The sequence below is a fragment of the Actinophytocola sp. genome (assembly GCF_036002505.1).
Classification (GTDB): Bacteria; Actinomycetota; Actinomycetes; order Mycobacteriales; family Pseudonocardiaceae; genus DASYTH01.
Window position 1 is genome coordinate 1 of sequence record NZ_DASYTH010000366.1, and the last position, 55,506, is coordinate 55,506.

The window sequence follows — 55,506 nt, forward strand, 5'->3', positions numbered from 1 at the left end:
TCGCCCCGGGCCAGCGCCCGCACGGCACGATCGACCGGGGATTCCGTCACTGCTTTGCCTCCCGTTCGGCGACGTCGCGCCTGATCAGGCCGTGTCCCCCAGCTTGCTACCGGGGGCCGCCGCGGCCATCTTCTGGGTTGCGGTGTTCCGCCCCGGCAATGCAGCACGATGGAAGAAGCTCATTAGTTGCTTGACGAAACCGACTTAGCCTATTGTTAGTGGCATCAAGAAATCGACTGCTGCGGGAGATGACCAGAAATGTTCGAGGGTGGCAAGCACTTCAAGTTGGACAGCGGTATCGATCAGCTCGAGGCGTGGGCCGCCAAGGCGCGGCAGGTTCAGAAGAACCACCTGTACAAGGCCCTGTTCGCGGTCACCGACGGGTCGGTTTTCACCACTCACGGAGTACTTCAGGACACGGAGAATCCGCATGCGAAATTCGTCTTGGTCCGCGAGGATCTGGTCCTCAAGATCCGCTACTCGGAGGATGCCTTTGGGATCCTTTACATCGGACCGCTGGAGGGCGCGCCCGGCCTTAACCTGGCCCTCGACGCGACCTGAGACGCGATCCTGGGGCAGGTCGGGGCAGTCTTGGCGCCGTTCGGACCCTTGAGGTTGGGTTCTCGATGTGCAAGTGTGGACGTGCGCCGGCGTGACAACCTTATGAAAAAAATTCTTCGCCAACGACAAGCGAGGAGGAGGTTGCATGTCCTCACTGGAAGTCCCTGGGCTGGACGTGTCTGGACGGGTACGGGCACGTGACATCCAAATGGCCGCGGTCGCCGACGTGCGGCGCCGGGTGCTGATGGTCTCCGGCGCCTACGACACGCTTGAACACGATGTTTCGGTCTGTTTAAACCTGCCCGAACCCGGGCGCTGGCAAGTGATCAAGTCGGAGACCAACCTCACCGACAAGACGTGGGTGGCGATGCAGGTAACGACGGACGAGGATACCCACTTCGTCGACGGGGCCGAAGCGATGATTCTCTCCCGCCAGTTCGCCAAGACGTTCCTCACCCCTGACCTGCGCCGGCTCACGTTCTACGACGGCGAGGTCCGCCCGGGCGAGGCCGTGCTCAAGGTCTTCGAGATCGAGTCGACCAGCCGCCGGCCGCAGTACGCGCACGCCAGATACACCCCCATCTCCACCGACGCCGAGGCCAGTGCCGGGTCGCTGGAGAAGCTCGTCGCCGACGGGATGCCGCAGCGGCCCGTCGTCGAAGTGATAGTCCCGGTCACGATCGTCGGATGACACGGGGGGTCGTCGCACCCGAGCTCCACGGGCCCCGCGCCCCGGAGTCCGGCATGGGTGACGGCGACCGCCGTGGGCCTGACCGTCGCGTCGGGCCCGCGGCAGATGCCACCCTCGGGCCGAGCCCGATTTACCCGTATCATCGACATAAACGAAAATCACCGTGACAATTTTTATTCCGGAGCCTCACTTACTGAGTTCGCCCCGGGGTCGTGACTGGCCGTTTCCGCCCGGCGCGTGCGTCGCGGCACGCGCCGGTGACCCGCCCGCCCGGACCGACGTGGTCATCGTCGGTGCCGGGCTGGCGGGCCTTGCGGTGGCCTCCGCGCTCTGGCACGTCGGCGTGCGCGACGTGGTGCTGCTCGACCGCGACGGCCGCCCGGCCGGCCGGTTCTTCGACCGGGTCGACGTGTTGGGCCAGCGGGTCATGCGCTCACCGTACGAGCACCATCCCGGCCTGGAGGCCTACCGCGACTGCGAACTGCTGGACTTCGTGCGGTTGCACTGGTCCCTGCTCACCCCGGTGGAGCGGCGCGAGGTCCGGATGGCGCAGGCGTCGCACCGCTCGGTGGTGCCGGTCGACGCGTTCGAGGCGTTCTGCCGGCACGTGGCAACGATCCACCATGTGTACGACCGGACCTGGCAGGCCGAGGTGCGCGCGGTGCGGCCGGACGCGGGCGGGATCGTCGTCGGCACCGACCGGTCCGCCGTCGCCGCCCGGTTCGCCGTGCTCTGCCTCGGCGAGGAGCGTCTCGCCGCGCCCCGCCGGTGGTGGCGCGGCCCCCGGCGACCCCATGGCGTCTGCTACTGGGACGAGCCGCTGCCGAACGCCGGCGGGCCGCTGGTCGTGGTCGGGGCCGGGCTCAGCGCCGCGCACCTGATCAGCAACGGGCTGGCGGCGAACCGTCCCGTGCACTGGGTGGTGCGCGGCAGCGAGCGGTACCAGTGCGCCGACGTCAACTCCAAGTTCTTCCGGGCCGAGGGCCGGGCGCGGTTCGACGGGGTGCCGTGGGCCGACCGAATGGCGCACATGCAGCGTGAGCGGCGGGCTTCGGTGATGTACGAGTTCCGGCCGCTGCTGACCGAGGCCGAGGCGGACGGCCGGCTGACCGTGTACCGCGGCCGGGCGGTGACCGGGGTGACCGGCAAGCCCGGCGGCGGCCCGGCCACGGTCGTGCTCGACGGCGGCACCCGGGTCGAGGGCGACCAGGTCGTCCTCGCGCTCGGCACCGCGGTCTCCACCGGCGTCGAGGTGCTGCCCGCGGCGCTGGTCGCCGCCCGCGAGGGCTGGCCGGACCTGGATGAGCGGACCCTCAACTACCGCAACGCCCCCGAGGTGTTCGCGGTCGGCGCCGCGGCCGGCATGGTGCTCGGCCCGGCCGCCCGCAACATCGACGGCCACCGGGTGGCCACCGCGCGGGTGGCCACCACGATCGCCGCGCGGCTGGCCGGGCGGCCCGACCCGGTCCTCGACCGAGCGGGCGCAGAGGTGTCCCTTGTCTGACTACGACACGAGGTTCAGCCTGCCCGCGGTGGACGACCCGGCCTCGGTGGAGGTCGGCGTGATCCTCATGGGGCTGGACGCCGAGCGGTTGCTGGCGGGGCTCGGCGTCGCGGCGCTCGGCGACGACGCGACGCTGGCCATGCTCGTCGTCGACCAGGCACGGCACGGGATCCCGCCGGACCTGACCATGCCCGCCCTGGTGGCCGGCGGCGCGCGGCGGTGGCGTGCGGCGCGGCCGGGGCTGGCCGCGGCGGACCCGGGGGGAGCGCAGTCGGCCGCGGTGCGCCGGGCGTGGGCCAGGGCGGCGGAGACCGCGGCCGCGGCTGCGCCCCCGGACTGGGGTCCGGCCAGCCGTGCCCTGCTCGCGGCGTGCTGGCTGCGCCGCACGGAAGTCGACGGATACCTGGAGGAGCTCGATGCCGTACCTCAAGTCGCTCCCTGACGACGCCGTGCTGTTCCAGGCGTTCCAGCAGTACCCGGAGTACTCGCGGCCGCTGCTGGACTACCACGAACTGGTGATGCGCGGGCCGTCGCCGTTCACCGTGGCGCAGCGCGAGCTGATCGCGGCGTACGTCTCGGGCGTCAACGCGTGCGGCTACTGCCACGGGGTGCACACCGCCACCGCGGAGGAGTTCGGGGTGGCGCCGGGCCTGCTCAGCGCCGCGCTCGAGGACCTGGACGGCGCGCCGGTCGAGGAGAACCTGAAACCGGTGCTGCGCTACGCCGGCAAGCTCACCGCGACGCCGGCGAAGGTGACGCAGTCGGACGCGGACGCGGTGTTCGCCGCGGGCTGGGACGAAGTGGCGCTGTACCACACGATCCTGGTGTGCGCGCTGTTCAACTTCATGAACCGGCTCGTGGACGGGTTGGGCATCCGGGCCGACCGCGACTACTACGCTATGTCCGCCGCCCGGTTGCGTCGAATCGGCTATGCCGGGTTGGTCGAGCTACTCGATGAGTCTCGTTAGGACGGTAGGGTACCCGGAGGTGAATTGGCGACCGCGCAACGATACATCTGGTTAGATTCTCCAGGCGAACACGTTCCGTCGGAATGGGTTTGATACACATCAGCGTAGAGTGATTGGGTAGGGGGCTCCACCTCGAAGGGGGGCGGCGATGATTAAAGTCCTGATTGCAGAGGACATGCACATGGTTCGCGGCGCCCTCGTGGCGTTGTTGAAATTGGAATCCGATATCGAGGTCGTCGCCGAGGTGTCGTCCGGCAACGAGATCATGCCGGCGGCCCGCACCCACCACCCGGATGTCGCCGTGATCGACATCGACCTGCCCGGCAAGGACGGGCTCACCGCCGCCGCCGAGATCCACGAGCAGCTTCCCGAAGTGCGCACGCTGATCCTGACCAGCCTCGGCCGGCCGGGCACGCTGCGCCGGGCGATGGCCGCGCGGGTCAGCGGTTTCCTGCTCAAGGACGCGCCGGCGGACAAGCTGGCCAACGCCATCCGCGGCGTGGCGGTCGGGCGCCGGGTCGTCGACGGCGACCTCGCGCTGGCAGCGTGGGACAGCGCCGAGTGCCCGCTCACCGCGCGCGAGATCGAGGTCCTGCGGATGGCCGAGGAGGGCGCGAACGCGGTGGAGATCGCCGCGTTCCTCTACCTGTCCACCGGAACCGTCCGCAACTACCTCACCACGATCGTCAACAAGCTCAACGCCCGCAACCGCGTCGACGCCATCCGCATCGCCAAGGAAGCCGGCTGGCTGTAGCTCTCGGGATGATCGGGTCCAAAGAAGGCTGGGGACGGAGGGGGAGTTCAGGTCGATCTTGTGGGGGCGGCCTGACAGGTGGGAGGGGCACGGGGTTGATCTCGCCGGCGGCGCGGTGGATGTCACGAAGGACGCCTTCATGGCATTGATCATGGGTGGGCGATCGCCGTCTGTGAAGCACCAGCCACCGTGGTGGTTCAGGTTCCCGCTTCGCAAAGCCCGATCATGACACCGAAACCGGCCCCACCAACCCGCCCAGAAGATCAAAATCGCCCGAGCCCACCCGCCAAGCGCATCCAGAAAGCCAACCCAGCCCCGCCTCCGTCCCCAGCCCTTCTTTGGACCCGATCTCTCAGTTGCCGGAGCGTCGAACTCGCCGCGGGTTCAGAGGGGCACCTTGGCGCGGAGGCGGAAGCGACCCTCGGTCCACTGGCCGGTGGTGAGCTCGCCGCCGATCATCGCGACCCGCGCGGAGAGGTTGCCCAGGCCGCTGCCGCCGTTGCGCGACACCTCCGGAGCTTCGGTGACGCCGTCATTGACGATGTCCAGCAGCACCGACCTGTCGTGCTCCCGAACAGTGATCTCGCAGTACTCGCCCTTGCTGTGCCGCAGCACGTTGGTCACGCCCTCCCGGAGCACCGTCGCCAGCACCGTGCCCACCAGCTCCGGAATCTCTCCGTAGCGCAGGTCCATCCGCACATCCACCTCGGCCGCGGCCAGCAGTGACTCCGCCGTGCGGCACTCCTCGGTCAGCGACAGCTCATGATGCCCACCGGCCACCGAGCGCACGTCGGCCAGGGCCAGCCGGGAGATCGCCAGGATCTCGTCGAGCTCCTCCCGCGCCCGCGCCGGATCCGCGGCCGCCAGCCGGTGCGCGAGCTCAGTCTTCAACGTGATCGCCGACAGCGAGAGCCCGAGCAGGTCGTGCAGGTCGCGGGCGAACCGCAGCCGCTCCTCGGCCACCGCCGCCTGGGCCAACTGCACGCGGGCGGCCCGCAGCTCGGCGACCGCGCGCACCACCCAGGTCAACCCGTATACCGCGAAACTGATGAACGCGACGCCGATCACGTTGTAGCCGACGTTGACCCAGGACCCGCCCTGCACGGCCGAGGCTGCTCCGACGCCGCACGCGAGCAGCGTGTAAGCCGGCCAGGCCGCCCTCGCCGGCAGGATGAGAAGCACATTTCCACCCACGAAGCCGGGAAGGGCAACCCACGCGAGGCCGAACTGCACCGTGGGCAGGAACGCGAGGCACGCCTGCAGGAGCAATACGGCGTAGCTCCGCGGCGAGCGCAGCTGCGTGCCGGGCCGGCCGATGTAGAGCAGCTGGAGCAGCAGCATGACGAGCATGTAGGTCACCCCGGCCGCGAACTGGCCGTGGTCGGTCAGATCCGCAAGATGCAACGCGGCCTGGAAGAACAGCCCGCACAGCACGACGGTCAGGAGGACCGTGGCGAGCTGCCGGGCGTAACGGGGAACAGGTTCGGGCAGTTCGGGGTCGGTGACCGGCTCCTCGGCCGGCGATACCGGGACCCTCATCCGCAGGTGGAACTGCCCTTCCGAATCGAGGCCGGCGGTGAGCTCACCGCCCAGCGTGGCCACCTGCTCCGTCAACCTGTCGATGCCGCCCTCGTGCAGGCCTGCCGCGGCGTCCTCCGGATCGATCACCCCGTCGTTCACGATGTCGAGGAACACCTGGTCGCCGCTCTGCCGCAGGGCAATCTCGCAACGCCCGGCGATGCTGTGCTGCAGCACGTTGCTGGCACCCTCGCGCAACACGGCGGCGAGCAGGCTACGGATGCGTACCGGCAGCTCACCGTGCTTGACCGTCATCCGGACATCGACGCTGGCTGCGGCAAGCACCGAGCTGGCCGCCCGAGATGCCTCGTCCAGGTTCAGCTCGCGGTAGCCACGCGCTACCGACCGCACATCGGCGACGGCCCGCCGGGACATTTCCAGGATCTCCGACAGCTCCCGCCGCGCCCGGTCCGGATCCTTCGTCACCAGCCGACGGGCAAGCTCCCCCTTGGGTGCGATCGCGGACAGCCGCAGACCGAGCACCTCGTGCAGGTCGCGGGCGAACCGCAGACGCTCGTGAGCGACCGCCACCCTCGCGAGCTCCGTCCGAGCCGCGTGCAACTCGGAGATGTGGCCGGCGAGCCGGGTCAGCCCGTACAACTCCAAACCGAAAACCAGAGCGGACACCGCGATGTACGCGGCGTCGAGCGGCGCGCCGCCGACGGCCGCCTCGAGCCACCCCACGCTGGCCACGATGGCCGCGAACACGGGCCAGGCCGTTGCCGGTGGCAGAACCAGTAGCACGGTTCCGGCCAGCAGGCTGGGCAGGCCAACCCAGGCGTCCTTGAACTGCAGGATCGGGAGGTACACCAGAGCGGCCTGTACGGCCAGCATCAGGTAGCTCAGCGGAGATCCCAGCTGGACGCCCGACCGGCTGAAGTAGAGACCCTGCAGCCCCACCAGCACCAGCAGGTACACGGTGGCGAGGACGGTCCTGCTGACACCCAGATCCGAGCTGATCACGTACAGCAGCGCGATCAGGCAGAACCCGACGACGACCGCCGACACCGTCACCCTCGCCATGACCACGGCGATCAGCGGACGGTGCACGACGTCCTCCACTTCGCGGGCAGCACCATCGTCGACCCGGCGCCGACTCGATCTCGACTCAGATTGATCAAGTGCCGAGGACATGGTGTTCTCCCGTCATTTCAACGATCAAACCCCAAACGATGAGCCGGTCAGCCGTCATATTGTCTAATTCTCGAATTATAGGCCGTTGGTGTGAGGCCCGGGCGCCATCCGCCGGTAACCGACGATGAATTCTCCGATTCCGACCTCGGCGGGCCACTCCAGGCCCAGGGCGGCGTCGGCGGACTCACCCGGATCTATGGCCGGCACGCACACCGCGAGGCCCATCGCGGTGGCGGCCAGACACAGAGTTTGCTGCAGCGCCCCCACGTGGGTCAGCGCCAGCGAGTAGGCGATCCCCCGGTACATCCACGAAGACCGGGCCACCCGGGCGGTCATCGTGATCAGCACGGGTGGCCGGCGGGTGGTTCCGGTGGCGACGCTGGCCAGGTCCAGCAGCTCCTCGAGGTCCACTTGCGACTCATTGAGCAGGGTGAGCGCGTGGCCCTGCGGGTCGTAGTGGAAGATCCCCCGGGGCAGCCCGGTGCAGCGGTCCAGGCTGAGGTAGAGCTCCAGCTCGTGCAGGCCGTGGATGCTCAGGTACGGCCGGTCGGAGATGCCATAGGTGACCTCACCCGCCGACGCCGGGGACATCGAGCGGATCCGGGCCGCCCGGAACAGCAGCTCGCCGATCTGCTCGGCGGTGAGTTGCCGGTCGGCCAGGTCCTGGCACGGTCGCAGCGACTCGAGCACGGCGGTCAGCGGCGGGTCGGCGGCGGCCAGGTCGCTCAGCACGGGCCGGTAGAGCGGGAACCGCCGGCCCCGCGGCAGCGGCTTGACCACCGGTGGCGAGGGCAGCGTGCCGGCGTGCGGATACACCGCACCGGTCGGGCCGCCGTGCCGGCCCATCCGGCTGCGCGCGTGGAACTGCAGGTCGTGGTGCGACCAGGCGATCAGGTTGGGCTCCTCGTCCTCGGCGAACCGGGCCCGCGCCGAGCCGGGACCCCACTCGCCGAACTGCACGACCCCGGCCGCCGCCAGGTAGGCCACGATGTCGGAGAGCAGATCCTTCGACGCCGGCAGCTGCGCGGCGAGGTTCTGCACCGCAGTGGGCGCGCTCAACGCCGCGACCGTGGCGGAGGCCAGCGGGCGGTGCAGCACGACCTGGTAGGCCGCCAGCGGCGATTCCAGCAGCAGCTCGCCCTCGTGCGCCCGCATCGCGGCGAACCGGGACAGCCGCACCGGCCGCTGCAGATCGACGCCGGACAGCTGGAACACCGCGTTGCGGGCGAGCGGCACCGCAGAGAGCAGTGGGCCCTCGCCGTCCTCGACGCCCAGCGAGTGCACGATCAAGTCGCCGAGCAACTCGAGCACCTCGCGCAGCCGGGCCCAGTCCCGACGTCTACGACCGGCCACGTCGGTGGGCGCCGCGCCCTCCGGCAGCTCCTGCGGGCCGACGTTCAGCAGCGAGATCGGGCCTAATGTCATGCGCCGCAAGGATTCCCGGACCAGCTCTCCCGGCGCGTCGATCCTGGTCTCCCCCCACTTGTTCACCACGACGAGGCGGTCGCGGTCCGGGTCGCCCTCGACGAGGACGTCCTCCCGCAGCGACCACAGCCGGATCCGGTCGGCATCCCGCCTGCCGGGCTCCATGGACAACGTCACGCTCCTTGTGGTGATCATGTTCAGCACCCTCAGAGGAACATCGGGATGGGGTTCAGTTCTTCATAGCCCGTCGGTCTGATCAGCCGGCCCAGCGCGACGGGTACGTCGTAGAGCCGGCCGGGGCCTAGTCGCGCCCAGAAATGCCGCATCCCGGGCACGATCACCTTGGCCACCGGAAGCCCGACATCCGGCCGGGTCTGGTCCAGCACGAGAAGCTCCATTCCCCGCGTCTCGAAACCGGCCTGGACCGCCGCGACGTCCTCCAGCAAGTCACGGCTCGGCGTGTAGTTGTAATCCTGGGGCCCACGTCGCCGCTGCCCTGGGTCGGGAACCAGGTAGGGCTGGTTGGCGATGGTGGCGTGCCACCACCACCGTGCCGCGTCCGGATCATCGGTGGGGATCCGGCCGTCCGGCCCGGTGGCGAGCGCCTGCGGCATCATCTGGTTCAGCTCGGTGAGCGCCCGGCGCAGCGCCACCCGCGCGTCCAGGTGCGCACCGAACCCGAGCATGATGTTCTCCGGCTCCCGGTCGGTCAGCCGGGACATCGCCACCATCACCGGGACGTCGAGGTCCGAGGTCACGTCCAGCACCCACACCTCGCGGCCGAGGCCGGCGTAGGCCTCGCGCAGCTCGTCGACCCACGGGTCGCGGAACGCGTCGAGGTCGACCTCCGGCGCGCGGGTGCGGTTGTACCACCACAGCGCCACCGCGTCCCGCTCGATCAGCTCGAGCGACCCCTGCAGCACCGCGTCCTCCAGGCTGCTGCCGGCCGCGTTTCCGTTGGAGTCGGCGAACAGGTAATCGTGGCCTGGGGTCGGCGGGGCGCCGAAGTAGAGCAACCCGGTGGGCAGCAGGCGGTGCCGCTGCTCGGTCATCGACCAGACCGGCGTCCAGTCCACAATGGCCGTGTCGTCGAACGGCTCGCAGACGTACTGGAACGGCGCGTGCGCGGCGTTCCAGGCGGCCCGGTTCGCGTACTGCCGCTCGTGGTAGAGCTGGTAGTCGTTCGGCGCGACGGCCCGGTCCCCGAGGGAGCGCAGGCTCGCCCGGACCCGGGCCTCGTCGCCATGGAAATTCCCGGAGTGCCGCTCGATCGCCTCACACAACGCGCTCGCCCGGGCGTGCACCTCGGTGATTCCTTTGCCGCCGTTCTGCGTCCGCAGCGCTGCGCGCAGGGTGTCCACCCGGTCCACCCGCGCCGCCACGTTCGCACCGGAGCGGAACGAGTTGAAGATTGCCGGGCCGCGCTCGTCCCGCTGAATCTCCTTGACGATGCCGGTGACCGGGCTGATCAGGTGGCGGAAGCGGTCAAGCACCTGGTCCGGCGAATGCGACCGGTGCCCACCGCCGCTGTAGCTGGCCTTGCACCGGGAAGCCAGCACCACCGGCCGGTTTCCCTGCTGACGCATCAGCGCCGGGTGCCCGCAGGCCGGGCACTGCGGCAGCGCCCGCATCGCGTGGTGCTCGCCGCGCAGGTCGAAACTGTCCAGGGTCCACACCTCGCGCTGGCCGGCATACCGGTACCCGGCCAGCCATTTCGTGGCTTCGAGCGTGATCAGGTGCAGTGCGGTCGCGGTCAGCGGCGGCAGCGAGGCCGCCGGCCGGGGGGCGGGGCCGTGGCGCCCGAGGGCGCTCTGCGCGCACTTCTCAGCGTTACGGTTACCCCACAGCCGCACGGCCAGGCAACGCCAGCAACCCGGCTCGGCCGGCTGGAACACCGGTCCGATCCAGATCTTCGCGCCGACCGGTTTGGCCAGTAGCCACGGCCGGCCCAACGCCCGGTGATCGGCGTCGACCTGAGCCAGGCGCGGGTCGAGGTAGTCCTCGCACAGCACGACGGACAGGTCCGCCTCGCCCGGGTCGAGGCTCGGACCTGCCGGCTCCGTGCGCAGCTGCGCCGAACGCAGGGCGCTCAGCGCGGCCGCCTCGTCCACATCCCCCACCGTGATCAGCCGCAGTGTTCGGGCGGCGGTGCCGGCAACCGCAGCCGTCGCGTCCACGCCGCTGGCGTCCCAGTAAGCGAGCGTGCGCTCGTCGATCGGGACCGGAGGCAGGGTGCGCAGGGTGACCAGGCCCGCCTCGGCGAGGCGGGCGATCAGTCCGGCGACCTGCTCGGGGGCCATGCCGTCGGGCATGGCCTCAAGCACTGTCGCCAAGTTTCGGGTGCCGTCCAGCAGGCTGGCGAGCACTTCGATCCGGGAGCCGGTCAGCCTGGTGACCCCACGCTCGGAGAACAGGTACGCGCCCTCGCCGGCGGCAACCTCGGCACGAAGGTGCCGTTTGAAGCCGACCAGCTGCGCGGTGTCGGCAACGGACCTCATTACGCGGCGACTTCGGTCCAGCGTTCGACAGTGGCCCCTGAAGCACAGGTGCCGTAGACCACCGCAGCTTCCGGGTTCGTCCACTGGTCGAAGTCGTCGATCACGATCTCCTCTGGGCTGTCGGTGGCGAAGCCCAGGCTGGCTAAGAGCGAGATCAGGTGGTCGTTGTGCGGAGTCAGCATTGGTTACTCCCGAGTAGCGGTCGGATTTCTCGGATAGTGTGAATGTTCCGTCCGCGCTCGCCGCCGCTACCAGTGCCGGACTCATGGAGCAAGGGTGTGTTATTCACATTTGATCCGGCCCGGATTCATTCTCGAGCAGTGGCCCGCTCACTGCCTTCCCGGTAGCTCCTCTGCGACTGTTTCAGATGCCCACTGTCTACTGCCGGGGAGGAGGTCCAGATGCAGGTCAAGGTGCTGGGACCTCTGGACGTCACGGAGAACGGCCGCTCGATCACACCGACCGCGAGCAAGGCACGGCAGACGCTGGCCATGCTGGCGCTGCACGCGGGTCAGGTGGTGACGGTGCCGACGCTGGTGGAGGAGCTCTGGGGGATGGATCTCCCGCGCAAGCCGCTCCAGTCCGTGCAGACGTACGTATTGATCTTACGAAGAATGATCAACAAGGCCTCCGGCGGGAAGGACGGCTCCGCGAAGTCGGTGCTGGTCACCTCGCACGGCGGCTACATGCTCAACGTGCCCGCCGACGACCTGGACGTCCGCTGGTACGAGCGGATGGCCTCGGCCGGCCAGCGCGCCATGCAGAGCGGCGACTACGAGTCGGCCTCCCGCCTGCTGCGCTCCGCGCTCGCGATCTGGCGCGGGCCGGCGCTGGTCGACGTGCAGATCGGAATTCCGCTCAGCTTCAAGGTGAACGGGCTTGAGGAGCACCGGCTGGGCATCCAGGAGACGTGCATCGAGGCGGACCTTCGCCTGGGCCGGCACCACATGCTGCTCGGTGAGCTGGGTGAGCTGTGTGCCCGGTACCCCATGCACGAGAACGTCTGCACGCAGTACATGACCGCGCTGTACCGGTCCGGCCGGAAGTGGCGGGCCCTGGAGGTGTTCCGCCGATTAAGGGACACCCTGGTCGACGAACTCGGCGTGGAGCCGTCGCCGCATGTGCAGCAGGTGCAGCACGCGATCCTCAACTCCGATCCGAAGCTGGACGAGCCGGCGACCTGGCGGCAACCGCCGTTCGCCGGTACCGGCCAGCATCCCTCGGACGGGCGCGCGGACATGGCCAACCGGTTCCGGGCCGCGGTGGCCCGCTCCACCGGTGCGCCGAGCCGGGATCCCGAACACACGGCGGAGATCGCCTAAAGCGAACCCTGGCTCGCGCATTGGAGGATCCATGCCCACGTTCGCCCAGAAGGTGCAGGTCGCCAAGGAGCTATGCCAGGAGCTGATGGCCGTGGGCTTCGGCCCGTTCCTCGGCACACCCAGCGGAGTGCTCTCGCCGTTCTACTCCGCGCTCAACCGGCACGACGGGCTGCTGATCGTGGCCCGCGACGACAACGCGGTCGGGGTGGCCGCGGGGGCGTCGCTGGCCGGCCAGTTCCCGGTGGTGCTGATGGAAAGCTCGGGCCTCGGCCAGTCCATCAGCGCCATCGCGTCGCTGGTCGTGCCGTACAAGATTCCGATGCTGCTGGTGGTCAGCTCGCGCGGGGGATACCCGGAGGCCACCAAGGAGAACCTGATCATGGGCCGGCTCACCCAGCCGCTGCTGGACGAGCTGGGCATCGAGGGCGTCACCCTCGACCCGGAGGTCCGGCCCAGCCGGCAGGTCAACCGGCTGCGGGACATCGTCCGCGGCCAACTCCGGCCGGCCGCCCTGCTAGTACCGTCAACCGCACTGGGGGCACGAGCGTGAACCGAACCGCCGCCATCGAGGCGATCATCGCCGCCACCGTCGACGAGCCGATCATCTTCACCGCCGGCGACCCGGCCCGGATCGCCCGGAGCATCGCCGACCGGCCCAACCACTTCTACCTGACCGGCGCCGGCGGCCTGGTCTCCTCGGTCGGCATCGGCGTCGCCCTGGAAACCCGCCGCCCCACCATCGTCGTCGACGGCGACGGCAGCCTGCTCACCAACCCGGCCGGCCTGATCACCGCCGGTGTCCTGGCCGACCTCCCCCTGATCCACGTCGTGCTCGACGGCACCCTGCAGTCCGGCGGCGGCGCCATCGTCCTGTCCCGCCGCGCCGACCTCTGCGGCCTGGCCCAAGCCGCCGGCTACCCCCGCGTGCACTCCACCGGCGAGCTCGGCGAGTTCACCGGCCTCATCCGCCGCGAAGTCGCCGTCTGCTCCTCCCCCGTCTTCATCCGCTGTGTCCTCGCCGAAGACGACGCCGCCATCCCCGCCAGCATCGGCGCCGACCTGGAAACCCACGCCCGCCGCTTCTACGACCACGTCAGCACCCCCGAATGGCTCGCCGGAGCCGCCTGAACCCCGCGTGTTGGCCGTCGCGGCCAACCCCACGGCCAACACGCGGATGCCAGCCCCTGAACCAGTGGTGCGGTGAATGCGTCCTTCCTCACGTCCAGCGTGAGCAAGGACGCATTCACCGCACTTTGGCGATCACTCCAGCACCTCCCGGGCGAGGCTGTCGCAGTCCTCGAGGGTGTGCTCGGCCAGGGTTTCGCGGACGGCGGGGAGGCTGGGGGCGGACATGGAGAGGCTCGTGATGCCGAGGCCGGTGAAGATCGGGGCGAGGGTGGGGTCGCCAGCCGCCTCGCCGCAGATGCCGACGGGTTTGCCGGCGGCGCGGCCGGCGCTCGCGCAGGTGGCAACGAGCTGAAGTAGGGCGGGTTGCCGGGGGTCGAGGAGGTCGGCGAGGTCGCCGTTCATCCGGTCAGCGGCGAAGGTGTACTGGCTCAGGTCGTTGGTGCCGATGCTGAGGAAGTCCGCCACCTCAAGGAGTTTGTGCGCCCGCAACGCCGCCGCCGGGATCTCGATCATGACGCCGGCCCGCGGTAGGCCGGCGGCGTGGACCTGGGTGGCGAAGGCGGCGGCCTCGTCGCGGGTGGCCACCATCGGGGCCATCACCCAGACCTCGGCGTTGGTTCGGCGCGCGGCGGCGGCCACGGCTTCGAGCTGGATGGCAAGCACTTCCGGGTGAGCGCGCGCGACCCGCAGGCCGCGGATGCCCAGCGCGGGGTTCTCCTCCCGCGGCAAACCGAGGAACGGCAACGGCTTGTCCGCGCCGGCGTCCAGCGTGCGGAGTACCACCTTCCGCCCCGGCAGCGCGGCGAACACCTCGGCGTAGGCGTTTTCCTGCTCGGCCGGGGACGGCGGCTCGGTGCGGTCGAGGAACAGGAACTCGGTGCGGAACAACCCGACGCCCTCGGCGTCCGGCCCGCCGGCGAGGTCGGCCGCCGAGCCGATGTTGAGCAGCAACTGCACCGGATGACCGTCCGCGGTGCGCCCCGGCCCTGAGCTCTCGGCCAGCCGCCGACGCGCGCGAAGCGCCTCGGCGCGGATCGCCTCAGCGTCCATTTCGGACACCTGAGCCACCTCGCCGGTGCCGCCGTCCACGGAGATGAGCGTCCCGTCGGCCAGGTCGGGTGCACCCTGGCAGGCCACCACCGCCGGCAACCCCAGCGACCGGGCCAGAATCGCGGTGTGACTGGTCGGCCCGCCGCGCCGGGTGACCAGCGCGAGCACCTTCGCGGGGTCCAGGCGGGCGGTGTCCGCCGGCGCCAGGTCCTCGGCCACCAGCACGAACGGCTCGCCCGGGTCCGGCACGCCGGGCATCGGCAACCCGAGCAGATGCGCCACCGCCCGGTCCCGGATATCGCTCAGGTCAGCCGCCCGCTCCGCGAGGTATCCCCCCAGCGCGGCAAAAGCCGCCTGCTGCTCCGCCAGCGCCTCCGAGACCGCCCACGCCGCGGGCCGCCCGCGCCTCACCCGCTCCGCGACCGCCTCGGCCAGCGTCGGATCCGCCGCCATCGACGACTCCGCGTCCAGCACCTCCGCCGCCGTCCGGTCCGTCGCGGCCTTCGCCAATCCGGCCAGCGTGGTGGCCACGAACCCCAGAGCGCCGGCCGCCCGCTCGACCTCCCGGCCCAGATCGGTCACCGCGGGCACCTCGGCCGGCAGGGTCGGCGGCGGGGCCATCCGATACGCCCGCCCCGCCGCCCGACCCGGGCTCACCCCGAGCCCACGCAGCTCACCCATCAGCCGACCTCCGCTGTTCAGGGCTCAATGGTGACCTTGATTCCCCGGCCGCCGGCCACGATCTGGATGGCGTCGAGAACCTGGTCCAGCGGCAGGCGGTGGGTGATCAGATCGAGGACCGGCACGCGGCCGGACGCGATGAGGTCGAGCGCCGCGCGGTTGTGGGCGGGGCTGGATCCGTTGGCGCCGACGATGGTCAGCTCACGGTAGTGCACCAGGTTGGCGTCCAGGGTGATCGTGGGCGCGGTCTTCGGCAGCCCGCCGAAGAAGCTGATCCGCCCGCTGCGGGCGGTCATCTGCAGGGCGTCCTGCTGGGCGGCGCCGGACGCGGCGGCGGTGATCACCACGTCGGCTCCGCGGCCGTCGGTCAGCTTCAGGATCTGGTCCACACTGTCCACTTCGGACGAGCAGATCGCCGCGTCCGGCGCCACCGCGGCCGCCGACAGGTCCAGGCGGGCCCGGTTCAACTCCACCAGGAACACCCGGCGGGCGCCGCGGGCGCGCGCCAGGCGGACGTGCAGGCAGCCGATCGGGCCGGCGCCGATGACGACCACGTCGTCGCCCTCGCCGACCCCGGCCAGCTCCTGGCCGTTGAGCACGCAGGCAAGCGGCTCGGCGACCGACGCCTCGGCGAAGCTCACCCCGTCCGGGATGCGGTTGAGCCCGTCCACGGCCAGGACCTCGCGCGGCACGACGAGGTACTCGGCGAACCCGCCGTCGTACTGGTAGCCGACCGAGGTCTGGTTGGGGCAGACGGTCATCGAGCCGTGCAGGCAGTCGGGGCACCGCCCGCACGGCACCGCCGCGATGACCTGAACCCGGTCGCCGGGCGACCATCGGTCCACAAAGGACGAGACGACCTCGCCGGCGATCTCGTGGCCGATCACGCGCGGTGGCGAGAGGTTCTGGTGGCCGTGGTTGAAGATCTTGACGTCGGTGCCGCAGGTCGAGCAGTTCCGGACCCGGACCTTGACCTCGCCCGGCCCGGGCTCCGGCTCGGGCGCCTGCTCGAGCCGGAGGTCGCCGGGCGCGTAGAAGCGGGCCACCTTCATGCGGTGTCCTTCGGCTCGCTCCGCTCGCGTGAGCGGGCCTTGACGTGGCGTCTTCCCTGCTGCGCTGCTCGGTCGCTCGCTGGCGCTCGCTCCCCGCGCTGCTCGTCAGTCCAGACACCACCGGCCCGCTCGGTTCCTTGCGCACTCATGTCTTGGCGTCCTCTCCGACACCGGACAGCAGCCGGTGCACCTCGTCCACATCGGACGACGTGCGCAGCCGTTCGGCCGCCTTCGGTTCCATCAGGATCTGGGCGAGCGCGGAGAGCACCGCCACATGCTCCTCGCCCCTGGCCGCGATCGCCACGCAGAGGGTGACGCGCTGGCCGTCCCAGTCGACGCCGGCGGGGAACTGCAGCACGCCCAGGGTGGTGCGGCGGACCAGGGCGCGCGCGGCGTCGGTGCCGTGCGGGATCGCCACGCCCTCGCCGATGTAGGTGGACACCGAGCGCTCGCGCTCCAGCATGGCGTCGGCATAGCCGGGGTCGACCGCGCCGAGGCCGTCGAGCAGCGCGCCGCACTGCCGGATCGCGTCCCACTTGTCGGCGGCCGCCAGACCCAGCCGGATTCCGTTGCGTCCCAACACGTCAGGCACGGATCTGCGCCCCTTCCCGGACCATGGCCTCGACCCGGTCGAACGCCGGATCACCGAGGAACGACTGGAACTCCACGATCACCGCGTCCGGCACCACGCCGCGGGCGCGGGCGGCCAGGTCGGTGTGGGTCAGCACGAGGCGCGCGTCCGGCGGGATCTCGCTGATCGACTTGTGCTCGACGGTGACCCCGTAGGGCTCGAGGCGCTTGCGCATCTGGCTGGCCAGCATGACGCTGCTGCCCATGCCGGCGTCGCAGGCCACCACCAGCGAGGTGACCGGCCCGGCCGGCGCCGCGTCCTCGACGACCGGCGCCACCGGCTCGGCCACCGGCTCCCTGCCCCGGCCGAAGCCGAGCAGCGCCGCGGCGACCACGAAGGACGCTCCGGCCGCGACGACGATGGCGGCGAGCACGCCGGCGTAGCCGCCCCTCGGGGTGACCGCGAGGTAGGCGAAGATGCTGCCCGGTGCCGGCGGCGCGACCAGTCCCGCACTGGTGATCAGCGCGGTTCCGACCCCGGCCGCGCCGCCGGCCATGGCGGCCAGGATCAGCCGCGGCTTCATGAGCACGTACGGGAAGTAGATCTCGTGGATGCCGCCGAGGAACTGGATGATGATCGCGCCGGGCACCGACGCGCGCAGCGTGCGCGGGCCGAACAGCAGGTAGGCCACCAGGATGCCGAGGCCGGGCCCGGGGTTGGTCTCGATCATGAACAGTATTGACTTGCCGGCGCCGGCCGCCTGCTGGACGCCGAGCGGCGAGAGCACGCCGTGGTTGATCGCGTTGTTCAGGAACAGCACCTTGGCCGGCTCGACGATGAGCGAGGCCAGCGGCAGCAGGCTGTTGTCGACCAGGAAGTTGACGCCCTTGCCGGCCGCCTTGGTGAGCGCCTCGACGACGGGTCCGAAGCTGATCACACCGAGCAGGGCCATGCCTCCACCCAAAATGCCGGCGCTGAAGTTGTTCACCAGCATCTCGAAGCCGGCCCTGATCCGCGGCACGAGGTAGCCGTCGAGGAGCTTGAGCAGGAACGCGGTGAGCGGGCCGACGATCATCGCGCCGAGGAACATCGGCACGTCGGTGCCGACCACGACGCCCACCGTGGCGATGGCGCCGACCACCGCGCCGCGCTGGCCGTGCACCAGCCGGCCGCCGGTGTAGCCGATCAGCACCGGCAGCAGCACCGTGACCATCGGGCCGACCAGCTCCGCCAGCGTGGCGTTGGGCAGCCAGCCGGTCGGGATGAACAGCGCCGTGATCAGCCCCCAGGCGATGAATGCGGCGATGTTGGGCATGATCATGCCGGCCAGGTTCCCGCCGAGGCGCTGCACCCGGGCCCGTAAACTGTTGCCCTGCAAGTGTTTCAGATCAGCCAGTTGAGTGGTCATGCCGGCAACTCGCAAGCTCGGTGCCGGTCAGTGTTCATTGGTTCGTTCGCAAGCTCACTCATGGGACCTTCTCCATTCCGTGCGGCCCGGTCAGCGGCCGGGAGAGATCGGGCTCGGCGTGCACCCGCACCCCCGAGCGGTCCACGTCCGCGGGGCCTGGCATCCGGCTGCCCGGGAGCCGGACCGCGGCAGTCCCCCAGGAAAGCGCTTCTACCAAGGGATCCCGCCCGCTGGCCGGGGCCGCCAGGAACCCTGCGAGCATCGCGTCCCCGGCGCCGACGGCACTGCGCCGCCGGTCCACCGGCGACTCGCCGTAGCGCACCCCCTCCTCGTCGACCAGCACCGCGCCGTCCGCGCCGAGGCTGGCCAGCACCGCCCCGGCCCCCGCCGCGCGCATCGCCGACGCGGCACGCACCGCGTCGGCCAGCGTGTCGATCCGGAAGCCCACCGACTCCGCCAGCTCCACCCGGTTCGGCTTGACCAGCGCCGGCGCCGCGCCGAGCGCCTCGGTCAGCGCCGGGCCGGAGGTGTCCACCGCGAACCGCACCCCGAGGCCGGCGAGGCGGCGCCCGAGCCGGGCGTAGAACGCATCCGGCACCCCGGGCGGCAGGCTGCCGCAGGCGACCACCCAGCCGGCACCGGCCGCGGCGGCCATGACCGCGGTGACGATCTCGTCCAGGTCGGCCCCGGTGAGCACGCCGCCCGGCTCGTTGATCTTGGTGACCGTGCCGTCCGGCTCCACCAGGCTGACGTTGGACCGGGTCGGGCTGGTCACCGGCACCGGGCAGACGTCGATTCCCTCCTGCTCCAGCAACGTGGTGAGCTGCGCGCCCTCCGGACCGCCGAGCGGCACCACCGCGGTGGTCGGAATCCGGTGCGCGGCAAGGGCTCGCGACACGTTGACGCCCTTGCCGCCGGGGTCGAGCCGGGTACCGCTGGCCCGCACCATGGCCCCCCGGGTGAGCGCCGCGACCTCGATGGTCCGGTCCAGGGACGGGTTCAGGGTCAACGTAATGATCATGCCCGGACCACCCGCGGGCCGCGGGACTCCAACTCGGCGGCGGTGCGCTCGTCCAGTCCGGTGTCCGTGATCAACGTGTCCACATCGGACAGATCACCGAACCGGGCCAGGTGGTCGGCGCTGACCTTGGTGTGGTCGGCCAGCAGCACCACCCGGCGGGCCGCGGCGATCATCGCCCGCTTCACCGCGGCCTCCGCCTGGTCCGGCGTGGTCAGCCCGCGCCGCACCGAGACGCCGTTGGTGGCAAGGAAACCCACGTCGACGTAGCTCTGTGCCAGAGACTCCAGCGCCCACGGGTCGACGCAGGCCAGGGTGCGGCCGCGGACCCGGCCGCCGACGAACAGCACGGTGATGTTGGGGCGGGTGGCCAGCGACAGCGCGATCGGCAGGCCGTTGGTGAGCACGGTGAGCGCCCGGTCCAGCGGCAGCATCTCGGCCAGCCGCGCGGTGGTGGACCCGGCGTCGAGCAGGATCGAGCCCTCGTCCGGCAGCTCGGCCAGCGCGGCCTTGGCGATGCGGTCCTTCTCCCCGGTGAGCACGGCGTCCCGGGCGGCCAGCGCCGGCTCGAAACCCAGCCGCTCCACCGGGATCGCCCCGCCGTGCACGCGGCGCAGCAGCCCGTGCCGCTCCAGCACGGAGAGGTCGCGGCGGATGGTCTCGCCGGTCACCGCGAGTTCCGCCGACAGCTCGGCCACGTCCACCCGGCCGACCCGGCGGGCCAGGTCGGCGATGAACTGCTGGCGCTCCTCCGCGTACATGTGGTTTTACCGCCGTTTCATCTGCGTATTCCTGTGTTTACCTGTTTTCGATCGCGGAGTCAAGCGGTCAGCGCATGGTAGGCGGCCGGTCAGCGGCCACGGCCAGGCTCGTGACCATGGCAAACACGAAGAACGTCCTCATCTCCGGCGCCAGCGTCGCCGGCCCCGCGGCCGCCTACTGGTTGCGCCGCTTCGGCTACAACCCGACCGTCGTCGAGCGCGCCCCGGCGCTTCGGGACAGCGGCAACGCGGTCGACTTCCGCGGTCCGGCCCACCTGACCGTGCTCCGGAAGATGGGCCTGCTCGACGAGATCCGCGAGCGGCAGACCGTGCCAAGAAGTGGATCTTCGTGGACGCCCGGGGCCGGCGGAAGGCCAGCCTGCCGCCCGACTTCGCCGGCGGCGAGGTGGAGATCCGGCGCGGCGACCTGTCCCGGGTGCTCTACGAGGCGTCCCGGGACACCACCGAGTACCTCTTCGGCGACCACATCACCTCGCTCACCGAGACTCCCGGCGGCGTGGACGTCACGTTCAAGCACGCCCCGGCCCGCACGTTCGACCTCGTGATCGGCGCGGACGGGATGCACTCCGGGGTGCGCGCGCTGGCGTTCGGCGAGGAGGCGCGGTTCAGCCGGTTCATGGGCGCCTACTTCGCCAGCTTCAGCGCCGGACCGCTCGAGCGGGAGGGCGAGCTGGTGACCTACAACGCGCCCGGGCGGTTCGTCTCCGCCGGCCTGCTGGTCTTCCGGACTGAACAGCTGCTGGACTACGACCGGCAGGATGTCGAGGTGCAGAAGCGGATCGTCGCCGGCGCCTACACGGGCGCCGGCTGGCGCACCGGCGAGATCATCGAGGCCATGCTGGCCGCGCCGGACTTCTATCTGGACTCGATCAGCCAGATCCGGATGGAGCAGTTCACCGACGGGCGGGTGGCGCTGCTCGGCGACGCCGGGCACGGCGCGACGATCGGCGGCATGGGCACCGGCCTCGGCATCGTGGGCGCCTACGTGCTGGCCGGCGAGCTGGCCGCGGCCGGCGGCGACCACCGGGTGGCGTTCCCGAGGTACCAGGAGCTGATGCGGCCCTACGCCTGGGGATCCATGGGCAACGCCGGAAAGTTCCTGGCGCCCAGGGGGAAGCGCGGCATCCTGCTGCGGAACCAGATGGTGAAGCTCATGTCCTGCGGCCCGGTGATCAAGATGATGGGCCGCATGGACATGAAGGTGGCCAGCAACATCACCCTCCCGGACTACGAGGGGTGAATGCGATGAATGACTCATTCACCGCACTGGCCGCACTGAATGGGTCATTCATCGCCGTCGAGGCGGGCCAGGGCGGTGAGCGCCTCGTCGGCTTCGGCCGGCATGCGGTTGTCGGTGGCGAGGTCGATCGCCTGGCGGTACAGAGAGCGTGCCTCGGCGGGGTTGCCCTCGTCTTCGGCGACCCGGCCGAGCGCGGTGAGCACCCGGCACCGGGCGCCGGCGTTCGCCCAGTCCTCCGTGGACACAGCGAGCGCGGTCTCGTGCAGGTGCCGGGCGGTGCGGAGATCCCCGCGCCGCCGGGCGATCTCGCCGAGTCCGCACCGAGCCAGGGCCAGCACGGCCGGAAGCCCGGTGCGGCCAGCGAGCTCGGCGGCCAGCTCGTAGTCGGCGTGCGCGGCGTCCACCTCACCCGCGCGCAGCAGGCGGTCGGCCCGCCGGCCGCGGAGTTCGGCGAACTCCTCGGCGGCACCGAGCTGGCCGACCACGTCCAGCGCCTGGTCGGTCAGCTTCAGGGCGGATGCCGAGTCCCCGCGCGTGTCGGCGAACATGGCCAGCGCGTCCAGCGCCTGGGCGAGGCCCCACCGGTCGCCGGTCTCCCGGAACCGCTCCAGGGCGACCTCGCACTCGCGCTCGGCGGCCTCGAGGTCGCCACCGGCGTACAGCGTGACGTAACCCATGGCGAACCGGTACAGACCCGCGAACCACGGGTCCACGGTGCTGGCGAGCAACTCCCGCATCGGCGTGACCGGGTCGTCCTCGTCCGGTGGCCCGGCGAACAGGGCCAGGCCCACCATCGCGTACGGCTGGCGCACCGTGACGCGGACGTCGTCCGCGATCGCCTTCGCCCGCTCGACGTGCTCCGGGCCGCGGCCGGGGTCCCACAGCACGCACAGCACATACTCCTCGCCCGCCTCCGGCCCGATCTTCGCCAGCAGCTCGGCGGCCAGCGGGGCGATCTCGGTGCGCAGCCCGGCCAGGTACCAGTACCAGGACAGGGCGCCGAAGAAGGCGAGCGCGAGCCCGGTGTCCGCGGTGACGGCGAACCGCACGGCGGCCTGCAGGTTGTCGTGCTCGGCGCGCAGGCGAGCGAGCCAGGTGAGCTGCCCGGCCCGGCGCAGGTGCGGATCCGCCTCGCTGGCAAGGGAAAGGAAGTACTCGGCGTGCGCCCGGCGGGTGGGGTGCTGGCCGCCGAGCTCCATGATCCGCGCGAGGCAGAACGCCCGGATCGTGTCCAGCATCCGGTAGCGCCCGTCCCGGATGTCCATAAAGGACTTGTCGACGAGGCCGGCGAGCAACTCGTCGACCTGGGCGCCGGGCCAGCCGCAGACGAGCTCGGCGGCCTCGGCCGTGGCGCCGCCGGCGAACACCGCGAGCCGGGCGGCCAGCCGGCGCTCGTCAAGGTCGAGCAGGTCCCAGCTCCACTCGACGACGGCGGTCAGGGTCTGGTGGCGCGGGGCGGCGGTCCGGCTGCCGCGGGACAGCAGCCGGAAGCGATCGTCCAAACGCGACTCGATGTCCTCGACGGTGAGCGTGCGCAGCCGGGCGGCGGCCAGCTCGATGGCCAGCGGCAGGCCGTCCAGCGCCGCGCAGATCCGGCGCACCGCGCCGGTGACGGTGAAGTCCGGGCGGACGGCCGCGGCCCGGTCGGCGAACAGCCGGACCGCGGGCTCGATGTCCAGCGGTGGCAACGGATGCAGCGCCTCGCCGGTGATGCCGAGGGGTTCCCGGCTGGTGGCCAGGATGCGCAGCTCCGGGGCGCCGGCGAGCAGCCGGTGAGCGAGCCGGGCGGCCTCGGTGATCACGTGCTCGCAGTTGTCCAGGACGAGCAGCAGCGACCGGCCGGCGAGGGCGGCGACGAGCCGCGCGGCGGCGTCGGACGGCTCGCCGGTCGATGGAAGGAGACCGGACTCGCGCAGACCGAGGGCGGCCAGCACAGCGCCGGGCACCTCGGCCGCCGCCGAGAAGTCCACAAAGGACACTTCGGTGCCGGCGCGGGTGGCCGCCTCGACGGCGAGCCGGGTCTTGCCGGCACCGCCCGGGCCGGTGAGCGTGACCAGCCGGGAGGTGCCGAGCAGCGCGCGGATCCGGGCCAGGTCCGCCTCCCGCCCGACGAAGCTGGTGAGCTGCGCCGGCAGTCCGTTGTGGGCGGACGGCTCGGCGGCGCGGAGCACAGCCAGGTGAATTTCGGCGAGCTCCGCGGACGGGTCGGCGCCGAGCTCGTCGGCGAGCCGGCGGCGGCCGTCCTCGAACACGGCCAGCGCCTCGGCCTGCCGGCCGGCCGCGTACAGCGCGCGCATGAACTGACCGCGCAACCGTTCCCGCAGCGGGTGCTCCTCGACCAGCTCGCGCAGCCCGGCGATCAGGCCGGCGTGCTCGCCGAGCGCGAGCGCAGCCTCGGCGTGGTCCTCCGCGGCGGCCACCCGCACCTCCTCCAGGCGGGCGACCTGCGCGGCGGCGAACGGCGCGGCCACACCGGCCAGCGGCGGGCCGCGCCACAGCCCGAGCGCCTCCCCTAGCACGCGCGCGGCCCCGGCGTGATCACCGCCGGCCAGCGCGCGGCGGCCCTCACCGGCGAGCCGCTCGAACCGGTGCACGTCCACCTGCTCGGGGTCGACCGCGAGCCGGTAGCCGGCCGGGTGCAGCTCGATCAGCCCGCCGAGCCGGCGCCGCAGCCGGGACACCTGCGACTGGAGGGCGTTCGCCGCGTCGCCGGGTGGCGCGTCCCCGTAGATGCCGTCGACCAGGCGCTCCACCCCGACCACCCGCCCGGCGTCCAGCACGAGCATGGCCAGCAGCGACCGCGGCCGCGGCCCGCCGATCTCCACCGCGTCCCCGCTGTCCGACCGCACCTCCAGCGGCCCGAGCACCCCGAATCGCACCCCCCGATTCTTACCGACCCTCCCCAACCCCGAACTCGCGTGCCCCAACCGGCAACTCGCGGGCTCCCCCCGGGGATCCGGCGAGTCCCCGGTTCAGGACCGCGAGTCCCCGGTTCGGGACGGCGAGTTCGGGGTTCAGGCGCGGCCGGTGGTGAGGTCGATCAGGCGGCCGAGGATGCGGCCGCCGTCGGCGCGCAGGCCGTTGTGCAGGTACTCGTTGGTGAGCCAGGGGTGGAAGTGGGGGATGAGCGCGGCCGTCTCGAGCGAGAACCGGGCGTCCACGAAGGGGTCGTCGGTGTAGATCGCGGCAGCCACCGGAACCTTGTTGTGCCGCAGCCGTTCCTCGTCGTAGAGGCGCGGCCATTCGCGCTCGGCGAGGAGTGTCGCCGTCTCCCGGAACGGGGCGAGGGCGCCATAGTCCTCGAACATCCACGGGAACAGGTGCTCGCCGGTCAGCAGCGTCACGTCCACGGCGTAGTCGGCCGGCAGCGTCCGCTGCGCCGACCACCGGGTGGCGCACCCGTCGGCCCAGGACGCCTCGTGGATCAGCGCGTAGATCGGGTTGCGGGCGAACGGCATGAGCAGCGTCTCCGCGTCGTGGAGGAACGCGCGGGAGGCGGCCGGCAGCTCCAGCAGGTAGTGCAGCCGCTCGGCGCCGTCGCTCATCCCGAGCAGGTTGCCCAGCGTGCGGAACCGCCGCCCGGTCAGCCGGTCCCCGCTGGGCAGCCGGACGTCCTCGGTCTCCAGCCACTCGTGGATCGTCCACACCCGCGCCCGGTCGTCCGGGTAGCGCAGGTAGTACCGCTCGACCAGGTCCCAGATCCGGCTGTACGTGGCCCGGTAGACGTCGTCGACCGGCATGCCGACCGGTGGCACCCCGCCGGTGATGAACGCCTGGCGCAACCGCTCCGGCGCCAGCGACAGGTACGTGGTGACGCAGAAACCGCCGAACGACTGGCCGAGCACGCTCCAGGTGTCCACCTCCAGCGCGGCCCGGAAGCGCTCCGCGTCGCGGACGATCGAGTCGGCCCGGAAGTGGCTCAGATACTCGGCCTGCCGACCGCTCTCGCCGTCCAGATGGCCGATCGGGGTCGACCGGCCGGTGCCGCGCTGGTCCAGCATGAGCACCCGGTAGTCCCGCAGCGCCCGGTCCAGCCAGCCCGGCGTGGTCGGGCGCCGGGTCGGCCTGGGCGCCTCGAATCCGGGCCCGCCCTGGAAGAACACCAGGAAGGGCCGGTCCCGCCCGTCCGGGTCGGCGACCTCGCGGGCAAAGACGGTGATCTGCTCGCCGTCCGGTAGGGAATGGTCGAGCGGCACCGGCAGCTCGTGGTCGGTCAGGACGAGCCCGGTCGTGGTGTAGGTGACGGCCATGCCGCCGATCCTGACGTACTTACCCCGCCGGGCGCACGGTCATGTCGCTGACGGCGAAACCCTTGTCCAGCGCCTTGAACTCAACCATGAGGTCGAGCACCCGCTGGATCTTCGCCGGGTCCAGGCCGGAGACGAACTCGACCAGCGCCGTGCTGTGCGCGATGTCGGCATCCACCTTGCCCACCTGCTGCAGCACCGGCTCGACCTTGCTCCGGTCCCGGCCGGCGTCGTCGGTGGCCTTCTTCAGCGCGCGCTGGAACCCCTCGATCGCCGAGCGGTTGCCGTTGACGTAGCTGGCCGTGGAGCCGTAGCCGGTGAGCGGCAGGCCGGCGGTCGGCCCGGTGAGCGTGTCGAACAGCGGGCGGGCGTTGATCTGCTTGACCGCCTGCCGCAGGAACGGCTCGACCAGGAACGCGGCGTCGATCTGGCCCGCGGTCAGCGCCTGGGACATCTGCGGGAACGCCATCTCGACGTACTGCACCCCGTTGGGGTCCATGCCGGCGGCCTTGAGCTGGGCCTGCACCAGCAGGTGCGAGATGGTGAACCGGGCGGTGATCGCGACCCGCTTGCCGGCCAGGTCCTTGATCGACGCTATCGGCGAGTTCTGCGCGACCGCGACGACCGCGTAGCCGGGCGCGGCCGCGGTGGCGTCGGCGACCAGCTTGATGTCCGCCGCGTTCTTCGCCTTGGCCACGAAGAACGGCGTCCAGCTGGAGAACGCCACCTGGACCTCACCGCTGACCAGCTTCGCCACGCAGTCCGCGCCGCTGGCCGCGATGATCGGCTCCACCTCGAGGTTCTCCTGCTTGAAGTAGCCGGAGTTGATCGCGAGGTACAGCGGCACCACGTCCATGGTCGGCAGCACCGCGATCTTGATCTTCGTCGACTGCCCGGAGCCCTGGCTCTGCGGCGACGACGAGGACGACTCCCCGCCCAGTAAGCCGCACCCGGCCAGGGTCAGCAGTGCCAGTGTCAGGCCGAAAATCCCCCGAAGTGCTCGCATGGCCAATCAGTATGACGTACCTAGGGGTCTTGACGGCTGGACAGCTCGGCGTCCCGCTCGGCCGCCGGATGGCCACGCTCTCCGGCGGCCAGCGCGCGCAGCTGGCGCTGGCCCTGGCGATCGCCAAACGGCCGGAGCTGTTGCTGCTCGACGAGCCGGTCGCGAGCGTGGATCCGGCGGCGGATCGCGTAGCCTGCCCCGATGCATGCCGTCGCGAACGTCCTGGTCGGGCTCGTCGCCCTGATCCACGCGTACATCCTGGTGCTGGAGATGTTCCTGTGGAACACGCCGCGAGGCCGGGCGGCGTTCGGCACGGACCCGGAGTTCGCCGAGAAATCCGCCACGCTGGCCGCGAACCAGGGTCTGTACAATGGTTTCCTGTCAGCGGGCCTGATCTGGGGGCTGGTCGCGGGCGCTCCGGTCGGCTACCCCGTGAAGATCTTCTTCCTGGTCTGCGTGATCATCGCCGGGCTCTACGGCGCCGCCACGGTCAGCCGCCGCATCCTGCTCGTCCAGTCCCTACCGGCCGCGCTCGCCCTGGCCGCCGTGCTGATCGCGCACTGAGATCCAGGAAACAACGTGACAGCGACGGGGCATTCCTCCCTGACGGCCCGCTCGCACAAGATCGGCCGGTCATGATCACCACGCAGCGCGTCGAGAGCCCCGAGCTCGGCTTCCCGATCAGTGCAGTGCGTGACATCCAGTGGCAACATCCGCGGCACCCGGCGCTCGTGCACCGGCTGAGCTTACCGTGGAGCTCAGCGGACTGAGATCCGTCATTTACGACTGATCGACGGCGCCGCTCTTGATGGCTTGGATAAACGTGCCGAGACGAGCGACACGCAGGCAGTCACCGGGGTTCTTGGAGTCGCGGATGGCGTCGAGAGTGGATGCCAGCTCGATGCAGTCAGATTCCAGGCCACTATAGGTGCTCTTACGCCAACGGGTCATTCCAGACGCTCCATTTCACTGATGACATTGGTGATGAGCTCGACGGATTCTGCCGGGCTCAGCGCCGCCCGCCGCACGGCGGCGGAGGCCATCTTGTATGCGGTGACATCTCCCTCGTCGTACAGAAAAACGCCGGAACGGTGATGTTCCAGGTGGACGATTGACGGTGACTCGGCGAAGTTGTACAGCCCGAAGGGGCCCATCAGGCCGGGGTGCCAGCCCTCGCCGACCGGGACGATCTGAATGGTCACGGTGGGCAGCTCGGCGGACTTCAGCAGGTGCCGCAGTTGAGCGATCATGACGTCGCGGCCGCCGATGGCCTGGCGGAGGGCGGGCTCGCCGATCAGGGCGGAGAGCTCGGCCGGCACGGGTTTGCGGTCGGTCAGCACGCCCTGGCGGGACAGTCGCAACTGTACCCGGGCCTCGACCTCGTGCCGGGCGAGTGCGTCGTTGTTGGCGTAGATGGTGTGCGCGTACTCGGCCGTTTGCAGTAGGCCGGGTACGAGCAGCGGTGACCAGTTGACGATTTCGATCGTGGTGCGCTCGCACTCGATGAGGCCGGCAAGTTGCTGCGACACCCCGACGGTGAGCCAGTTCGGGTCGGCGGCGTTACGGGCCAACTCGAGGATCTCGGTGCGCCGCCGGCCGGTCACCCCGACCACGGCGAGCAGGGCGGACACGTCGTCGGGATGGGGCACCCGCTTGCCGTTCTGCCACTGGGAGATCGTGGTGTGCGAGCGGTCGAGCACCCGGGCGATCTCCCGAATGCCCATTGTGGAGCCGTCCAGCTCCCGGCGCAGTGCGGCCGCCAGCGCGCGCGTGCGCGGTGTAGCTGCGGTGACGGGCACGTTCCACACCTTACGGTCCGATGTGCTCATCGAAAACCACCCTCCGGTTCGTGACCAGTCCCACATGGTTCGTGACCAATATTGAACCGCAGTGGAGGGTTCCGTAGACACAGGACCCTGATGCGGCCGCGGTTATGACGCGACCGCCCGAAGAAAGAAAGGACCCCTCGGCCCGGCGAGACCTGCCTCAGCGCGGCGGAGATGTCCTCGTACTGCGGCGCGCAGTCCACAGTGAATTTCGAACGCGGCCGCTCGGACCCTGATGAAACTCAGCTCATGCGGCCGGCTACGGGTTCGCCGCGACCATGCCTGGCGGGGAGGGTGGCCGGACGCGGCGTGACCGGCCACCCTCACCCCGACAAACGGTACGACCGAACGGCGCCGCCCGGAGCACATCGGGACAACTGGCCACACTTCGGGACAAATATCCTACTAATCGGACACCGGATCGGCCGACCGCACGTGGCGCAGCACGGCGCCGGCAATCGCCCCGTAGGCGAGGTGGTCGGCCACCTGCGGCGCCAGCGGGAGCGCCCGGACCTGCGGAAACCGCCGGGCGGCCAGGCCGAGATCCACCGCGGCGATGGCGAGGCCGGCGAGCGCACCCCAGGCCGCCGTGCGCCGGCGGGGAAGGACGGCGGCCAGCACCACACCCCAGCCGACCGAGAGCGCGGCGTGCACCGGGACGGCGGCGGCCAGCAGCCGCACGCGGCTCGTCTCGCGGCGCAGCAGCAGGGAGCCGGCGGCGGCGGCGGCCTCGAGCGGATCGCCGCGGGTGAGCAGCGCGTGTGCGGTGGACGGCGCGCCGCTCAGCACACCGGCCACCGCGCCGGCCAGGATTCCGCCGCGGAGCACGGGTTTCACCGGGCGAGCCGGTGGTAGCGGCGCACCGCGAGCGGGGCGAAGACGGCGACGAGCAGCACGGGCCACACGATAGCCATGAGCGTGGCGTGCTGCGCGATCCAGGAGCCGCCGGCGGTGCCGGCGGTGCCGGGATTGCCGAACAACTCGCGCACCGCGGAGACGGTGGGCGAGAGCGGGTTCCACTCCGCGGCGGCTCCGAGCCAACCGGGTATGGTGTCCGGCGGGACGAACGTGCTGGCCAGGAAACCCACCGGCCACACCAGGATCTGCGCGGCCACCACGGACTCCGGACCTTTGACGATCAGTCCCAAGTAGACACCGAGGCACAGCACGGCGAACCGGAAGAGCAGCAGCAGCGCGACCGCTCCGGCCGCGGCGCCGGTCCCGCCGTGGGCGCGCCAGCCGACCAGCAACCCGCAGCCGATCATGACCGCCAGCCCGAGCGCGGAGTTGACCAGGTCCGACACCGTGCGCCCGGCGACCACCGCGGACGGCGCCATCGGCAGCGAGCGGAACCGGTCGGTGATCCCGCGCGCCGCGTCCGCGCTGACCGCGACCATGGTCGTCTCGACGCCGAACAGCATGGTCAGCGCGAACATCCCGGGCATGAGGAACTCGCGGTAGCCGCCACCGCCCGGCACGACCATGGCGCCGCCGAACAGGTAGCCGAACATCAGCACGACCAGCACCGGGAACAGCAGCGCCACGACCAGCGGCCCCGGTTGCCGGGCCCAGCGCGCGAAGTCCCGCCGCGCGATCGTCCAGGTGTCGGTGATTGCCCAGCGCATCAGCGGTCGCCTCGTTCCGGGAAGGCAACGTCACGTTGCCTCCCTCCGGTGAGTTCAAGGAACACCTCGTCGAGCGTCGGGAGGCGCCGCTCGACCCGGTCGCCGCCGACGGCCGCCTTGAGCTCGTCGGGGGTGCCGTCGGCGATCACCCGACCGCCGTCGAGCACGACGATCTGACCGGCGAGCCGGTCGGCCTCGTCCAGGTACTGGGTGGTGAGCAGGACCGTGGTGCCGCCGGCGGCCAGCGACCGGACCGCGGACCACACCTCGTTGCGGCCCCGGGGATCCAGCCCGGTGGTCGGCTCGTCGAGGAACAGCACGTCCGGCGCGACGATCAGCCCGACGGCCAGGTCCAGGCGCCGGCGCATACCGCCCGAGTAGGCCGAGACCGGCTTGCGACCCGTGTCCGCAAGCCCGAACCGGTCGAGCAGCTCGTCCGCCCGACGCGCGGCAGCCGGCCGGCCGAGGTGCTGCAGCCGGCCGAACAGCTCCAGGTTCTGCTTGCCGGACAAGGCTTCCTCGACCGCGGGATGCTGCCCGACGAGCCCGATCCGGCGCTTCACCTGGCGCGCCTGGTGCAGCACGTCGAGCCCGGCCACCTCGGCGCGCCCGCCGTCCGGGCGGAGCAGCGTGGCCAGAATCCGCACCGCCGTGGTCTTTCCCGCGCCGTTCGGGCCGAGCAGCCCGCACACCGTGCCGGCCGGCACCGCCAGATCGACCCCGGCCAGCGCCACGACGTCGCCGTACCGCTTGCGCAGGCCCTGCGTGAAGATCGCGAACTCGTTCATGGTTCCGTTATCGTACACTGTACGGTACATGTTACGGTACAGCTTGACCTAAGCTACCGGCCTGATGACGGAGTACAGCGGATCCGGCGACCCGGCACGCAGCCTCGCCCTGCTCTGGCGCACCCGGGAGCGGGTCAGCCGCAAGGGAAAGCCGGACCTGAGCGTCGAGGTGATCGTGCGCGCCGCGATCGCCATCGCCGACGCGTCCGGCCTCGGCGCGCTGTCCATGCGCCGGGTGGCCGAGCGCCTCGGCGTGGGCACGATGTCGCTCTACACCTACGTTCCGGGCAAGGCCGAGCTGCTCGACGTCATGCTGGACACGGTGTACGGCGAGCGTGCGATGCCCGAGGACGTGCCGGGCGGCTGGCGCGGCCGGCTCGAGCTGATCGCCCGGCAGAACCTGGCGCTGTACCAACGGCATCCGTGGCTGCTGCAGGTCGCCACCAGCCGGCCGGTGCTCGGCCCGAACACCATCGCCCGGTACGACTACGAGCTGCGCGCCATCGACGGCATCGGGCTGTCCGACGTGGAGATGGACTCGGTGCTCACACTCATCTCCGGTTACGTGCACGGCGCGGCCCGGGGTGCGGCCGAGGCGGCGGCCGCCGAGCACGACACCGGGATGAGCGACCAGCAGTGGTGGTACGCGCACGCCCCCTTCCTGGAGCGGATCCTCGACCCCGGCCGGTACCCCACGGCGGCCCGGGTCGGCTCCGCGGCCGGCGAGGCCCACCAGTCCGCCTACAACCCCGAGCACGCCTTCGAGTTCGGCCTGCAGCGCGTGCTCGACGGCATCGAGGTCCTCGTCGACTCGCGCTAGGCTGCGAGACGGTTCGGCCGCGCGACAAGGGGGTTGCTCATGCGCCGCTCGTCCTTCCTCGTTCTGATCACGGCACTGGTGGGGGTCGCCCTGACCCCGGCCGTCGCGAACGCTCGACCCGGCGGTCCGCTCCGCCCGGTGCGCGCCTGCGCGGAGCTCGTTGGGAACTACGCCATTCCGGACGCGACCACGCACGTGACCGACACGGCCGAGGTGCGGGCCGAGGGGCAGCCCGCGTACTGCAGGGTGACCGGGTTCGTCGAGCCGGCCGTGCGGTTCCAGTTGCGGCTGCCGCTGGACAACTTCCGCGGCCGCTACCTGCAGTACGGGTGCGGCGGCTTCTGCGGGACGGTCTTCGACCCGGCGTTCCCGGACTGCGGCCCGGAAGCCGGCGACTTCGCGGTCGCGGCCACCGACGACGGGCACGTCGGGCACGGCATGTTCGACGGGGTGACCGACGCCAGCTGGGCGGCCGACAACCAGGCCGCGCGGGACGACTTCGCGTTCCGCGCTCCGCACGTACTGTCCCGGGCCGCCAAGCGGATCATCGCGGCGTTCTACGGCGCACCGCCGCTGCACTCCTATTTCAGCGGCTGCTCCACCGGTGGCCGGGAGGGACTGCTGCTCGCGCAGCGGTACCCGACCGACTTCGACGGCATCGTGGCCGGTGCGCCGGCCAGCATCGCCGGGCCGCTCGGCGTGTACCAGGCGTGGCTCGCCCGGGCCAACACCGGCGCGGATGGCGCTCCGGTCATCACCGCGGCGAAGCTGCCCGCGCTGCACGACGCCGTGCTCGCGGCCTGCGACCGGACCGACGGGTTGGTGGACGGCCAGATCGACGACCCGCGGGCCTGCCGGTTCGACCCCGCCGCGGTGCGGTGCGCGGGGGCGGACGCGGCGGACTGCCTGACGCCGGCCCAGGTGGAGGCGGCCCGCAAGATCTACGCGGGCCCGACCGACGCGCACGGCGTGCGGCTCTACCCCGGTTGGGAACCGCTCGGCTCGGAGCTGGCCTGGGACGTGTGGATCATCCCGAACCCGGTCTTCGGCGCCCCGGAGTCGGCCGCGGCATCCATCGGCGACAACTTCCTGCGCTACCTGGGGTTCCCGATCGGCGCGCCGGCCTCGTCGCTGGCCACCTTCGGCTTCACCCTGGGTGAGTTCTTCCGGCTGACCCCCGAGGGGATCAAGGCCAACGCGATGAACCCCGACCTCAGCGCGTTCCACCGGGCCGGCGGCAAGCTCATCCTCTGGCACGGCTGGGCCGACCAGGCCATCCCGCCGGTCGGCACGATCGACTACTACGCGCGGGTCGTCGACGCCAACGATGGCGCGGCGCGGACCCGGCAGTTCGCCCGGCTGTTCCTGGTGCCGTCGCTGTACCACTGCTCCGGTGGCGACCGGATCACCGAGTTCGACCCGGTGCGCGCGCTGGTCGGCTGGGTCGAGCACGGCGCGGCCCCGGACCGCCTCGTGGCCACCGGTCGCGACGCGGCCAACAACGTGGTGCGCACCCGGCCGGTGTTCCCGTACCCGCTGGTGGCGCGCTACGACGGCAGCGGCAGCGTGGACGACGCGAGCAACTTCCAGCCAGCCCGGGTGGCCGCGCCGGCCCCGGACAAGGTCCGCTGGGCGGGCGAGTTCCTCAACCGGATCCCCGGCCCCGTCGCCCGCTGAAATGCCCTGAAGGCGGCTTTCGAGACGTTGAATGCCCTGAAGGCCGCCTTCAGGGCATTCGAGCTTCGGTAACTCTCCGCGCAGGAGGCGCTGCTCCATCTGGGTGACGCCTGGTCCAGACCTTGACAGTTAAGTGGTCTAGACCACATATTTCATCCACAACCCCTGCATCCACCAAGGAGACACCGATGTCTCGTCTTCGATGGCATCTGCCAGCGATCTTCGTCGTGGCGCTGCTCTTGGTCCTCGGTCTCGTGGTCACCCCGAACCAGGCCGCCGAGGGCGCGGGCGGCGTCAGCGCGACGTTCAGCAAGTCGTCCGACTGGGGAACCGGCTACGAGGGCAAGTTCACCATCAACAACGGCAGCACGAGCACGCTCGCCACCTGGCGGGTCGAGTTCGACCTGCCCGCCGGCCACCGGATCAGCAGCCTGTGGGACGGCAGCTTCACCGCCAGCGGCCAGCACGTGACCGTCAACAACACCTGGAACGGCAACGTGGCGCCGGGCGGCACGGCCAGCTTCGGCTTCAACGTGGCCTACACCGGGGCGTACTCGGCGCCGACCGGCTGCCTGGTCAACGGCGGCTCGTGCAGCGCCGGTGGCCCGCCGCCGACCAGCACGACCACGACCACCACCACCACGAGCACGAGCACGACGACGACCACCACGACGACGTCGAACCCGCCGCCGCCCAACGGGCGCAAGAACGTCGGCTACTTCGTCGACTGGGGTGTCTACGCGCGCAACTACCACGTGAAGAACATCGAGACCAGCGGCTCGGCCGGCAAGCTCACCGCCATCAACTTCGCCTTCGGCAACGTGACCGGCGGCGGGTGCGCCATCGGTGACACCTTCGCCGACTACGACAAGTTCTACGACGCCGCGTCCAGTGTGGACGGTACGACGGACACCTGGGACACCGGCGCGCTGCGCGGCAGCTTCAACCAGCTGCGCAAGCTCAAGCGGCTGCACCCCGGGCTGAAGGTGATCTACTCGTTCGGCGGCTGGACCTGGTCCGGCGGCTTCGGCCAGGCCGCGGCCAACCCGACCGCGTTCGCCAACTCCTGCTTCAACCTGGTCGAGGACCCGCGCTGGGCGGATGTGTTCGACGGCATCGACATCGACTGGGAGTACCCGAACGCCTGCGGTCTCACCTGCGACAGCAGCGGTCCGGCCGCGTTGAAGAACCTGCTGCAGGCCCTCCGGTCGCGGTTCGGCTCCAGCGCCCTGGTCACCGCGGCGATCACCGCGGACGGCAGCACCGGCGGCAAGATCGACGTGGCCGACTACGCCGGCGCCGCGCAGTACGTCGACTGGTTCAACGTGATGACCTACGACTTCTTCGGCGCCTGGGCGGCGCAGGGCCCGACCGCCCCGCACTCGCCGCTGACCTCCTACACCGGGATTCCGACGCAGGGGTTCAACGCCGACGCGGCCATCCAGAAGCTGAAGGGCAAGGGCGTCCCGGCCAGCAAGCTGCTGCTGGGCATCGGCTTCTACGGCCGCGGCTGGTCCGGCGTCACGCAGTCCACGCCGGGCGGCACCGCCACCGGCCCGGCGCCCGGGACCTACGAGCAGGGCATCGAGGACTACAAGGTGCTCAAGACCCGCTGCCCGTCCACCGGCACCATCGCCGGCACCTCGTACTCGTTCTGCGGCGGCCAGTGGTGGAGCTTCGACACCCCGAGCACCATCGCCGGCAAAATGAGCTACGTCCGCGGCCAGGGCCTCGGCGGCGCCTTCTTCTGGGAGCTCACCGGTGACACCACCAACGGCGAGCTGATCACCGCCATGCGCAACGGTTTGTAGGTGGAAACGCGATGAAGGGGGCCTTCCTCGCCTCCAGCGTGAGGAAGGCCCCCTTCATCGCCCTTGACCTCCAGCTAACTAGAGCTTCTACGGTCCCCCCATGCACGCGATCCTCCAGCGCGAGTTCGGCCCCGCGGAAACCCTCCGCTACGAACAACTCCCCGACCCCTCACCCGCGCCCCACCAGGTCCGCATCGCCGTCGCCGCCGCGGGCATCCACCTGCTCGACACCACCATCCGCAAGGGTGCGTCCGGTGGCCCGTTCCCGCTGCCCGCCCTCCCCATGACCCCCGGCCGCGAGGTCGCCGGCGTGGTGGACGCCGTCGGGTCCGATGTGGACACATCGTGGCGCGGCAAGCGGGTCGTCGCGCACCTCGGGCAGGCCAGCGGTGGGTACGCCGAGCTGGCGCTGGCCAACGTCGAGGCGCTGCACGAGCTTCCCGACGGGCTGGCCGACGACGCGGCGGTGGCGATGATCGGCACCGGGCGGACCACCATGGGCATCCTGGAGACCGCCGCGCTCACCGCGGACGACGTGGTGCTGGTGACCGCGGCCGCGGGCGGCATCGGCAGCCTGCTCGTCCAGGAGGCACGCGCCATCGGCGCCGAGCCGGTCGGCGTCGCCGGTGGGCCGGCCAAGGTGGAGCAGGTTCGCCGGCTCGGCGCCGAGATCGCCGTCGACTACACCGAGCCGGGCTGGCCGGACGCGGTGCGGTCGGCCCTGGACGGTCGTGAGGTGACCGTCGCGCTGGACGGCATCGGCGGCGCGCTCGGCCGGGCCGCGCTGGAGCTGATCGGCGTCGGCGGCCGGCTGCTCATGTTCGGCTGGGCCTCCGGCGAGCCCATTGCGTTGAACGCCATGGACATCTTCGCCCGCGGGCTCACCGTCGGGGTCGCGGTCGGGCCCAAGCTGCTGAGCCGGCCGGGTGGGCTGCGTGAGCTCGAGACCCGCTCGCTCGAGGCCGCCGCGACCGGCCGGCTCGTCCCGCTGATCGGCCAGGCCTTCCCGCTGGCCAAAGCGGCGGAGGCACACACCGCGCTGGAAACCCGCGCGACGATGGGCAAGACGGTGCTCAAGCCGTGATCAAGTCACGTTGACCCACCGGGACTCCGCCGCACACGCTGTTAAATAACCCGCCGCGCGGGGGTGAGCTTCGGCACCATACGCGAGTGGTTGTCGAGAACGGCCCCCCGCGCGGCGGCCCCAGGCTCGCTCCGGAGTTCCGCGCGCTGATCGTCTCGCGCGTCGTCTCCTACGTCGGCGACTCGGTCAGCCTGGTCGCGCTGATGTTGCAGGTGGCCACGACCGCGGGGCAGGCGCTGGCGGTCTCGTTGCTCCTGCTGGTGGGTGACTTCGCGCCGGCGCTGGTCAGCCCGCTCACCGGGATGGTCGCCGACCGGGTCAACCGCAAGCACCTGATGGTCGGCTGCGAGCTGGTCCAGGGCGCCGTGCTGGTGCTGATCGCGCTCACCCTGCCGCCGCTGCCGGTGCTGCTCGCCCTGGTGGCGCTGCGGGCCACGCTCGGGCAGACGTTCCTGGCCGCCTCCCGTGCGGCAGTTCCTTCGCTGGTCGGGAAAACCGAGCTGGCCCGGGCCAACTCGCTGCTCGGGTTCGGGACCAACGGCGCGGAGGCGGTCGGGCCGTTCCTCGCCGCGGCGCTGTTCGGCGTGCTGGGCGTGCGTGGGGTGTTGCTGGTGGACGCCGCCTCGTTCGCCGTGTCGGCGCTGCTGCTGACCGCGGTCCGCTCGCTGCCGGTGACCGCGGAACCCGGTGCGCGGCAAACGTTTCTGGCCGGCGCCCGGGCCGGGCTCGGTCAGCTGTGGGCAGTGCCGGCGGTGCGGATCATCGTGCTGGCGTTCTGCGCCGTGGTGGCGTTCAACGGGATCGACGACGTGGCGCTGGTCTACCTGGTGCGGGACACCCTGCACGCGCCGGCGTCCGCGGTCGGCCTGGTGCTCGGCGGGGTCGGCGTGGGCCTGCTCGCCGGATACCTGCTGCTGGCCCGGTTCGGTGCCGCCGCGCCCATGGTTCCGTTGCTGCTCGGCGGTCTCGCGCTGAACAGCGCCGGCAACCTGCTCACCGGCCTGGCCTGGGCGGTGAGCGCGGCACTGGTGCTGCAGACCCTGCGCGGCCTCGGCATCGCGGCCATGGACACCGCGGCGAACACGTTGCTGCAGCGCCTGGTTCCGGACACCGCGCTGGGCCGGGTGTTCGGCAACTTCCACGGCGCCGTCGGGGTCGCCGCCGCGGTGTCCTACGTCGGCGGTGGCCTGCTGCTCGACGCCACGAGCGCGCCGGTCACGCTCATCATCGCCGGCACGGGCGGCCTGCTGGCAGCGATCGCGGCCGCGCTCACCCTGCGCCGAACGCTCACACCAGACCCATAATTCGCCGGAATGGACTGAAAGGCTGCTATTCCGGGCGATCATCGCTGATTAGCATCGAATTTCATGGCGAAATTCGGTAGTCGCACGGTGTCTTTCTCTTCGGCTCGGTGGCGTAGCGCCAGTTTAGCCCTGCTGCTGGCCGTCTCCACCGTACTGCTCAGCGTCAGCGTCGAGTCCGGCGAGGAGGAGGCCGGCGAGGCCGAGGAGGCGCTGGAGGGAATCGCCGGCCCGGCCGGAGCCGACGACTGGTTCGCTGCCCAGCGGGTGTTCCCGTTCGGCTCGCTGGACGTCGGTGAGATGCAGGACCGTGCGCGGGTCACCGCGGCCAACCTGCACGCCGCACCGGGCATCCAGGCGGCCTGGCAGCCGCTCGGCCCGGCGAACATCGGCGGCCGGATCACCGACCTGGTCGCGCACCCGACCCAGGCCAACACCGTTTTCGCCGGTGCGGCAACGGGTGGCGTGTGGCGCAGCACCGACGCGGGCGCCACGTTCACCTCGGTGTGGAACCCGAGCCTGTCGCCGTCCATCGGCGCGCTGGCGATCACCGGCAACGGCACGCTGTACGCCGGGACCGGGGAGGGAAACCCGGGCGGCGGCAGCGTCACGTTCCCCGGTGCGGGGATGTTCCGCTCCACCGACAACGGCGCGAACTGGCAGTCGCTGGGGCTCTCCGGCACCGACCGGATCGGCCGGATCGCCGTGGATCCCGGCAACGCCAACCGGTTGTTCGTCGCGGCCGCCGGGAACCTGTTCGTCCCGGGCGGACAGCGCGGCCTCTACCGGACCACCGACGGCGGCACCACCTGGCAGCTCGTGCTGGCCGGCGCCAACGGCACCACCGGCGCGATCGACGTGGCGGTCGCCCCGAACAACCCGAACCGGATCTACGCCGCGATGTGGGACCACAAGCGCCAACCCAACGGGCGGGTGTACGGCGGGGTCGGCTCCGGGATCTACCGCAGCACCGACGGCGGCACCACCTGGACGCGCCTGGCCGGCGGGCTACCCGCGGCCGGCACCAACCTCGGCCGGATGGGGCTGGCCGTGGCGCGCAGCGACCCGAACCGGTTGTACGCCATCGCCTCCGACACCTCCGGCGACTTCGTCGGGTTCTGGACGTCCACCAACGGCGGGGACACCTGGACCCGGCTCACCAACACCTCCGCGGTGTCCTCCGCGCAGTCCACCTTCGGCTGGTGGTTCGGCCGGATCTGGGTGGATCCGGCCAACGCCAGCCGGGTCTGGGTGGCCGGCACCTCACTGGTCGAATCCCTGGATGCGGGCGCGAACTGGCGCCGCTCCACCGCGGTGCACGCCGACCAGCACGCCATGGCCTGGGATCCGCTCACCTCCGGCCGGGTCTACCTCGGCGACGACGGCGGCGTGTACCGCTCGTCGTCCGGCGGCTCGGCCACCGGCACCTGGACGAAGTCCACCTCCCAGGCGCACCTCCAGTTCTACACCGTCGCAGTGTCCAAACAGGACAATTCACGGATCAGCGGCGGCCTGCAGGACAACGGTTCGGTGCGGTCCTGGGGCGCCACCAACTGGAACTCGATCCTCGGCGGCGACGGGTTGCAGAACCTGATCGACCCGACCGACCAGAACAAGGTCTACGCCTGCTCGCAGAACGGCTCGTGCAGCCGCTCCACCAACGGCGGCTCCACGATGACCGGGTTCGGCGCCACCACCTCTGACCGCCGCAACTGGCTCACCCCGGTCGTGTTCGACCCGGCCAACCCGGCGGTCATGTACTACGGCGGCAACCGCCTCAACCGGTCCACCAACTCCGCCCAGTCCTGGACCGTGATCAGCCCCGACCTCTCGCACGGCCCCGGCGGCGTGGACGGCTTCCCGTTCGGCACCATCACCACCATCGCCATCGCACGCACCAACCCGGCCACCATCTACGCCGGCACCGACGACGGTCGCCTGTGGATCACCCGCAACACCGGCTCCACCTGGACGGAGATCACGACCGGCCTACCCACCCGCTGGATGACCCGGGTCACCGTCGACCCCACCGACGCCAACCTCGCCTACGTCGCCGTTTCCGGCTTCCGCAACGGAGATCCGGCCGCGCACGTCTTCCGCACCACCAACGGCGGCTCCTCCTGGCAGGACATCTCCGGCAACCTCCCCGACGCCCCGGTCAACGACCTCGTGCTGGATCCCCGCAACCGCACCAGGTTGTACGCCGCCACCGACGTCGGCGTGTTCCTGTCCACTGACAACGAGACAACCTGGACCCCACCCGGCACCGGCCTCCCCCTCGTCCCCATCTCCGACCTCGACGCCACCGACACCGGCACCACCACCCTCCTCACCGCCGCCACCTACGGCCTCGGCATGTACCGCCTCAACTGAACAGGCGACCGACGCAAACTCAGGCCGCGTCGGTGACCGTCACCGTGACAGTGTGATCGTCGAAGTTGGCAACGAGGTCAAGCCGACCGCCGAGAGCCTGAACATAGCGGGCGATTGTGTCGATTGTGGACACTTCGCCACGCTCTATCTGGGACACCCTACCCGGGGTGACTCCCATAACCTCGGCAAGCTGGGCTTGCGTAAGCCCACGCTGCTTCCGCTCTTCTGCAAGCCGGTGCCCGCTCTGGCTCGCCAGCAGAGACTTACGACGCCGCTCAGCCTGCTCCACACCGCCAACGCGCTCAACGTAGGCATCGCGATCCCATTTGGTATACCCGGTCATCTGGACTCCTCCTCGGCCCGCTCCTTCAGATAGATCTCATACAAATGCTCGGCGCGCGGCATAGCTTCCTGATACCACCGGCTCCATCGCCCAGCCTTGTCACCCGCCACCAACAGGATCGCTGAGCGCCACGGATCGAACACGAACAGGATGCGAATCTCACTGCTGCCAGCAGAGCCAGGACGCAACTCCTTCAAGTTCTTGATCTTCGAATGAGCGATGGCGTCGACCAACGGCCTACCGAGGACCGGTCCCGAGCAACTCAATGCATAGATTGCGTCATCAACGAGGTCGGCTGACCTGGGATCGGACTCCTGGAGCCGGCCAAGCCACCCGGCAACCTCGTCCGTCAGGTAGATCTCCCATGCCACCACGAGTCGACTATAGCAAAACCTATAGCAGCCGGGCGCCCCTGCGACCTCACTCGATCCTCGGCGGCGACGGGTTGCAGAACCTGATCAACCCAGTCCTGGACCGTGATCAGCCCGACCTCTCGCACGGCCCCGGCGGCGTCGACGGCTTCCCGTTCGGCACCATCACCACCATCGCCGCCGCCCGCACCAAACCGGCCACCACCAACGGCGGCTCCACCTGGCCGGACATCTCCGGCAACCTCCCCGACGCCCCGGTCAACGACCTCGTGCCGGATCCCCGCAACCGCACCACCTTGTACACCGCCACCGACGTCGGCGTGTTCCTGTCCACTGACAACGGGACAACCTGGACCCCACCCGGCACCGGCCTCCCCCTCGTCCCCATCTCCGACCTCGAAGCCACCGACACCGGCACCACCACCACCCTCACCGCCGCCACCTACGGCCTCGGTCTATACCGCCTCAACTGATTTGTCCCCAGCCCCGACCCTCCCCTGTGGATAGCCGGATGCCGCCGTCGGTGTCCGTAGGTAGTCTCACGGACACCCACAGGAAGAGGGAGGGAGTCGTGAACCCAACCGAGGAACTCCACTACAGACGCATCAAGGCCAGCGCGGATCTTGCTCGCGCCCATGGCATCGTGGCGTCCTACAACGCCGGCTTCGCCTACTGGCAAGAAATGATCATCTACTACAACACGTTTATCGGCTACGTCCGCGGCTGTCTTGGCGAACCCGAGCCCGACCCACCCAAGGAGTTTCGATGATCACAGAAGAAGAGTTCCGCGCTCACCTGGCCATGATGGACGACTTCCTCAGGAGGTCGAAGGAAGACGAGATCGAACAACTCACCGCCTGGATCGAGGCGGATTCGGACCCCGGCATGCGCGCACTGCTGCAGGAGCGGCTAGACGCGATCCGGCCGTAGGAGCATGGCGAGCTACAGGCCGAGTCGGCTGAGCACGGCCGATGCCACGGCCGTGCGTTGGTCGGTGAGGTAGAAGTGGCCGCCGGGGAAGATCTCGAGGTCGAACTGGCCGGTGGTGTAGTCGCACCACCGGCCGGCTTCCTCGACGCTGACCCGCGGGTCGGCGCCGCCGGTGAGGGCGAGGATCGGGCAGCGCAGCGGCGGGCCAGGCCGGTAGGTGTAGGTCTCGATGGCGCGGTAGTCGGCGCGTAACGCCGGCAGGATCATGGCGCGCAGCTCCGGCTCGGCGAACACACGCGGGTCGGTTCCGCTCAGCGCAGCCACTTCGTCGAGCAGGCCGTCGTCGTCGCGCAGGTGCACGGTCTCGTCGCGGTTGTCCGCGGGCTCGCGGCGGCCGGAGACGACCAGGTGCCGCGGCACCACGCCGTGCTCCCGCTCCAGCCGGCCGGCGACCTCGAACGCCACCGCCGCGCCCATGCTGTGTCCGAACAGGACGGTCGGGCGGTCCAGCCACGGGACCAGCTCGGCGAGCACCCCGTCGGTGAGCTCCTCGATGGTGGACAGGCACGGCTCGGACAGCCGGTCCAGCCGGCCCGGGTACTGGATCGTCAGCACGTCCACCTGAGCCGAGAGCGCCTCGGAGAGCGGGAGGTAGAAACTGGCCGAGCCGCCTGCGTGCGGCAGCAGCACCAGCCGAACCGGCCGGTCCGGCGCGGGATGGAAGCGGCGGATCCAGGAGCCGCCGCGGGTCTGTGTGGTCATGCCTCCCCTTCGATGCTCAGAGGTCGTCCTCGCCCAGCCCGGCCTGCTCGAGATCCAGCACGCGCTGGATGCGCCGCCGGGTGCCGTCGGTGATCGCGCCGGACTCGAACAGCCGGGTGAGCTCCGCGCCCTCCACCGCGAGCAGCTCGTGGCGCAGCCCCCGGTAGGCGAGCGCGGCCGAGTTGTCCGGCTCGTCCGCGTCTCCGGCCGCCGCCCGCGCGGCCCGGGCCTCCCAGCTCTGCCGGAGCTGCTCGACCACGAAGTCCGGCGCGGCCTCGGTCTCGGCGACGCCGTCGAGGTGCTGGAGCCCGGCCTGTGCCAGCCGCATCCGGGCGAACGTGTGCTCCTGGCGCACGTCCTCCGGCCGCAGCGCGATGCCGGCCAGGCGCACCAGCGGCGCCAGGGTGAGGCCCTGCACCACCAGGGTCAGCACGATCACCGCGATGGACAGCAGCAGCACCAGGTCGCGGTTCTCCAGCGGGGCGTTCCCGGACGTGGTGAGCGGGATGGACAGTGCCGCGGCCAGCGGGACGACCCCCCGGGCCCCCGCCCAGGACACCACCGCCGGCACCTGCCAGGACGGCCGGCGCACCCCGCTGCGCCGCTGGGCCAGTGCCGAGAGCGGGAACACCCACAGCAGCCGCACCACGACCAGCGTCGCGGCGATGGCCAGCGCCTGCACCGGCCAGACCGTGTCGGTCCCGGTGAGCCGCCGGACCAGGGCCGGCAGCTGCAGCCCGATCAGGCCGAACACCACGCTCTCCAGCAGGAAGATCACCGTGCCGTTGACGGCGCCGAGCTGCAGCCGCAGGTGCGCGTTGGTCATCCGGTGGGCCTGGGTGCCGAGCACGATGCTGGCCACCACCACCGCGGTGACCCCGGAGGCGTGCACCGACTCCGCCGCGACGTAGGCGGCGTACGGCGTGACCAGCGAGACCACGGTCTCCAGCACCGGCTCCTCGGTGCGCCGCCGGATCACGTACGCCCCCGCGGCGACCACCGCGCCGGCCAGCACCCCACCGCCGGCCAGCACCGCGAACTCGGTCACGGTGCGTCCCCAGTCGGCCACCCCGCCGGCGACCACAAGACCCACCGCCAGCCGGAACAGCAGCAGGCTGGTGGCGTCGTTGAACAGGCTCTCGGCCTGGACCAGCGCCTGGATCCGCGGCGGGAGCGCGAGCCGGCGGCCGAGCGCGGTCACCGCCACCGGGTCGGTGCTGGCGAGCACCGCGCCGAGCACGAACGCCATGCCCAGCGGCAACGGTGTCAGCGCCACCGCGACGGCCGCGACCCCGGCCGCGGTGGCCAGCACCAGACCGACGGCGAGCGTGGTCACCGGCCGCCACACCGCGCGCAGGTCCCGCCACGGCAGCTCCTCCCCCGCGGCGAACAGCAGCGGCGGCAGCACGATCAGGCTCACCACGTCCGGCGTGACCTCGATCGACGGCACCCCCGGCACCAGCCCGATGATCACCCCGGCGATGACCAGCAACGTCGGCGCCGGCACCCGCAACCGCCGGGCGAACGTGGCCACCACCGTGGCGACCACCACCAGGAACAGCACGGTCTCGACGCTGCGCATGTCTCCCGGGAACCTCCCATGATCCAGTCCCGTGCCGACCAGACTTCCCGGCGCGCCGGGTCCAGGCTACTTGACCAGCGATAAGTTGTGGCCATGACACAGGGGCTGTGGACCGAGGTCGATCACTACTTCACCGACGCGCTGGTGGCGCGGGATCCGGCGCTGGAGGCGGCGCTCGCGGCCAGCGACGCGGCCGGGCTGCCAGCCATCAGCGTCGCCCCGAACGAGGGCAAGCTGCTCTACCTGCTGGCCCGCCTGCGCGGCGCGCGGCGCATCCTGGAGATCGGCACGCTGGGCGGCTACAGCACGATCTGGCTGGCCCGCGCGCTGCCGAACGGCGGCAAGCTGATCACGCTCGAGTACGACCCGCGGCACGCCGAGGTGGCCCGGGCCAACATCGCGACGGCCGGGCTGGCCGACCGGGTCGAGGTGCGGGTCGGGCGCGCCCTGGACACCCTGCCCGAGCTGGCCCGCGGCAAGCCGGGTCCGTTCGACCTGACCTTCATCGACGCGGACAAGCGGAACAACGCGGAGTACTTCCGCTGGGCACTGCGCCTCTCCGCGGTGGGCAGCCTGATCATCGTGGACAACGTGGTGCGCGACGGCCGGGTCGTCGACGGCGCCTCGAACGACGCCAACGTGCAGGGCACCCGCCGGCTCATCGAGGTGCTCGCCGCTGAGCCACGGGTCAGCGCGACCGCCGTGCAAACCGTCGGCGCCAAGGGCTACGACGGCTTCGCGCTCGCCCTGGTGGTTTCGCCCTGATCCACCCGATTGGAAAGCAATGTCACATTGCTTTCCTTCTACCGCAGGAATGTCACATTGCTTCCCGGCGTGCCACGTCGAGAGCGGCGATCCGGGGCGCCCGCGACTTCGGGCTGTCCAGACTGACACTACGCGCGTCGCCGAGCTGCTCGCTGATGAACGCCTCGGTTTGCTCAACTGTGGACAGCAGCGCCTTGTCCTTCGCGGCCCGGGGATCGAAGGTCCACCAGGCGATCCGCTGACCGTCCACATCGTACTGCCAGAGGCCCACGAGCCGGCCGCGGTCCACGATCATGTTGTCCGGCGGGTCGGTGTGCTGGGCCAGCGTTCGCTTGTCACCGGGCACCAGGGTGTCCCGGCCGGTGGCGTCGAGCAGGCTCGGCAGGTCGCGGCGCAGCAGGTGCAGCCCGTCGAGGATGGCCAGCAGCGCATGGTCCGGTTCGCGCGGCGGGACGAACGCCGCGAACGCCTCGGCATCCTCAGGCAGAGCAAGGATTCCGCCGCCAAGGTCGACCGGGTTCAGCTCGGCCACCGCGGCTGTGGCGTCGCGCGCGGAGAACCCCGTGAACCAGCGCAGGTGCGCCAGCGACGCGCCGCCGGTCCACCGCAGGTAGCGGCGGGCCAACTCGACCCGGGCCTGCTCGCCGGTGAGCCCGGACTCCGGCGGAGTCCAGCGCACGTAGGAGAACCGCTGCTGGTCGAGCCTGCCGGCGACCGGCACCCGGCGCAGGTCTCCGGACGCCTGCAGCAACCCCAGCGCGACCGGCAGCGTGGTGGTGACGCCCTTCTTCTTCCCGGCCTCGCCGAGGTTGCGTACCCGGTCGCCGAGCTTTGCCTTGAGCGCAGCGGGATCCAGCGGCCCGCCGGCCACCGCGTCCAGCACCGCGTCGCACAGCGCGTCGATCTCCGCGCGCGGCACGCCGAGCTTGGCCACCGTGGCCACCTCCGCCTCCGGCGCACCCCGGCCGACCTGCAGACCCAGCCCGAAGTCCGCGGCCGGCAGCACGTAGGCGCACCCGCGCGCCGAGGGCAGCTCGTGCACGGCCAGCCCGGCCACCGCACCGTCCACATCGGACCGGAAGAGGCCGGCCCGGGCGAACAGCGTCAGGTACGGGTTCGCCCCGCCGACCGAGCGCGCCCACCCGGTCCGGTCCAGCACCGTCGTGGGGTCCGCGCCGGCCAGCGACCCGTCCAGCCCCTGCCGGTGCCACCACCACGCCCGCAGATCCGTCACTTCTGTTGCTCCGGCGCCATGACCGACTCGGGCCGGGCCGGCGGCCGCAGCGGATCCTCGTCGAATTCGTCGATCGCCAGCTGCGGCGTCGGTCCGGGGAACTCCGCGGACACGTCCATCTACTCGTTCCTCTCCATCGTCAACACGCCCAGTTCCGTTGCCGCGCCGACCAGCCGGGCCAGCCGAGCGGCCTCGGCGCGCGCGGCGGCCCGGCCCCGGCGGGTGATCCGGTAGCTGCGCCGCCGCTCGGCCCGCCGGTCGGCGCGCAGCGACTCGGCCGCGACGTCCTCGGTGGCGATCTCCTCCACCAGCCCGTCCACCCGCATCCGTTGCAGGGACCGGTAGAGCGTCGCCGGACCGAGCGTAACCGTGCCGCCGGTGAGCTCCTCGACGTCGGCCATCAGCGCGTAACCATGCCGTTCTCCGTTGTGCAGGGCGAGCAGCAGCGCGAAGACCGCGGGAGTCAACGGCTGATCCGGCTCCGCCATGCCTGCCCAATCTTATATCCGCCACGGCTAGTATCCGTGCCGGATAATACCCGCAACCCCGGCGCGACCAGGGCCGACACGCTCGACGAGGCGTCTCCCACGGATAGAAGCCGGCTCAACGAATCGGGGCCGGGGCCGGGCCGCACCGTACCGTTGTCCAGGACCAATGTGTGGGTCGTCAGACGAGGCGGGAACGATGGATCAGTGGACCGAGGCGAACTGGCCGAGCCGCGCCAATCCGCCCGTCCTCCGCGCGGTCGCCGGGCGCAGCCTGCGGGTCCTGCCGCGCCCCGACATTTCGTACGACCCCGGCCGGCTGCCCGCGCTCGCGCCGGACGCGATCCGGGTACTGGTGGTCAGCGACGACGTGCTGGCCCGCCGCGGCGTGCTGGCCGCGCTCGACGACCAGCCCGGGATGGTGGTGGTCGGCGACCGCGGGCCCGGCCCGGGGGTGGCCGCGGCGATCCTGTCCGCCAACCCGGATGTCGTGTTGCTGCACGGGTTGACCGCCGAGGAGGCCGAGCCGACGCTGGCGGCGGTACGGCAGGGCGGCCGCGCCGCACGCGTGCTCGCCGTCGGCACCCGTACCGATCTGTCCACTATAGACAATGAGATCTGCGGCCGGCTGCCGGCGAGTGCCGACCCGGAGCAGGTGGCCGCCGCCGTGCGGATGGCCGCCGCCGGCTACGTCCTCCACCGCGGCCCCGCGGCCCCGCCGCCCGCGGATCCCCGCGACGCCAAGGACTTCGCGCAGGCCGCCGGGCTCACCGACCGCGAGTGCGAGGTGCTGACCCTGGTCGCGCGCGGCCTGTCCAACGCCGAGATCGCCACCGCGCTCACCGTCTCCGAGCACACCGTGAAGTCCCACGTGCAGAACCTGCTCGGCAAACTCAAGCTCCGCAACCGGATCCACGCGGTGATCTTCGCGTTCGACACCGGCCTCGCCCGCCCGGGCGCGCGCGACTAGCCGGCGGCCATGCGGATCCGCATCCTCGGCCCGGTCGAGATCCAGGACGACACGCGCGGCCGCCGTCTCGCGGTCAGCGGCGTCCAGCGCCCCGCGCTGCTGGCCACCCTGGTCGTGCGCGCCGGCCGAACCGTCTCCGCCGACAAGCTGATCCAGGAGCTCTGGGGCGCCGACCCACCGGTCAACGCCGCCAACGCGTTGCAGGCCCACATCAAACGCCTGCGCCAGCTGATCTGCTCGGCCTTCGGCGAACCGGACCGCATCCGCTCCCGCGCACCGGGCTACACACTTCACCTCGCCCCCGGCGAGACCGACGCCGAGGAGTTCACCACCCGCGTCACCGAAGCCCGTGCCCTCACCGCGCTCACCCCCGGCCGCGCCATCCCCCTGCTCCGCGCCGCACTCGCGCTGTGGCGCGGCCCGGCCCTGGACGGCTGCGCCCAAGGCGACATCTGCCGCGCCGAAGCCCTTGCCCTGGAAGAAAACCGCCTCTCCGCACTGGAGACCCTCTACGACGCCTGCCTGCGCGCCAACCGCCACCAGGAGATCATCGGCGAGCTCGAACAGGCCACCACCACCCACCCGCTCCGTGAGCGCCTGCACGACCAGCTCATGCTCGCGCTCTACCGCTGCGACCGCCAATCCGAAGCCATCGGCGTCTACGACCGCATCCGCCGCCGCCTGCTCACCGATCTCGGCGCCGAACCCGGTCCCACCCTCCGCGCCACCATCCAGGCCATCCTCGCCCAGTCCCCGCACATCCTCCCCGAACCCGGCCCCCGCTCCCTGACCGACGAGCTCGCCGCCCTCCAACGCCAACTCAACACCCTCGCCCGCCGCCAGGCCGCCCTCGTCAAAATGATCGGCAACACCACCCCGACCCCCCGCTGACCCGCCGGTGCGATGAATGACGCTTTCGTCGCACCGAGCGCGACGAACGACGCATTCACCGCAGTTGGTGGGTTACCAGAGGTCGCCGGCGAAGTCGGGGATGGGGATGTCGCGGCGGAGGATGGCTTGGAGTTCGGTTTTGGCGCGGAGGTAGTCGGCGGCGATGTCCTCGGGGACGCCGTCGGGGGTGGGGTGGCGGGGCGGGGAGCCCGGGTCGCAGGCGCCGGCGAGGTCGGCGGCGAACGTGGACTCGGCGCCGCGGGCGGCGCGCAGGAAGGCCACGGAGAGCACGATGTCGACGCCGATCTCCTGGAGCGGGCGGTGACCGGCGGCCGGGCCCGGCATCAGGTGCAGCACCTGGGCCACCGAGCGGGCGAGCTCACGCTCGATCAGCTCGCGGTTACCGGCGAAGGCGATCTCGTCGTCTCGCAGCGTCATGTCGGCCTCCGGCCACACCCCGAAGAGAGCTCCCTTGAGGGCTATGCACAATTCCGGTGGCCGTTCCCATGGTGAGGGCGGCGTTCGCAGAACCCTCTTGAATAGGAACCCATTGTCGGCGCCGCGCCGAGGCCGAACAATCGGTCGGGCGACCGATCGTGTTCGGGTGAAGCCCATTCGGCCGGCGGAGCGGCATCCCTCGCGGGGATGACCCCGGCGGAGGCCCGCCACGGCGCCGTCCCATCGACGGTGCGTGGCGGCGGCCCCGGACCTCCGCCAGAGAACGCTTAGGCCGCCAGGAGCTCGAGGGTTCCCGAAGCGGCGACATGGCCGTCCTGCTCGAGGACGACTCGAACGACGCTCGCACCGGCCACGGCGGACACGCCGTCCGGTTCGACGCGGATGACGCACGGCTGGTCGAACTCGACGTAGTGCGACAGCGCCAGGTCGCCGCGGATCGGCAGGGCGCGCGACTGTCCCAACAGGACCATCGCGGCCTGGCGCGCGGCCTCCACGGCGGCCATGCCGGGCACGTGGTCGACCAGGTGGTCGAACACCACCGGGTGGGTCGGGTCGAGGCGCAGCAAGAAGCCCTCGCCGCCGTGCGCGTCGGAGATCATGACGTCCCGGGCGCTGCACCGGCCGACGAGCGCGGGCGCCATCCCCGGACTGTCGCCGATGGACCCCGGCTCGACCTCGTGATGAGCACCGCGCAGCCGGGCGTAGCCGGCCGCGGACACGCAGCTCCAGCGGATCGCGGCGGTGGCGATCTCCTGGCCGTCGCGCAGGCACCGGTACTCGAACAGCATGCCGGCGAATCCGCGGCCGCGCCGGCGGATGTCCTGCGCGGTCACCTCGACGAGCACGTCGACCGGCTCGGATCCGTTGGTGCGCAAGCCTTCCGGCGCGATGTCGAACCGCTTCTCATGAGTGATGAACCTGTGGTCGATCGGGACCTCGAAGGCCACGTGCGCGATCAGCAGGCCGGCCTGGCGCAGGCTCTCCAGCAGCAGCATGGGGTCGTGCGAGTGCCGCGTGGTCGGTCCGTAGAAACTGTGCGAGCCCGGCCACCGCGTCCCCACCAGGAACGTGTTGAAGCCCGTCACCCGGAGATCGGTGATGAACACCTCCGAAGCGGACTCGCGGTGGACCAGGTGACGCGGAACGGTCTGCGAGAACAGCACCGGCTCCGCGCCGGGTAAGCATCGGGATAACAGCCCCTGTTGGGGGTTGATCATGGTCGTCATGGCGAACCTCGTCCCAGTGAAGATCAGTCAGTCCGTGTCGGTCGGACCGGCTCTGCGTCGGTCGGCTGGGCGGCGGTGCCCCCGGTAGTTGATCTCTGGCGTCGCCGCTCGAAGATCATTCGGCAGATGTGGCGTGCGCCACATGACGAACCATACCTACCACCCGGTTTTTTTTCGAGGGGTAATTGGGGGAATTTTGAGCTACGCTGGACCGAAGGTCGAGGCGCCACAGTGGGTTCTCCGGCGTGGGTCGACCGGATGCGGGCCACCGGCTGGCATGCTTGGTCTGGGCCAGTTGGGCCACACTTTACGGAGGAGGTGCGGGCGTTGGCACGGCAGGATCGCGCGGAGCGCACTCGCAACGCCATCCTGGACGCCGCCGCGGCTGTGTTCGACGAGCGGGGCTTCAACGGCGCGAGCCTGTCGGACATCCTGGCCAAGGCCGGGGTGACCAAGGGCGCGCTGTACTTTCACTTCTCCTCCAAGGAGGAGCTCGCCCGGGCGATCGTCGAGGAGCAGTTCACGGTCGACCTCCCGTTCGTCGACTTCGACAACCCCGGCCTCCAGACGCTCATCGACATGAGCCACGCGCTGGCCCACAACCTGCTCACCAACGTGCGGGTCCGGGCGGGTGCGCGGCTGGTCATCGAGGCCAACTTCGCCGACCCGACACCCGATCCCTACCTCCGGTGGATCGACTCGGCGCACACCGTGCTGGTCGCCGCCCAGGAGCGGGGCGACCTGCGCAAGGAATGGGACCCGAAGGACGTCGCCAACTGGATGTCGGCGGTGTTCATGGGCGTCCAGACCCAGTCCGACGTGCTCACCGGCCGCGCCGACGTGCACGACCGGCTCACCCGGCTGTGGCAGATCGCGCTGCCCGGCCTGGTTCCGCCGCGCCGCCTGCCCCGCTTCGTCCCGTCCGGAACGACCAACTGGGACACCAGCGCCGCCACCGCCTGACCCTTCAGCCATCGCGCCGCCCGTAGTGTTCGAAGTGGACGAATTCGGCCAGCGGCTTTCGGCCCAACGGTAACGACCCTTTGGCCGCCGGACCGGACGCTCCGTGCCCGGCCGGATACCCGATGCACACCGCCGTGCGCAGCACGCGTTCCGGTGGCACGCCAAGGAGTTCCCGGGCGGTGTGCACCGGGTCCGCACCGCGGAAACCGGCGATGCTCGAACCGAGCCCGTGCGCGGCCGCGGCCAGCATGATCCGCTCGGCGAGCCGGCCCTCGTCGAACTCCGTGCCCGGACCGGCCATCACCAGCAGCACGGCCAGCGGCGCGGCGGCCAGGTGCCGGGTGCCCGGGGAGGCGCCGGCCTCCGCCAGAGCCCGCAGCGTCGCCAGTTCTCGCACCAGGATCAGCTCCCAGGGCTGCCGGTTGCGCCCGCTCCCGGTCCAGCGGGCCACTTCCAGCAGGTCGTGAACCACCCCGTCCGGCACCGCACGCGGCGCGAACCGGCGCACGGCCCGCAGGTCGCGCAGCAACCGGACGGTGTCGGGCATCGGCCTCCTAATCAGTTCTGGGAGTGGCCATCCGGCACACTCCTGGTGGTAGCCGGTCGGCAGGTGAGCACTCCGGTCTCTCGGTGCGGAACCGGGCATTCCGCTCCGACGAGCACGAACAACTGGGACGATACCGAGCGGTATGTGGGTACCGCTGGCTTTTGGGGAGGAGAACGGCGTGGAGTTCGTCCCCATGGGACGCTCCGGCCTCAAGGTGTCCCGCGCCTGCCTGGGCACGGTGAACTTCGGCACCGCCTGGGGGATCGGGGTGGACGAGGCCGGCGCCCGGCCGATCATCGACGCTTTCCTGGACGCCGGACACAACTTCATCGACACCGCGGACAACTACAACGACGGGCAGGCCGAGGAGATCCTCGGCCGGGCCCTGCGCGGCCGCCGGGACGCGGTGGTGATCGCCACCAAGGCCGGCATGCCGCAGGGCGCGGGTCCGAACGACGGCGGGCTCTCCCGCGCGCACCTGACCCGCGCGCTGGAGGCCAGCCTGCGCCGCCTGGGCACCGACCACGTCGACGTCTACCAGTGCCACCGCTGGGATCCCGACACCCCGGTCGACGAGACCATGGCGGCGCTGGACACGTTCGTGCGGGCCGGAAAGGTGCGCTACGCCGGTTGTTCCAACTTCACCGCCGGCCAGGTCGTGGAGGCGCAGTGGGCGGCCACCCGGATCGCCGGGACGCCGCTCACCAGCATCCAGTCGCAGTACTCGCTGATCAGGCGGGACATCGAGGCGGAGATCGTGCCGACGTGCGTGCGGCACGGGCTGGGCGTGCTGGCCTGGAGCCCACTCGGCGGCGGCATCCTGGCCGGCCGGTACTCCCCCGGCGACGAGCCGGCGCCGGGCACCCGGATGGCCCGGCTCATCGCCGAGGACAAGCCGGGCATGCGGCAGTGGGTCGACGACCAGCTCAGCACGGGCAACCTCACCATCGCCGCCGAGGTCGCCACGGCCGCGGCGGAACTCGGCAGCACCCCCGCCGCCGTCGCGCTGGCCTGGGTGGCCGCCCGCCCCGGCGTGACGGCCGTCGTCATCGGGCCGCGGACCATGGCCCAGTACGAGCAGAACCTGGCCGGCTTCGAGCTGCGCCTGCCGCCGGAGTGGACCGCCCGCCTCGACGAGATCTCCGGCCCCGCCCCCACCCCGGTCACCGGCTCCACCCCCCGCCCCTGGCTGCGCCGCCACCCCGCGAGTCCCCGGTAGCTGCACGCGAGTCCCCGCTTCCAGCACACGAGTTCCTAGTTCGGAACCGGGAACTCGGCTGCCTGAGATGGGGACTCGCGGGCCTGAACCGGGGACTCGCCGGATCCCCTAGTCAGGGCTGACCGCCTCGGAGCCTTCGGTGTGGAACTCGGCCAGGCGGTCGCCGGAGACGATGCCGGGGAGCATGAGGCTCCACATGTCACCGAGGCCGGCGCGCATGTTGCCGCGGCGGATGCCCGCCCACCAGAGCACCTCGATGCCCACGCAGACCGTGATGACGAGGGTGCTGACCACGTCGACCAGCACCCCGTCATCAAGCTCCCCGGCCCGTTTGGCCCGCAGCAGCGTGGCCTCGAGGGTGGCCAGCAGCTCGACGTAGAAGTCGACGAACGGCCGGCCGCGGTCACCGCATTCGCGCGCGGTGCGCAGGCTTGCCCTGATCACCGGCTCGCTGTCCAGCCAGCGGGCCAGCATGTGCGTGATGTCGATCAGCGACTGGAGCGCGTGTGCCTCGGTCGCGGTGAGCTTGTCCACGAACGAACGGAGCATGCCGCACGCCTCGGCCTGGATCGCGCCACCCAGTTCCTTCTTGGACGCGAAGTGAAAGTAGAAGGCCCCCTTGGTCACCCCGGCCGCCCGGCTGACGTCGTCCAGCGTCGCCCCGGCGAACCCGTTGCGGTCGAACAGCTCCGCCGCGGATCGCACCAGGTGCAGGCGGGTGTACTCGGACCTCGCTTGTTTCGTCACGACACTTCCCGCGGCGCGCAGTCATACCAGGGCGGGCGACCGCCCCGTGCCGGCTCAGCCGGCGGCGCGGACCATGCCGGCGACCTCGGCACCCTCGGCCAGTCGGGGGTCGGACATGAGAATCGCGTGCTGCAGGCGGCGCAGGCTCGGCGACGGCTCCAGGCCGAGCTCGTTGACCAGGCAGGTGCGCAGCCGGCGGTACACGTCGATGGCCTCGCCGCGGCGGCCCGACCGGTACAGCGCGAGCATGAGATGCGCGTGCATACCCTCATGCGTGCGGTAACGCCCAACCAGGCCGGCGAGTTCACCGAGCAGCTCGTGATGGCGGCCCAACCGGAGATCCGCATCGATGCGGCGGTCAAGGACATTGAGCCGAGCCTCCTCAAGACGATGCGCCTCAACCTCGAGCAACGAGCCGGTCTGGACGTCGACGAGCGCGCGACCACGCCAGATCGCAAGTGCTTCGGTGAAGCTCTTGGACGCAGCCTCGTAGTCGCCAAGCTCGCGCGCCCGGTGGCCGACCGCCGCCAGTCGGTCGAAGTCCCGCACGTCCACCCTCCCCCCCATCGTATCGAGGAGGTAACCGCCGGGATAAGTGACCAGGATGCGCTTGGCGTCGCGCACCTCGCCGGCGGGTGTCTGCTCCAGCGCCGAACCGATCAGGTTGCGCAGGTGCAGGATGTAGGTCTGGACCGTAGTGTTGGCGCTGCGGGGAATGTCCTCGCCCCAGAGCTCCTCGAACAGGGAGGCCATGGGCACCACCTGGTCGGCGTGCACGGCCAGCATCGCTAAGACCTTACGGGGCTTGGCGGCGGTCGGGGCTACCGACGTGCCACCCTCTCGGGCCACCAGGGGGCCCAGTACATCTATGTCCACTTCGACTCCTGCCGCCAGGTGAACGATGCGCCGGCCCGGTGCTCGGCAGCTGCTCGTCCGCTCCTCAAGAATACAAAACCGACCGCCCGGTTTGTCAAGACAAAACCGGGCGGTCGGTCTGTTCTTTGTGGTTGAATTCCACCGTTTGGCGCACCTCAGTAACACGTAGTGATTGGCGTCACTCGGGGAGTGCACCTAAGGCCAGGGGTAACCGGTCCAGCGCCGGATCCTGCTGCAGGATCGCGCGCATCCGGTCCTGCAGCATCGGCGACGGCTCCATGCCGAGCTCGTCCACGAGTCTCCTACGCACCAGGGTGTACTCGCGCAACGCGTCGGCCTGGCGTCCGGACCGGTACAGACACACCATCAGCATCTCGGCCAGCCGCTCCCGCCACGGGTAGAGCCGGGCCATCTTCTTCAGCTCACTGATCACCCCGAGCTCGATGCCCGCGGCAATGCTGGCCTGGAACCGGTCCTCGATCGCGGCCAGCCGCGTCTCCTCGTAATGCAGCACCGAACCGTGGCACATCGGCCCGCCGGCCACGCCCTCCAGCACCGGCCCGTCCCACAGCGCCAGCGCCGTGGTGAGCAGGTCCCGGGCCCGCAGCGGGTTCCCGGCGACCTCCGCGTGCGCCTCCGTGGCCAGCCGCTCGAACAGGCTCGCGTCCACCTCGTCGGCGGCCGCGTTCAGCACGTACCCGGTCGGCATGGTGATCAGCCGGTCCCGGGCGAACTGCTCGCCGAAGTACGACTTGAACAATTTTCGCAATCGCGCGACGAGCGCCTGGAGCGCATTGTCCGCCTTCGCCACCGGCCGGCCGTCCCACAACTCCGCGAAGAACTGCTCCTTCGTGACGACCTTTCCTGAATTGATTAACAAGGTGGCCAGCACCGTGCGCTGCCGGCCACCCTGCAGGGCGACCAGCCGGCCGTCCGCCACCAGCCCGACCGACCCGAACAGCTTGAAGATCACGGTGCCGGGTGCAGGTTCGACCATGCCGACCCCCTCTCGGAGCTTGATGCTCAGTCATCCCGCTGACACGGCCATGACACGGACCTGACCTCTACAGCGCGTTCGACACCTTGAAGACCTGGAGGAAGCCGGCGAGGCTGGCCCGGCCGGAGAACGCGACGTACTCCGGCAGCACGGCGTGCGGCGCCCACTTGCTCTTGTAGGCGAGCTGGGTGCGGGCCGGGTAGACCGCGGCGCCAC

General features: G+C 71.0%; 57 protein-coding genes and 1 pseudogene (1 of these 58 only partly in view). 26 read left to right on the forward strand and 32 right to left on the reverse strand.

All coding sequences use genetic code 11. The annotated features are described in order from the left end of the window. Positions 1-258 precede the first annotated feature (258 nt). From VGR06_RS31960 to VGR06_RS31985, 6 genes are all read left to right on the forward strand, one after another. On the forward strand, positions 259-561 hold the full coding sequence (locus tag VGR06_RS31960; RefSeq protein ID WP_327562901.1) for a DUF6235 family protein: 303 nt from the start codon (positions 259-261) through the stop codon (positions 559-561). Positions 562-769: 208 nt separating this feature from the next. Further along, positions 770-1,252, forward strand: a complete 483-nt coding sequence (locus VGR06_RS31965) for a DUF6423 family protein (RefSeq protein WP_327562902.1) — start codon at positions 770-772, stop codon at positions 1,250-1,252. 163 nt (positions 1,253-1,415) lie between these two features. Continuing rightward, positions 1,416-2,756 (forward strand): FAD-dependent monooxygenase, encoded by a 1,341-nt coding sequence (locus VGR06_RS31970; protein ID WP_327562903.1) that lies wholly within the window; start codon positions 1,416-1,418, stop codon positions 2,754-2,756. After that, positions 2,749-3,198: a DUF6187 family protein gene (locus tag VGR06_RS31975; protein ID WP_327562904.1), complete on the forward strand. Its 450-nt coding sequence runs from the start codon at positions 2,749-2,751 to the stop codon at positions 3,196-3,198. Before VGR06_RS31970 ends, VGR06_RS31975 begins: the two co-directional genes overlap by 8 nt. Then, positions 3,173-3,724, forward strand: coding sequence for a peroxidase-related enzyme (locus tag VGR06_RS31980; RefSeq protein ID WP_327562905.1), 552 nt, complete (start codon positions 3,173-3,175; stop codon positions 3,722-3,724). The genes VGR06_RS31975 and VGR06_RS31980 overlap by 26 nt, the downstream gene beginning before the upstream one ends. A 148-nt stretch (positions 3,725-3,872) precedes the next feature. Then, a complete protein-coding gene (locus VGR06_RS31985; protein ID WP_327562906.1) occupies positions 3,873-4,478 on the forward strand; it encodes a response regulator transcription factor in 606 nt (201 codons plus the stop codon). Between the two features lie 384 nt (positions 4,479-4,862). Here VGR06_RS31985 and VGR06_RS31990 read toward each other — a convergent pair whose 3' ends face one another. The 4 genes from VGR06_RS31990 to VGR06_RS32005 all read right to left on the reverse strand — a co-directional run bounded on the left by VGR06_RS31990 (position 4,863) and on the right by VGR06_RS32005 (position 11,295). Then, entirely contained in the window at positions 4,863-7,106 is a 2,244-nt protein-coding gene (locus tag VGR06_RS31990; protein ID WP_327562907.1) for a sensor histidine kinase, read from the reverse strand. Between the two features lie 159 nt (positions 7,107-7,265). Further along, on the reverse strand, positions 7,266-8,810 hold the full coding sequence (locus VGR06_RS31995; protein WP_327562908.1) for a SagB family peptide dehydrogenase: 1,545 nt from the start codon (positions 8,808-8,810) through the stop codon (positions 7,266-7,268). A gap of 11 nt (positions 8,811-8,821) precedes the next feature. Then, on the reverse strand, positions 8,822-11,113 hold the full coding sequence (locus VGR06_RS32000) for a TOMM precursor leader peptide-binding protein (protein ID WP_327562909.1): 2,292 nt from the start codon (positions 11,111-11,113) through the stop codon (positions 8,822-8,824). After that, positions 11,113-11,295 carry a hypothetical protein gene (locus VGR06_RS32005; RefSeq protein WP_327562910.1) on the reverse strand — a complete coding sequence of 61 codons (183 nt, stop codon included), beginning with the start codon at positions 11,293-11,295 and terminating at the stop codon, positions 11,113-11,115. The genes VGR06_RS32000 and VGR06_RS32005 overlap by 1 nt, the downstream gene beginning before the upstream one ends. 219 nt (positions 11,296-11,514) lie before the next feature. On the opposite strand from VGR06_RS32005, the gene VGR06_RS32010 reads away from it, so the two are divergent. The 3 genes from VGR06_RS32010 to VGR06_RS32020 are packed head-to-tail and all read left to right on the forward strand — an operon-like array spanning position 11,515 to position 13,563. Continuing rightward, positions 11,515-12,435, forward strand: coding sequence for an AfsR/SARP family transcriptional regulator (locus VGR06_RS32010; protein ID WP_327562911.1), 921 nt, complete (start codon positions 11,515-11,517; stop codon positions 12,433-12,435). Between the two features lie 31 nt (positions 12,436-12,466). Next, positions 12,467-12,985 carry a hypothetical protein gene (locus VGR06_RS32015; protein ID WP_327562912.1) on the forward strand — a complete coding sequence of 173 codons (519 nt, stop codon included), beginning with the start codon at positions 12,467-12,469 and terminating at the stop codon, positions 12,983-12,985. Next, positions 12,982-13,563 (forward strand): thiamine pyrophosphate-dependent enzyme, encoded by a 582-nt coding sequence (locus VGR06_RS32020; RefSeq protein ID WP_327562913.1) that lies wholly within the window; start codon positions 12,982-12,984, stop codon positions 13,561-13,563. Before VGR06_RS32015 ends, VGR06_RS32020 begins: the two co-directional genes overlap by 4 nt. 132 nt (positions 13,564-13,695) lie before the next feature. On the opposite strand, the gene ptsP is transcribed toward VGR06_RS32020, so the two are convergent. The 6 genes from ptsP to VGR06_RS32050 form a co-directional block, all read right to left on the reverse strand. Beyond that, on the reverse strand, positions 13,696-15,294 hold the full coding sequence (gene ptsP, locus VGR06_RS32025; protein ID WP_327562914.1) for a phosphoenolpyruvate--protein phosphotransferase: 1,599 nt from the start codon (positions 15,292-15,294) through the stop codon (positions 13,696-13,698). 17 nt (positions 15,295-15,311) lie between these two features. After that, complete coding sequence (locus tag VGR06_RS32030) at positions 15,312-16,346, reverse strand: zinc-dependent dehydrogenase (protein ID WP_327562915.1); 1,035 nt, start codon at positions 16,344-16,346, stop codon at positions 15,312-15,314. Between the two features lie 145 nt (positions 16,347-16,491). After that, a complete protein-coding gene (locus tag VGR06_RS32035) occupies positions 16,492-16,938 on the reverse strand; it encodes a PTS sugar transporter subunit IIA (protein WP_327562916.1) in 447 nt (148 codons plus the stop codon). Continuing rightward, the gene (locus VGR06_RS32040) at positions 16,931-18,325 is read right to left on the reverse strand and encodes a PTS mannitol transporter subunit IICB (protein WP_327562917.1); all 1,395 of its coding nucleotides are present in this window, start codon (positions 18,323-18,325) and stop codon (positions 16,931-16,933) included. The genes VGR06_RS32035 and VGR06_RS32040 overlap by 8 nt, the downstream gene beginning before the upstream one ends. A gap of 58 nt (positions 18,326-18,383) precedes the next feature. Next, on the reverse strand, positions 18,384-19,346 hold the full coding sequence (pfkB, locus tag VGR06_RS32045) for a 1-phosphofructokinase (RefSeq protein ID WP_327562918.1): 963 nt from the start codon (positions 19,344-19,346) through the stop codon (positions 18,384-18,386). Next, positions 19,343-20,104, reverse strand: a complete 762-nt coding sequence (locus VGR06_RS32050) for a DeoR/GlpR family DNA-binding transcription regulator (RefSeq protein WP_327562919.1) — start codon at positions 20,102-20,104, stop codon at positions 19,343-19,345. Before VGR06_RS32050 ends, pfkB begins: the two co-directional genes overlap by 4 nt. Positions 20,105-20,453: 349 nt before the next feature. On the opposite strand from VGR06_RS32050, the gene VGR06_RS32055 reads away from it, so the two are divergent. Continuing rightward, entirely contained in the window at positions 20,454-21,365 is a 912-nt protein-coding gene (locus VGR06_RS32055) for an FAD-dependent oxidoreductase (protein ID WP_327562920.1), read from the forward strand. A gap of 44 nt (positions 21,366-21,409) precedes the next feature. Here the strand turns inward: VGR06_RS32055 and VGR06_RS32060 are convergent, their stop codons facing one another. The 3 genes from VGR06_RS32060 to VGR06_RS32070 all read right to left on the reverse strand — a co-directional run bounded on the left by VGR06_RS32060 (position 21,410) and on the right by VGR06_RS32070 (position 26,618). Continuing rightward, positions 21,410-24,244 (reverse strand): BTAD domain-containing putative transcriptional regulator, encoded by a 2,835-nt coding sequence (locus VGR06_RS32060; protein WP_327562921.1) that lies wholly within the window; start codon positions 24,242-24,244, stop codon positions 21,410-21,412. A 135-nt stretch (positions 24,245-24,379) separates the two neighbouring features. After that, positions 24,380-25,615, reverse strand: a complete 1,236-nt coding sequence (locus VGR06_RS32065; protein ID WP_327562922.1) for an alpha/beta fold hydrolase — start codon at positions 25,613-25,615, stop codon at positions 24,380-24,382. A 19-nt stretch (positions 25,616-25,634) separates the two neighbouring features. Then, complete coding sequence (locus VGR06_RS32070) at positions 25,635-26,618, reverse strand: ABC transporter substrate-binding protein (protein WP_327562923.1); 984 nt, start codon at positions 26,616-26,618, stop codon at positions 25,635-25,637. A 44-nt stretch (positions 26,619-26,662) separates the two neighbouring features. Between VGR06_RS32070 and VGR06_RS32075 the strand changes: the two are divergent. Continuing rightward, positions 26,663-26,806: pseudogene (locus VGR06_RS32075) on the forward strand (ATP-binding cassette domain-containing protein); the annotation flags it as partial. 13 nt (positions 26,807-26,819) lie between these two features. Then, positions 26,820-27,182 carry a DUF1304 domain-containing protein gene (locus VGR06_RS32080; RefSeq protein ID WP_327562924.1) on the forward strand — a complete coding sequence of 121 codons (363 nt, stop codon included), beginning with the start codon at positions 26,820-26,822 and terminating at the stop codon, positions 27,180-27,182. Between the two features lie 216 nt (positions 27,183-27,398). Here the strand turns inward: VGR06_RS32080 and VGR06_RS32085 are convergent, their stop codons facing one another. The 5 genes from VGR06_RS32085 to VGR06_RS32105 form a co-directional block, all read right to left on the reverse strand. Continuing rightward, positions 27,399-27,569, reverse strand: a complete 171-nt coding sequence (locus tag VGR06_RS32085) for a DUF397 domain-containing protein (RefSeq protein WP_327562925.1) — start codon at positions 27,567-27,569, stop codon at positions 27,399-27,401. Then, positions 27,566-28,447: a helix-turn-helix transcriptional regulator gene (locus VGR06_RS32090; protein ID WP_327562926.1), complete on the reverse strand. Its 882-nt coding sequence runs from the start codon at positions 28,445-28,447 to the stop codon at positions 27,566-27,568. The genes VGR06_RS32085 and VGR06_RS32090 overlap by 4 nt, the downstream gene beginning before the upstream one ends. Before the next feature lie 402 nt (positions 28,448-28,849). Then, positions 28,850-29,281: a hypothetical protein gene (locus tag VGR06_RS32095; RefSeq protein WP_327562927.1), complete on the reverse strand. Its 432-nt coding sequence runs from the start codon at positions 29,279-29,281 to the stop codon at positions 28,850-28,852. Continuing rightward, entirely contained in the window at positions 29,278-30,069 is a 792-nt protein-coding gene (locus VGR06_RS32100) for an ABC transporter permease (protein WP_327562928.1), read from the reverse strand. The genes VGR06_RS32095 and VGR06_RS32100 overlap by 4 nt, the downstream gene beginning before the upstream one ends. Further along, positions 30,069-30,857 (reverse strand): ABC transporter ATP-binding protein, encoded by a 789-nt coding sequence (locus VGR06_RS32105; protein WP_327562929.1) that lies wholly within the window; start codon positions 30,855-30,857, stop codon positions 30,069-30,071. The genes VGR06_RS32100 and VGR06_RS32105 overlap by 1 nt, the downstream gene beginning before the upstream one ends. Positions 30,858-30,921: 64 nt before the next feature. On the opposite strand from VGR06_RS32105, the gene VGR06_RS32110 reads away from it, so the two are divergent. From VGR06_RS32110 to VGR06_RS32135, 6 genes are all read left to right on the forward strand, one after another. Next, the gene (locus VGR06_RS32110) at positions 30,922-31,677 is read left to right on the forward strand and encodes a TetR/AcrR family transcriptional regulator (protein WP_327562930.1); all 756 of its coding nucleotides are present in this window, start codon (positions 30,922-30,924) and stop codon (positions 31,675-31,677) included. 39 nt (positions 31,678-31,716) lie between these two features. Further along, entirely contained in the window at positions 31,717-33,354 is a 1,638-nt protein-coding gene (locus VGR06_RS32115) for a tannase/feruloyl esterase family alpha/beta hydrolase (protein WP_327562931.1), read from the forward strand. A 188-nt stretch (positions 33,355-33,542) separates the two neighbouring features. Then, positions 33,543-35,165, forward strand: a complete 1,623-nt coding sequence (locus VGR06_RS32120; RefSeq protein ID WP_327562932.1) for a glycosyl hydrolase family 18 protein — start codon at positions 33,543-33,545, stop codon at positions 35,163-35,165. A 100-nt stretch (positions 35,166-35,265) separates the two neighbouring features. Beyond that, positions 35,266-36,249 (forward strand): zinc-binding dehydrogenase, encoded by a 984-nt coding sequence (locus tag VGR06_RS32125; RefSeq protein WP_327562933.1) that lies wholly within the window; start codon positions 35,266-35,268, stop codon positions 36,247-36,249. Between the two features lie 86 nt (positions 36,250-36,335). Then, the gene (locus VGR06_RS32130; RefSeq protein WP_327562934.1) at positions 36,336-37,553 is read left to right on the forward strand and encodes an MFS transporter; all 1,218 of its coding nucleotides are present in this window, start codon (positions 36,336-36,338) and stop codon (positions 37,551-37,553) included. An 87-nt stretch (positions 37,554-37,640) separates the two neighbouring features. After that, positions 37,641-39,923, forward strand: coding sequence for a glycosyl hydrolase (locus tag VGR06_RS32135; RefSeq protein WP_327562935.1), 2,283 nt, complete (start codon positions 37,641-37,643; stop codon positions 39,921-39,923). Positions 39,924-39,942: 19 nt separating this feature from the next. On the opposite strand, the gene VGR06_RS32140 is transcribed toward VGR06_RS32135, so the two are convergent. Together VGR06_RS32140 and VGR06_RS32145 are read right to left on the reverse strand one after the other, a co-directional pair. Further along, complete coding sequence (locus VGR06_RS32140; protein WP_327562936.1) at positions 39,943-40,266, reverse strand: helix-turn-helix transcriptional regulator; 324 nt, start codon at positions 40,264-40,266, stop codon at positions 39,943-39,945. Then, entirely contained in the window at positions 40,263-40,640 is a 378-nt protein-coding gene (locus VGR06_RS32145; RefSeq protein WP_327562937.1) for a type II toxin-antitoxin system RelE/ParE family toxin, read from the reverse strand. Before VGR06_RS32145 ends, VGR06_RS32140 begins: the two co-directional genes overlap by 4 nt. Positions 40,641-40,711: 71 nt before the next feature. On the opposite strand from VGR06_RS32145, the gene VGR06_RS32150 reads away from it, so the two are divergent. The 3 genes from VGR06_RS32150 (at position 40,712) to VGR06_RS32160 (ending at position 41,567) form a co-directional block, all read left to right on the forward strand. Further along, on the forward strand, positions 40,712-41,110 hold the full coding sequence (locus VGR06_RS32150; RefSeq protein ID WP_327562938.1) for a hypothetical protein: 399 nt from the start codon (positions 40,712-40,714) through the stop codon (positions 41,108-41,110). Between the two features lie 98 nt (positions 41,111-41,208). Then, positions 41,209-41,406 (forward strand): hypothetical protein, encoded by a 198-nt coding sequence (locus tag VGR06_RS32155; RefSeq protein ID WP_327562939.1) that lies wholly within the window; start codon positions 41,209-41,211, stop codon positions 41,404-41,406. Continuing rightward, positions 41,403-41,567, forward strand: coding sequence for a hypothetical protein (locus VGR06_RS32160; RefSeq protein WP_327562940.1), 165 nt, complete (start codon positions 41,403-41,405; stop codon positions 41,565-41,567). The genes VGR06_RS32155 and VGR06_RS32160 overlap by 4 nt, the downstream gene beginning before the upstream one ends. Before the next feature lie 12 nt (positions 41,568-41,579). Here VGR06_RS32160 and VGR06_RS32165 read toward each other — a convergent pair whose 3' ends face one another. Both VGR06_RS32165 and VGR06_RS32170 read right to left on the reverse strand, forming a co-directional pair. Further along, complete coding sequence (locus VGR06_RS32165) at positions 41,580-42,329, reverse strand: thioesterase II family protein (RefSeq protein ID WP_327562941.1); 750 nt, start codon at positions 42,327-42,329, stop codon at positions 41,580-41,582. A 16-nt stretch (positions 42,330-42,345) separates the two neighbouring features. After that, complete coding sequence (locus VGR06_RS32170; RefSeq protein ID WP_327562942.1) at positions 42,346-43,911, reverse strand: Na+/H+ antiporter; 1,566 nt, start codon at positions 43,909-43,911, stop codon at positions 42,346-42,348. A gap of 93 nt (positions 43,912-44,004) precedes the next feature. Between VGR06_RS32170 and VGR06_RS32175 the strand changes: the two genes are divergently transcribed. Beyond that, the gene (locus VGR06_RS32175) at positions 44,005-44,676 is read left to right on the forward strand and encodes an O-methyltransferase (protein ID WP_327562943.1); all 672 of its coding nucleotides are present in this window, start codon (positions 44,005-44,007) and stop codon (positions 44,674-44,676) included. Positions 44,677-44,728: 52 nt separating this feature from the next. Here VGR06_RS32175 and VGR06_RS32180 read toward each other — a convergent pair whose 3' ends face one another. The 3 genes from VGR06_RS32180 to VGR06_RS32190 are packed head-to-tail and all read right to left on the reverse strand — an operon-like array spanning position 44,729 to position 46,398. After that, positions 44,729-45,910: a DNA glycosylase AlkZ-like family protein gene (locus tag VGR06_RS32180; RefSeq protein WP_327562944.1), complete on the reverse strand. Its 1,182-nt coding sequence runs from the start codon at positions 45,908-45,910 to the stop codon at positions 44,729-44,731. Next, positions 45,907-46,029 carry a hypothetical protein gene (locus VGR06_RS32185; RefSeq protein WP_327562945.1) on the reverse strand — a complete coding sequence of 41 codons (123 nt, stop codon included), beginning with the start codon at positions 46,027-46,029 and terminating at the stop codon, positions 45,907-45,909. Before VGR06_RS32185 ends, VGR06_RS32180 begins: the two co-directional genes overlap by 4 nt. Beyond that, positions 46,030-46,398, reverse strand: a complete 369-nt coding sequence (locus VGR06_RS32190; protein ID WP_327562946.1) for a PadR family transcriptional regulator — start codon at positions 46,396-46,398, stop codon at positions 46,030-46,032. Between the two features lie 196 nt (positions 46,399-46,594). On the opposite strand from VGR06_RS32190, the gene VGR06_RS32195 reads away from it, so the two are divergent. Both VGR06_RS32195 and VGR06_RS32200 read left to right on the forward strand, forming a co-directional pair. Beyond that, on the forward strand, positions 46,595-47,365 hold the full coding sequence (locus VGR06_RS32195) for a response regulator transcription factor (RefSeq protein ID WP_327562947.1): 771 nt from the start codon (positions 46,595-46,597) through the stop codon (positions 47,363-47,365). Positions 47,366-47,374: 9 nt separating this feature from the next. After that, positions 47,375-48,256, forward strand: a complete 882-nt coding sequence (locus tag VGR06_RS32200; protein ID WP_327562948.1) for an AfsR/SARP family transcriptional regulator — start codon at positions 47,375-47,377, stop codon at positions 48,254-48,256. Positions 48,257-48,328: 72 nt separating this feature from the next. Here the strand turns inward: VGR06_RS32200 and VGR06_RS32205 are convergent, their stop codons facing one another. Further along, on the reverse strand, positions 48,329-48,694 hold the full coding sequence (locus tag VGR06_RS32205) for a hypothetical protein (protein ID WP_327562949.1): 366 nt from the start codon (positions 48,692-48,694) through the stop codon (positions 48,329-48,331). A 287-nt stretch (positions 48,695-48,981) separates the two neighbouring features. Continuing rightward, positions 48,982-49,941, reverse strand: a complete 960-nt coding sequence (locus tag VGR06_RS32210) for a ScbA/BarX family gamma-butyrolactone biosynthesis protein (RefSeq protein ID WP_327562950.1) — start codon at positions 49,939-49,941, stop codon at positions 48,982-48,984. Positions 49,942-50,268: 327 nt separating this feature from the next. On the opposite strand from VGR06_RS32210, the gene VGR06_RS32215 reads away from it, so the two are divergent. Then, positions 50,269-50,904 (forward strand): ScbR family autoregulator-binding transcription factor, encoded by a 636-nt coding sequence (locus tag VGR06_RS32215; RefSeq protein WP_327562951.1) that lies wholly within the window; start codon positions 50,269-50,271, stop codon positions 50,902-50,904. A gap of 4 nt (positions 50,905-50,908) precedes the next feature. Here the strand turns inward: VGR06_RS32215 and VGR06_RS32220 are convergent, their stop codons facing one another. Continuing rightward, positions 50,909-51,451, reverse strand: a complete 543-nt coding sequence (locus tag VGR06_RS32220; RefSeq protein ID WP_327562952.1) for a nitroreductase family protein — start codon at positions 51,449-51,451, stop codon at positions 50,909-50,911. Positions 51,452-51,629: 178 nt separating this feature from the next. Between VGR06_RS32220 and VGR06_RS32225 the strand changes: the two genes are divergently transcribed. Beyond that, the gene (locus VGR06_RS32225; protein WP_327562953.1) at positions 51,630-52,670 is read left to right on the forward strand and encodes an aldo/keto reductase; all 1,041 of its coding nucleotides are present in this window, start codon (positions 51,630-51,632) and stop codon (positions 52,668-52,670) included. A 108-nt stretch (positions 52,671-52,778) separates the two neighbouring features. Here VGR06_RS32225 and VGR06_RS32230 read toward each other — a convergent pair whose 3' ends face one another. The 4 genes from VGR06_RS32230 to VGR06_RS32245 all read right to left on the reverse strand — a co-directional run. Continuing rightward, entirely contained in the window at positions 52,779-53,417 is a 639-nt protein-coding gene (locus tag VGR06_RS32230) for a ScbR family autoregulator-binding transcription factor (protein WP_327562954.1), read from the reverse strand. 54 nt (positions 53,418-53,471) lie between these two features. After that, positions 53,472-54,293, reverse strand: coding sequence for an AfsR/SARP family transcriptional regulator (locus VGR06_RS32235; protein ID WP_327562955.1), 822 nt, complete (start codon positions 54,291-54,293; stop codon positions 53,472-53,474). A gap of 178 nt (positions 54,294-54,471) precedes the next feature. Next, the gene (locus VGR06_RS32240) at positions 54,472-55,290 is read right to left on the reverse strand and encodes an AfsR/SARP family transcriptional regulator (RefSeq protein ID WP_327562956.1); all 819 of its coding nucleotides are present in this window, start codon (positions 55,288-55,290) and stop codon (positions 54,472-54,474) included. Positions 55,291-55,357: 67 nt separating this feature from the next. Beyond that, positions 55,358-55,506, reverse strand: partial view of a DUF2156 domain-containing protein gene (locus VGR06_RS32245; protein ID WP_327562957.1) — the final stretch only. It continues 853 nt past the right edge of the window; 149 of the gene's 1,002 nt are visible here — the last part of the coding sequence; its start codon lies beyond the right edge, outside the window; it ends in the stop codon at positions 55,358-55,360.

What these genes read in the sequence shown, in the direction of transcription:
- VGR06_RS31960 (WP_327562901.1), top strand. Translation starts at nt 259, where the DNA reads ATGTTCGAGGGTGGCAAGCACTTCAAGTTGGACAGCGGTATCGATCAG.
- VGR06_RS31965 (WP_327562902.1), top strand. Translation starts at nt 770, where the DNA reads ATGGCCGCGGTCGCCGACGTGCGGCGCCGGGTGCTGATGGTCTCCGGC.
- VGR06_RS31980 (WP_327562905.1), top strand. Translation starts at nt 3,173, where the DNA reads ATGCCGTACCTCAAGTCGCTCCCTGACGACGCCGTGCTGTTCCAGGCG.
- VGR06_RS31985 (WP_327562906.1), top strand. Translation starts at nt 3,873, where the DNA reads ATGATTAAAGTCCTGATTGCAGAGGACATGCACATGGTTCGCGGCGCC.
- VGR06_RS31995 (WP_327562908.1), bottom strand. Translation starts at nt 8,810, where the DNA reads ATGATCACCACAAGGAGCGTGACGTTGTCCATGGAGCCCGGCAGGCGG.
- VGR06_RS32000 (WP_327562909.1), bottom strand. Translation starts at nt 11,113, where the DNA reads ATGAGGTCCGTTGCCGACACCGCGCAGCTGGTCGGCTTCAAACGGCAC.
- VGR06_RS32005 (WP_327562910.1), bottom strand. Translation starts at nt 11,295, where the DNA reads ATGCTGACTCCGCACAACGACCACCTGATCTCGCTCTTAGCCAGCCTG.
- VGR06_RS32010 (WP_327562911.1), top strand. Translation starts at nt 11,515, where the DNA reads ATGCAGGTCAAGGTGCTGGGACCTCTGGACGTCACGGAGAACGGCCGC.
- VGR06_RS32015 (WP_327562912.1), top strand. Translation starts at nt 12,467, where the DNA reads ATGCCCACGTTCGCCCAGAAGGTGCAGGTCGCCAAGGAGCTATGCCAG.
- ptsP (WP_327562914.1), bottom strand. Translation starts at nt 15,294, where the DNA reads ATGGGTGAGCTGCGTGGGCTCGGGGTGAGCCCGGGTCGGGCGGCGGGG.
- VGR06_RS32030 (WP_327562915.1), bottom strand. Translation starts at nt 16,346, where the DNA reads ATGAAGGTGGCCCGCTTCTACGCGCCCGGCGACCTCCGGCTCGAGCAG.
- VGR06_RS32040 (WP_327562917.1), bottom strand. Translation starts at nt 18,325, where the DNA reads ATGACCACTCAACTGGCTGATCTGAAACACTTGCAGGGCAACAGTTTA.
- pfkB (WP_327562918.1), bottom strand. Translation starts at nt 19,346, where the DNA reads ATGATCATTACGTTGACCCTGAACCCGTCCCTGGACCGGACCATCGAG.
- VGR06_RS32050 (WP_327562919.1), bottom strand. Translation starts at nt 20,104, where the DNA reads ATGTACGCGGAGGAGCGCCAGCAGTTCATCGCCGACCTGGCCCGCCGG.
- VGR06_RS32065 (WP_327562922.1), bottom strand. Translation starts at nt 25,615, where the DNA reads ATGGCCGTCACCTACACCACGACCGGGCTCGTCCTGACCGACCACGAG.
- VGR06_RS32070 (WP_327562923.1), bottom strand. Translation starts at nt 26,618, where the DNA reads ATGCGAGCACTTCGGGGGATTTTCGGCCTGACACTGGCACTGCTGACC.
- VGR06_RS32080 (WP_327562924.1), top strand. Translation starts at nt 26,820, where the DNA reads ATGCATGCCGTCGCGAACGTCCTGGTCGGGCTCGTCGCCCTGATCCAC.
- VGR06_RS32085 (WP_327562925.1), bottom strand. Translation starts at nt 27,569, where the DNA reads ATGACCCGTTGGCGTAAGAGCACCTATAGTGGCCTGGAATCTGACTGC.
- VGR06_RS32090 (WP_327562926.1), bottom strand. Translation starts at nt 28,447, where the DNA reads ATGAGCACATCGGACCGTAAGGTGTGGAACGTGCCCGTCACCGCAGCT.
- VGR06_RS32100 (WP_327562928.1), bottom strand. Translation starts at nt 30,069, where the DNA reads ATGCGCTGGGCAATCACCGACACCTGGACGATCGCGCGGCGGGACTTC.
- VGR06_RS32105 (WP_327562929.1), bottom strand. Translation starts at nt 30,857, where the DNA reads ATGAACGAGTTCGCGATCTTCACGCAGGGCCTGCGCAAGCGGTACGGC.
- VGR06_RS32110 (WP_327562930.1), top strand. Translation starts at nt 30,922, where the DNA reads ATGACGGAGTACAGCGGATCCGGCGACCCGGCACGCAGCCTCGCCCTG.
- VGR06_RS32115 (WP_327562931.1), top strand. Translation starts at nt 31,717, where the DNA reads ATGCGCCGCTCGTCCTTCCTCGTTCTGATCACGGCACTGGTGGGGGTC.
- VGR06_RS32120 (WP_327562932.1), top strand. Translation starts at nt 33,543, where the DNA reads ATGTCTCGTCTTCGATGGCATCTGCCAGCGATCTTCGTCGTGGCGCTG.
- VGR06_RS32125 (WP_327562933.1), top strand. Translation starts at nt 35,266, where the DNA reads ATGCACGCGATCCTCCAGCGCGAGTTCGGCCCCGCGGAAACCCTCCGC.
- VGR06_RS32140 (WP_327562936.1), bottom strand. Translation starts at nt 40,266, where the DNA reads ATGACCGGGTATACCAAATGGGATCGCGATGCCTACGTTGAGCGCGTT.
- VGR06_RS32160 (WP_327562940.1), top strand. Translation starts at nt 41,403, where the DNA reads ATGATCACAGAAGAAGAGTTCCGCGCTCACCTGGCCATGATGGACGAC.
- VGR06_RS32165 (WP_327562941.1), bottom strand. Translation starts at nt 42,329, where the DNA reads ATGACCACACAGACCCGCGGCGGCTCCTGGATCCGCCGCTTCCATCCC.
- VGR06_RS32170 (WP_327562942.1), bottom strand. Translation starts at nt 43,911, where the DNA reads ATGCGCAGCGTCGAGACCGTGCTGTTCCTGGTGGTGGTCGCCACGGTG.
- VGR06_RS32175 (WP_327562943.1), top strand. Translation starts at nt 44,005, where the DNA reads ATGACACAGGGGCTGTGGACCGAGGTCGATCACTACTTCACCGACGCG.
- VGR06_RS32185 (WP_327562945.1), bottom strand. Translation starts at nt 46,029, where the DNA reads ATGGACGTGTCCGCGGAGTTCCCCGGACCGACGCCGCAGCTGGCGATC.
- VGR06_RS32190 (WP_327562946.1), bottom strand. Translation starts at nt 46,398, where the DNA reads ATGGCGGAGCCGGATCAGCCGTTGACTCCCGCGGTCTTCGCGCTGCTG.
- VGR06_RS32195 (WP_327562947.1), top strand. Translation starts at nt 46,595, where the DNA reads ATGGATCAGTGGACCGAGGCGAACTGGCCGAGCCGCGCCAATCCGCCC.
- VGR06_RS32200 (WP_327562948.1), top strand. Translation starts at nt 47,375, where the DNA reads ATGCGGATCCGCATCCTCGGCCCGGTCGAGATCCAGGACGACACGCGC.
- VGR06_RS32205 (WP_327562949.1), bottom strand. Translation starts at nt 48,694, where the DNA reads ATGACGCTGCGAGACGACGAGATCGCCTTCGCCGGTAACCGCGAGCTG.
- VGR06_RS32210 (WP_327562950.1), bottom strand. Translation starts at nt 49,941, where the DNA reads ATGACGACCATGATCAACCCCCAACAGGGGCTGTTATCCCGATGCTTA.
- VGR06_RS32220 (WP_327562952.1), bottom strand. Translation starts at nt 51,451, where the DNA reads ATGCCCGACACCGTCCGGTTGCTGCGCGACCTGCGGGCCGTGCGCCGG.
- VGR06_RS32240 (WP_327562956.1), bottom strand. Translation starts at nt 55,290, where the DNA reads ATGGTCGAACCTGCACCCGGCACCGTGATCTTCAAGCTGTTCGGGTCG.